Consider the following 57,671-nt stretch of genomic DNA (forward strand, 5'->3'; position numbering starts at 1 on the left):
AGGAGCATATTCAGTGCGCCCTTCGCCGGTCGTGATTGATCTCACCACTACGTCGCCAGTGTTCACGCCCACCCGTGCCTGGATTGGAAGGTCACCTTCTGCGCGGGTGCGGTCCGAGTAACGTTTCAGCTCCTCCTGAATTCGCAGCGCAGCGTATAGGGCGCGCTGCGGGTGGTCTTCGTGAGCGACTGGCGCGCCGAACACCGCGAAGATCCCGTCGCCAGTGGACTGCGCGACGTAGCCGCCGTAGTGCTGGACCGCTTCGATCATCAGCTTGAGTGCCGGATCGACGATAGCGCGCGCCTCTTCCGGGTCGAGATCCTCGATCAGCTCCATCGAGCCCTTGATGTCGGCGAAAAGGGCGGTAACGGTCTTGCGCTCGCCTTCCACATTCTCGGCCGCAGATGTTCCAGTCACCCGAATGGGCGTATCGTTCGCCTTCGCCCCCGCTAGCCCAAGAACTGCCGGGCCCGCTCCAAACGCGGCACCGCAGGAATCGCAGAATTTTGCATCCGTGCGGTTTTCTGCTCCGCACGAGGCACATCTGGGCGAAAGCTTAGAGCCACATTTGTCGCAGAAGCGTGCGCCTTCTCGATTGTCAGCTCCGCATTTCGCGCAGCGCATGGTGGTTACCCAGGTCCCCCTCGTTTGCAAGACGCTCAAGACTAAGCCCCTTTCAGCGCGCATCGCAAAGGTTTGATTTGAGAGGCGGAGCGACCGTCCACCTATGGTCCCGCCCACCTTCCGAGCGAGAAAAAGGACGCGCGATACAGTCGCGGTACCACCCTGCAAGGACCACAAAGACGCAAGCAGGAATGATTATCAAATTTATGCCAAATACGCCGAAATCGAAGGGGGTTACCGCCCCGCACCCTGATTATCAAGATGCTAATCACTCCGCAGCACTAAATTCCCCAACGTTGCGGAAGGCCATTTTTCCCGGGCACCGACGCAATAAAAGTACTCGGGAATTTCTGCCGGGGAATTATTTTCCCGAATACGTTAAGAGGACCCGATCCAGGCTTGGCGCCAAATGGACTTGATGGAGGCGAGAGCGTGCCACGCCGACGACAGAATATGACCATCTGCACGGAGGCTTGGAACCAAAGAGCCGTACGGAATTCAAGGCGATCCGCGGAGCGTAGGATTAGCATCGTTTCGCTCCGCGCGCGGAAAGACTAGCCACCTAGTGGACCTTTTACCGCTAACAAGATGTTGGATGCTGCCCGGGATCAATAATCTCGTTCTTTTGGTTTGCGTGATCAATTTGCGCCAATCGAAAACGCAAACCTCAGAATCACGGAACCAGGAGATCCCGTTGCGTGCAGGGGCGCGACGGATCGCGTGAGACACCTACAGGCGGCGACCGGAAATCTAACCTCATCTTGCTGTCTCGATTGGTTCTGACAAATAACTACAACTTGTAATCTAACAGTGATTAAGAGTAGCCTTCGTGTGGCTGCACCACACCGACGCTAGGGGGACCAACCGTGAAGCAGAACTCGGTTTGGAGCGCGTGGACGCCTCGCCACAAAGGGGCAGTTCGAGTCAGCCTGATAGCAGTGCTCCTTCTCGGCGGCGCCGGACTCTTGGGGCTGAGTGCGCACTCGCGAGCAGCCGATTTGAACCCGCCAAGTCAACCGATCCCGCTTGTCAGCGTCCAAGATCGGATCGAGCGGTCCAAGTTTTTCGCCAGCAAACTAGGCCTTGAGTTTGGCGTACCCGCAGGCGCACGCCGCGGCGCCATTACTCGAGGAGCGGCGACCGCGCTCTCGGCTGCGGTGACACCTACCAGCAGTCTCGCCTGGAGCAACATAGGGCCCCTCCCGATGAATGAGGCAGCGAACTTCGGCGGCGTCATCGTCGGGACTCCCGTAGCCATGACTGGACGGGTGAGCGCTATCGCGGTAGACCCGGCTAATGCGGCCAACATCGCTATCGGCGGCGCCAACGGCGGGATCTGGCTCTCGGCCGACACCGGCACAACGTTCAAACCGGTATTCGATTCCGAACCCAGCCAAGCCATCGGCGCATTGGCCTTCGACACCAGTACCTCACCGTCGACTTTGTGGGCCGGAACCGGCGAAGGCAACAACGCGGTCGACACCTACTATGGGCAGGGGTTGTTCAAGTCGACCAACTTGGGCAGCACCTGGACCTCGGTGGGCAGTTTTGATCGCGTCGCCTTCTCCAGGATCGCGGTAGACAACTCCTTCTCGCCCGCCCATATCTTTTTAGCGACTGGCAATGGAATCAGCGCCGGACGCTCAGATCCAGCGTTCAACGAGACCGACTTCACCAAGCAGGGCCTGTACCGTTCCACTGACGACGGTGTCACATTCTCGCAATACAGCGGGGCGGTGTTTGGGTGCTTCCTGGGTGGCGGTCCGTGCCCGGCCGCCGATGTCGCGGTCGACGGCAACCTTGTTGCTGCCGCGATCAACTTCGATAACGTTTTCATCTCCACTGACGCGGGAACAACGTGGACTCCCGCCAACTTTCCAGGCTTGACATTAGGCCCCGGTATCCTCAGCAACACCTTTCGTCAGAGTGTAGCTATTCAAACCGCCAGCCCAACGACGATTTACGCCATGGTTGGCAATGCCGCAGGGACCGCCTATCTGGGGTTCTTCACGTCAACTAACTCGGGCGCCACCTGGACAGCCCAAACGGTGCCGCAGGCCACTTTGAATGGAGTGACCATTGACGGCACAAGCAGCAGTAATATCGCGCAGTCGTTTTACGATCAGTACCTACTCGCATCGAAAATCACACCCGGGCTGGTGAGCTTTGGTGGTCTGGGACCGTATCTGTCAACCAACGGCGGCGCGACATGGATCTTTCTCGGCGCAAACGGCGGTATTCACACCGACCAGCATGCGGCCGCCTCCAACCCGACCGAGAGCACACTCTACATCGGCAACGACGGGGGCGCCTATGCGGTTAATGCGAGCAACGGCAGCATCGCGTCGCTGAACAACGACATCAACATCGGCCAGATCCAGGGCATCGGACCACTACCGCCCAGTGGCAGCAAGCTGATCGCCGGGTTCCAGGACAACGGTACACAGATTTTTTCGGGCACCCCAGCCTGGTTCTTTGCTGAAACTGGTGACGGGGGCTTTGCCCTGTTTGATCAAAAAGACCCGAGCTTCGCATACCACACCCTTGCTAGCGTGGGTGCCGGTATCCCTGTCGTCTCCATGTCCACCGACGGCGGCAACACGTGGAGCTTCAACACGCCGACCACCAATCTTGAAAACGCGCTCATCGCGGCCGGCGACCGCGGGGCGAACTTCTACCCGCCGCTGGCCAGCGATCCGATTACCGCCCATCGCGTCTTGTTCGCCGCTCAATTCGTTTACGTGTCGACCGACGGGATGGTCACCTGGGCTCGGCAGAGCACTACTGATCTCACCAGCGGTACCTGCGCCAGCACCTTCTGCGACGCTGGCGATGTGGAGTTCTCACCGGTCGATTCCACCAGGGCATGGGCTCTTGCAATGACCTTCAACGGCTCCGGCTTTGAGATCTCCAACACCACGCAAGCCAATTTGAACAGCGGTGGCACCTGGAACAACGTGACCGCCAACTTCAATTCGACGGCAGGTGCTAGTGCCAACACAACCACCCAGATAACCGGTGTTACCCCCGACCCGTTCAGCGCCCAGACTGCCTACGTGACGATCTCAGGCTTCAAGGCATCTACCGGAATCGATCACATTTTCAAGACTACCGACTTCGGCACAACCTGGAGTGATGTGACCGGCGATCTGCCCGACATTCCATCGCTGCGCCTGCTTGTGGATAACCAGGATTCGACCGGCCAAACGTTGCTCGTCGCCACCGACATCGGAGTATTCCGTTCAACTAATGGCGGTACAAACTGGGTGCAGGTGAGCCCCGCAGCGGCCGGTGGCACGCTGCCGGCGGTGCCGGTGTTCGATATCGAGCAGAGCAGCAACGGATTGATCTTCATCGGTACTCACGGCCGTGGTGCTTACCAGTTAACCACCGCCGCGGCGACTCCGACTCCAACCCCTACTTCGACCGCGACGCCAACAGCCACCCCGACCGCCGCTCCTACTTCCACCGCGACTCCCACCATCGCGCCTACCCCGACGGCAATACCAACCCCCGTCGTTACCGTAGTCTCCTCGGGAAATGGCAGCGGCAAGCCTGGCTCGACTGTCGCCGGCGGAACCTTTGCCATCTCCAACAGCAGTTCTGGTATGGAAATGATCTCCTCGGTAACCATCGGGGTAAGTGATCCCAAGGTGTTCTCCTCCCTGACCCTGACCGCGACAGTCGGCGGAGCCCAAACCGTTTCCGGCCCGGTCACGCCAGCCGGTTCAACGGTCTTCAGCTTCTCGCCTCCATTGAGTCTGGCGAGCGGACAGAGCGCGAAGTTCGCTCTTAGCACCGTCATCTCGATGAACCCCGCAACGAACAATCAACGCCGCGTTCAATACGTATATGCGGCGATCGGTCCTACGACCGGTGACAAAGATGAAAATTCGGGCGGGCTTTGTCCGCTGCTCTGGGGGCTTGGGATGATTGGAATCACCTTGCTTAGCACTAACGAACTCAAGCGACTCAGAATTATTGCTTTCACATCCCTTGCACTAATGATTGCGCTCGGTGCGGCCGGATGCGGAGGGGGCAGTGGAGGCGGTGGTCGTACCGTCAGGCCATCATCCACCCAGACCGTGCAGGCGGCATCGGTCACGCTGGGCGGCGTCACCCAGACTGTCGGGGGTTTACCGGCGACGCTTGGAGAGATCAAGGGCTGAAATGACGGCCAAAGTGAGCGGGCGGGTTCCTAACCTACTAACACTTGCGTGCGGAGCCCTCATCGCTCTTTTAGTCTACCAAGAGCCCGGATGTGCTAATACTCCAACATCGACGCCGTCACAGTCCATGAGTGATTCGGGCATATATGGGTACCTGACCGCTGCCTTAGGCAATGCGCCGGCCAATCCACCCTCGACGCAATGCGTCAAGGTGTATGGCTCAGCGGGCGTCAACTTGATCGCGCGAGGAACCTGTTCCGGAATGTTTGGAAGCTTCCGCGTGCCGCTGCCACCGGGGCGATATGTGGTTGAACTAGGAGGAAGCTGGGAATCGAAAAATGGGGCCGTGTCCTTCGTTCCGAATCGCCGAACCCTCGAGATCCGTGAGCGCCAGTGGCTCAAACTTGCGCCCCCATCGCCGCTTGGTCCGGTTCCGTAAAGTTCGCGTTCACAAAATTTGGTACCCGACCGTAGATAAGGAGGACCAATCGAAGCTTGGGAGTCATACCGTACTCGGTGGTGAAACAAAGGGGTGGGCACTCCCGGCAAAATGGAGTGACCATCTGCCGCTGGGCTTGGAACCAAACCGCCGGACCGGATTTCAATACGATCGCGGAGCACAGGGTTGATTATCCGTTGTTCCGCGCGAAAAAGAGTAGCTACAAAGCGAGCGATCTATTGAGCAATCGGGTTTGCGGGCGTCGCGGGGACTACGGCGCTTAGAATCCGCGTGGCCGCTCTTTGGCCGAGAGCGCAAAGGGACTGAACGATAAGTCCCTGGCCTGCGCCAGACGCTGCTTGCGCTTGCGCGCTTTTGCGGCGCGAGCTCGCACCAAGTTTGGAAAGCCTAGCGAACGCCAGAATGCCGCACGCTTGCGACCATATACCCTGCAACGCGCGATGCGCCCTTTGGGACCCGACGGGGAGCTGGGAGGACCCGATCGGAAGCGTTCGTGTCATCGACGCTTCTCACGACGGGCCTTGAAGAGTGAGTAGCCATTGGGCGCTTTCTTACGTTGGAGCGCAGACAAGTCCGCCCTGTGTCCGCGCGTTTGGACTTTGTTTCTGGCGACTGAAGCCCATAGATGCGCGTCCTCAGGCAGTGCGAACGGGTTGACTGATCGCGCGAGCGCCAACTCTTCTCCTTTCAATCGCTCAAGTCGGCAGCGAGCCTTTGCCGCGCGGGCTAACACCAGATTGGGAAACCCCAATGCACGCCAGAAGGCGGCACGCTTTCGCCCCAGCGCCCTGGCGCGGCACGAACGTCCAAGCAGGACCCGCTCGCGGATAGAAGGACCCGATATGGGCTTGGCGTCAAACTGGAGCTGGTGTTTGAAGGAGGTTCAGTGTGAATTGCTCAACTCATCGAGCAGCGCCTTCGCGTCCTTCAGGTCGGCGGTGTCGAAGCCTTCGGTGAACCAGTTGTAGACTTCGGCGAGCGTCGCGCACGCCTCGTCGCGCTTGCCTTGCTTCGCGAGCAATCGCGCAAGGCTCGTCGTTGCGCGCAGCTCCCAAGCCCTCGCCCTCATCTTTTGCGCAAGCGCGATCGCTTCACGGAGGTCGGCCTCGGCCAGTTCCATCTGCGCAATTTTGAACCGCAGTTCCCCGCGACAGTTCAGAGCGTCGGGTCGGTAGAGCAGTTCCCCTGGGTTCGCCTGGAGCGCCTCCCCGATCGTGGCGAGCGCGTCGTCGATAGTACCGTCGAGCGCCTGAGCCTCCGCCATACACGTGAGATAATTAGTGATTCCGCGCCGTGCCGATTCGACCAAGCCGGCTAAACCATGGCGGATCAGCGAAACGCCTTCGCCGGCGCTGCCGAGCTGTGCCCGCGCCCAACCCAAGTAGATGCGGGACCAATCTGTGACAAAGCCATGCTCTTCGGACAAGGCCAGCGCGTGCGTGGTCGCAGCCTCAACGCGCTGCGGATCTCTGAGAAGCTTGTACAGCGAGCCTTCAAAAAGTCGTCCGGCCGCCATGTTGATAGGGTTCTTGCTATCACGGGCGACGGCGAACATCTGGGCGATACGCTCGCGGGCTTTTTCGGCATGACCCATCATCCACGCGCTAAAAGCCGCAAGACCGAACGGAAATATGTTAAAAACGGGAACCTGCACATCACCGCCCCTATCCCGGCAGAGGCTCCAGCGCGCGAAATGCTCCTCGGCTCCGACGAGGTCCCCGAGATAGAAGCGCACGGTCAGTTGAGCATTGTGAGCGAATCCGAGGCTGGTGGGGCTGCCCTCGCGCTGCGCGAGGTCGAGTATCTGGTCGGCAAGCGCGGCGGAGCCAGAGATGTCACCCGAGTTCCAAGCGCCAATCTCTGTCCAGAATAGTTGCATAATTAGCTGCGCAAGGTTGCCGCCTTTTTCGGCAAGGGCCACTGCGCGCGCGGCTGCCTCTCGAGTCTCATGCGCACTAAACCCTTTAAGGTACAGAAGCACCGGTACCAGCCTGCTCGCAAGCTCGAACTCACGCGCGTCACGCTCAACTGAATCGGGCAGCCGATTGATCCACTCCAGCCCCTGCTGCAGATGCGCTTGAGCCTCGGCCACGGCGGCGCGCTCCAGCGACTGTCTGCCGGCGAGCGTCAGATACCGCACCGCCTTATCGGCGTTAGCGGCCTGGGTGAAGTGATGCACCAGCTCAGTCAGATGATCCTCGAGGCGGCCTGGGAACACCGATTCGATGGCTTCACCAGCGCGGTCGTGGAGCGCTCGGCGCCGCTCGTTCAGCAGCGAGCCTAACGCGACCTCCTGCGTCAGCGCGTGCTTGAAGATAAATTCGACCTCGCCCACCGCCGGCTGCTCGTAGATGAACTCGGCGAGCTGAAGCGCGGCGAGCATGCGATTGAGTTCCTCGTCAGATTTCGCGACTACCAGCCGCAGCAGACCCAAGCTGAACTCTCTTCCGATGACGGCCAGCGTCTGGAGCAGGTCCTTCACGTCGGCCGGCAGCCGGTCGATGCGCGCCGCGAGAATGCCCTGCACCGTCGGTGGAATCCTTAGCTGGTTAAGCGACTTGGCCAGTTTCACCGTTCCGTTGCGGACCAGCGCGCCGTCCTCGAACATCGACTGGACGATCTCCTCCATGAACAGTGGGTTGCCTTCGGTCTTCTCGACGATGACCCGCTTGAGCGGGTCCAGATCCTGGCCGTCACCGAGCATCGCCGACAGCATTTCCTCAGCCCTCTCCTGTCCCAGAGGATCGAGCCGCACCTGCGTGTAGTAGGTCTTGCCGCTCCACTGATGCGAATACTCAGGACGGTAATTGACCAGCAGCAGCACCTTCGCGGTGCCGATCGAATCGGCGAGCAGGTTCAGCAGCGCCTGCGTCTCGTCATCGATCCAGTGCAGGTCCTCGAATATCACCATCAGCGGCTGGTTGAGCGACTCGCGCAACAGAATCCGCTTGATCGCCTCCAGCGTGCGCCGCTTCTTCACCTGCCCGTCCATCCGGGCCAGCGGGTCGTCACCCTCGACGATGCCGAGCAACGCGAATAAGTACGGCAGCGTGTCCTCGAGGCTCCGGTCGAGCGCCACCACGCGACCGGTGACCTTCTCGCGCCGCTTGCGAAGGTCATCGCCGGCGTCGATGGCTAAGTAGCCGTGCAGCAGCCCGATCACGGGCAGATACGCCGATGCTTTCTGGTGCGAGACCGAGAACGTCTCCAGCACCATCCAGCCCGACTGCGAGACCGCCTTGAACTCGAACAGCAGGCGCGATTTGCCGACACCCGGCTCAGCCATCGCCGCGACCATCTGACCCCTTCCGGCGCGCGCTTGCTCCGCCGCATGCTTCATCGCGTCCAGCTCGCGCTGCCGTCCGACGAATTTGTTGTAGCCACGTCCTGCCGAGCGTTGCAGCCGCGTGCGCAGCGGACCCAGCCCGGTCACCTCATAGACGTTGACTGGCTCGCTGACGCCTTTGACCTTCGTCGGACCGAGTGCCGTAAAGGCGAAGTAACCCTCGCACAGCTTCCTGACCTGCTCCGTCGCCGCGATCGAACCAATCGGAGCCAGTGCCTGCATTCGCGCGGCCAGACTGGTCGAGTGACCAATCGGTGCGTACTCGCCGTGCTTCTCGCCCGTCCGGATCTCACGCACCACCACCTCTCCCGTGTTCACTCCGACCCGGACCTGAATCGGTAAGCGACCTTCGGCGCGGGTGCGATCGGAGTACCGCTTCAGCTCCTGCTGCATCCGGAGTGCAGCGAGAAGCGCGCGCTGCGGATGGTCTTCGTAAGCGACTGGTGCGCCGAACAGCGCGAAGATCCCGTCGCCAGTGGGCTGGGCGACATAACCGCCATAGTGATGGACGGCGTCGATCATCAGCTTGACCGCCGGATCCACGATGGCGCGCGCTTCCTCGGGGTCGAGGTCCTCAATCAGCTCCATCGACCCTTTGATGTCGGCGAACAGCGCGGTGACGGTCTTGCGCTCACCCTGGAGAATATCAGGACTGGACGTCTCGGCTACTCGAATCTGAGGCTCGTCGGACTTTGTGGGGGCCGCAATAGGTGTTCCAAGCAAAGTCCCACAATCGCCGCAGAATTTTTCACCAGGCTGAGTTGCAGCGCCGCATCGTGGACACTTGGCTGCAAGCAGAGAGCCGCATTGGGTGCAGAACTTACGCCCCTCGAGGTTTTCAGCTCCGCACTTCGCGCAGCGCATGGTGGTTACAGGCCCCCGCTCGCAAGACGGTCCAGATTAGGCCTGTTCAGCACGTACCGCAAAAGCTCGAATTGCGTAGGTCGGACCGACCGCCGTGCTTTGGATCCCGTCCACTTTCCCCAGCGAGAAAAGCACGCGGTTTCGTTCTCGCGATCTAGAGTGCGGCACCCACAAAGACAATTGAAGCAATCGATTTGCTCTACGCCCCCAGCAAGCAGAAACGATTATCAATTTTATGGCGGATAAGCCGAAATCGAGGGGTGGATCCAACCCGCGCCTGATTATCTAGGATGCTAATGATATCCGCCAATTTTCCGGATCTATATGCGCCATTTGTTGTGGAATGGAATTTTTTTCGGGCACTGCCGCGCATACCAAAAAATGCTGCCAAGATTGGGGAAATACGGCGAAATAAAATATCTGGGAATTTCGGCCGGGATTTATTTTCCGGGAGTTATTTTTTTCCGGCGGCGGCGACGAAACGATTAACCGGTCCGCTCGGCGCGGCGCGGAGGCTCAGAGCCAGGCTTGGCGCCAATGCGTGCCCCCTGGCCGGGGGGTGGTCGGACGTGCGACCGGGGCGTGTTCTTAAGCCGGAGGACAAGTCGGCCGAAGCGGCCGAAATGCCCCGAATTCAAGGCTGGCGGGTATCAAATGTGGGTATCAAGACCCGGGAGAAAGGCGGGTTATCGGGGAAAAGTGCTTGATTTTACTTGGTGATCCCAGCGGGAGTCGAACCCGCGTTCCCGACGTGAGAGGCCGGTGTCCTAACCACTAGACGATGGGACCGTCTGTCGCGCGCCCACCTTAGGGGAAGTGGGTTTGGCTGAGGAGGAAGGACTCGAACCTTCAATCGCCTGATCCAGAGTCAGGTGGCTTGCCAATTAGCCGACTCCTCAGCGCTAGAAAAATATAACCAAGCATCCGGTCTCGCGCCACCGCGGAGGTATAAGCTTTTGAACGGGGTTGCGGCGTAACTGTGAGACCAAACGGTCATGGCGGAGCAAGCGGTCCCTCAGGTCGCTGTCCTCCTTCGGCATAGGCTGCGCCACTCGCACCGGGTTTTTCGGTGAGACCGGAACCGCGCGACTCACGCGGATTTGTTCTGGGCCCGAGCAGTCTTCACCAACTCCCGCAAGCAGGTTTCAACATAACTTTTTCCCGCGGCATCTCGGCGATCTCGCTTGAAGGCAGTTGACCCTGCCGTTAGAAGCCGCGGATGTCCGCAATAACAAACCGCCAAGACCAATGAGTCGGAAAAAGGCGACTCCGGTCGTTGAATCCTATTGCTAGCTTAGCTAGCTTGCCGGACTGTGAAATGGCGCAAGGCCTCAGCGTGGCGATCGCACAGAGCATCGCAGCGGGCAAGCAGAGAGGAATCCTGACAATTGTGCTCGATCATGTAGCCAAGTTCGCCGAGGTCATGGACCAGTAGCCGCAGGCAGCGTTCGTACTCGTCAGGTGCCTGCACCGCTTTCAACAGGTCAGCGACCAGGTCTTCGAGCTCGGTTTCTTCGACTTCGAGCGCCATCTCAAGGGCGCGCTGAATGCGCAGTCCCGGCTTGGCCTCGCGATGGAATCGAGCCAACAATTCGCGGAGTTTCACGATAGCGGAGTCTTCCAGCGAGATCGGGCCAGGCGCATCGAGCTTGCCCTCAAGGTCGAGGACTGTCCAAACCAGGTCGAGGGCCCCGACATGGCGGGCTTCGTCGCGCGCCATGCCAAACCAGAAATCCTGCAGCTTGCGTTCCGCGGCAAACAACTTCGCAAGCCGCGCATAAAGGGCCATGCTCTCTTTCTCAAGAGCAATCGTCGTTTCCAAGGCGTCGCGGGTTGTAGCCATCAATCTGATGATACTCCGCGTCTACTTTCGCCGAAAAGATGAGGATACTCAACCACCGAGGCACAACCTCCAGGAATTACCAGCAAAGCCTTCCGTGCAATCCCAACCCAGCCGAAAGGAGCTGCGCCGCAGCTTAGCCGGCCCTCCTTGCCCAGCGTCACAAGGCAAGGGAAATGGGGTGCATCCTCTTTAGGCTACACCCTTCCCATTCATGGCCGCACTTAACGTGCTATTTCGGTTGACCGGGTCTCACGGATCACGGTGACTCGAATCTGGCCCGGATAGGTCATATCGGTTTCGATCTTGCGGGCGACGTCACGTGCGAGCATCGCGGAATCCTCGTCGGAAACCTGACCGGGCTCGACGATCACGCGCATCTCGCGGCCGGCCTGGACCGCGAAGCATTTTTCAACCCCGCGAAACGACTTGGCGATTTGCTCCAGGTCTTCGAGCCGTTTCACGTAGCTCTCGAGCACTTCGCGCCGCGCTCCGGGGCGAGCGCCCGACAGTGCATCGGCCGCGTCGACCAGCGGGGCCAGGATGGTCTCGGCTTTGACCTCCTCATGATGCGCCGCGATGGCATTTACGATCTTCGCCGATTCGCCGTACTTGCGCGCCAGCTCCGCGCCGATCAGCGCGTGCGACCCCTCGACTTCGTGGGTCAGCGCCTTGCCGATATCATGCAGCAGCGCGGCTCGACGAGCCTGCTTTTCGTTGAGTCCCAGCTCCGCAGCCATCGCTCCGGCAATGAACGCCGCTTCGATCGAGTGCATGAGGACGTTCTGCGCATAACTGTAGCGGTACTTGAGCATGCCGAGCAGCTTCACCAGCTCCGGATGAATGCCGTGGACCCCGACCTCGATGATCGAGCGCTGTCCGGCCTCGCGAATCGACTCTTCGACCTCCTGTTCCGCTTTGCGGACCACCTCCTCGATGCGGCCCGGATGAATACGGCCATCCGAGATGAGCCGTTCCAGGGCGACTCGAGCGATTTCGCGGCGAATCGGATTGTGACACGAGATGACCACCGCCTCCGGCGTGTCGTCGATGATGATATCGACGCCGGTGGCAGCCTCGATAGCACGGATGTTGCGGCCTTCGCGCCCGATGATGCGCCCCTTCATCTCGTCGGTGGGCAATGCGATCACGGCGACGGTACGCTCGGCAACGAACTCGCCGGCTAGCCGTTCGATGGCGATCGAGACGATACGCTTGGCCCGGCGGTCTGCTTCTTCACGAGCTTCTTCCTCGACCACGCGGATGTGGCGGGCCGCATCGGTACGGGCCTGCCCGATCATTTCGTCCATCAAGCTGCGTTTAGCCTCCTCGCGGGTGAGGCCGGCTACCGCCTCCAGCTTGGTGCGAGCCTCGTCGACCAGTTTCTGGCGTTCTTCTTCCTTTTCGGCGAGGTTCTTCTCGCGCGTGCGAAAACTTTGCTCGCGCCGATTGAGATCCCCCTCGCGGCGTTCGAAGGCCTCCTGGCGTTTTTCGAACGCTTCCTCGCGTGATTCAAGTTTGGTTTCCGCCTGCTGCATCTCGCGGCGGCGATCGCGCACTTCACGCTCGGCGTCGGCGCGAGCGCCGACCACCAGGTCCTTGGCCCTTACTTCTGCTTCCTTGATGATTAATTCGCCTCTGGTTTGTGCCTCCCTGACCGTTTCTTCGGCTTGAACTCGAGCGGCTTCCTGGTCGACGGCGCTCACACGTCGCCGCGTCAATCCCCACACCAGGAAGATCGCGCTGCCAACTACGAATCCCAGGATTGCGACTATCAGATTCACCCGGGTGTACCTCCTCGGCCCACCTCTGCCGCGAGCGGCTGAACCTGCGGTTCGGCCACCCGAATGAGGGCGGACTCGGTAATGATGTATTGAAGCCGCCGGTCGAAGGATTCCTGCGGAATCCGATCCAGCAGCTGGAAAGAATAGGCGAGACCTACCGTGATCGCTTCACGCGGCAACGCCGCCAGGAAACGATCATAATGGCCTCCACCCCGGCCAAGCCGCTGGCCCTGCGGTCCAAACGCCAACCCGGGAACCACTACTATCGCGCGCGCCAGCTCATAAGGTCGTGCGCTTGCACTTTCGGAGCCCGGCTCGCGGATGCCGAAGGCTCCCCTAACCAGCTCCGATAAGGCATGAACCCGCGCCACCGTCATGGTCTCGCGATCCCGGCGCTGGCGGGGAAAAAAGAGCTCCTTTCCGGATGCGATCGCGTCGGAGGCGACCAGATCCATGGCAACTTCGTTATCGATCGGAGAATAAAGAACGACCGCCGGCGCGTCACGGTAGCAATCGGTCGCAAGCAGCCGGCGCTGAATCGTAACCGAGCGCGATTTCGTAAAGTGCGGCGCCAGTGATGCGCGGCATTCACCGAGCATCGTGCGCAGGTATTTTTTCTGGTCCGCCATGGTTCATGCCATGGCGGGAGCGGGATCAACTACTCAACCACCACTGAACGCTTGCGCCTTGGTTCGAACCCGGACCTCGCCCCGGTGGACCGCAATCGAGCAGATCGCGATACGCTCGCGGATATTGCGCCGATCCACCGACAAATCCTCTCACGGGCCGCGCGATCGCGGGCCTCGCGTTGTGGCTAGTTACCAAACCCAGTTCCCCGCCCCCGTACCATCGCTCTAGATCCTCATGGGCATGTGCGCGTGCGGGCATGGCTCTCACAACTCCTTGCCTTCAATCGCGGCGCTCAGCCTCTTGTTCATCGCCTCGATATGCTCGACCAATGCCGTATGCTCTTGGCGCAGGCGCTCGAGCTCGTCGGCGAAGTTTAGTGCCGCCAAAATCGCCAGGTGGACCGAGCTTACCGCCTGGGTTCCGGCGCGGATGTTTTTGATCTTTCCATCAACCGTGCGAGCGAGGTCCTTGACCCACTGGTCGCCCGAATCGCTGGCGACGGTGAGATTCTGCCCCATGATCTCGACGTTGATGCCTTTCATCTCCTTAACCTAATTCAATGCCGTCGAAGCGGGCGAGGATCTTCTCGATCCTGCTACGGACTTCTCCGCGTTCGTTTTCGTGCTGCTTGCGCTCCTGTTCGAATTGCCGAATCTGGGCGGTGGCCTCCCCGATGCGTCGCTCGCTCTCGGCCAGGCGTTGCTGAAGCTGTTCGTTTTCTTTGCGTAGTTGCTGAATGCGGGTTACGGATGCCTGAATGCGTTCATCGAGTTGCTTGAGGACATCGATCGACGTGGACATAGAGAAACTTCTACCTTTACTTTAGTTTTCGATTAACTGGCCTGTCAAGCTGCATAAGAGCCGCTTGTGTTATCCCCCTCGCCCTGCCCACCTTCGAAGAGCGCGTCGACGAATTCGCGCGCATCGAACTCGCGTAGATCGTCGATCTCTTCACCCAGCCCCACGAACCGGACCGGTACCTTGAGCCGGTCGGCAATCGCAATGACCACACCACCCTTTGCGGTGCTGTCAAGCTTGGCCAGGACTACCCCGGTGAGGGGAACCGCATCGCCGAAGATCTTCGCCTGACTAAGCGCATTCTGTCCGGTGTTCGCGTCCAGCACCAGCCAGGTTTCGTGCGGAGCACCGGGCAGTTCGCGTCCCGCGACCCGCGCGATCTTCTTGAGCTCCTCCATCAAGTTGACCTTGGTCTGCAAACGTCCCGCCGTATCGATCACGACCGACCTGGCATTGCGCGCGACGGCGGCCTTGACCGCGTCGAAGGCGACCGCGGCGGGGTCGGAGCCCTGCGATTGCTTAATCATGTCGACGCCAGCGCGATCGCACCAGACTTGGAGCTGTTCGATCGCGGCTGCGCGAAAAGTGTCCGCGGCCGCCACGATCACACCGCCGCGCTCTGCCTTGAGCCTAGCCGCCAGCTTGGCGACCGTGGTGGTTTTCCCTACGCCGTTAACCCCCACCACCAGGATGACCAGCGGCGCATCGCCGGCGTCCGCGGGCGCGCGCGTCGCAGCCTCGAGGATGCGCGCGATTTCGGCTTTGAGAGCATCGCGCACGACCTCGGGACGGCTGTCATTGCCAAGCCGAGTACGCACCGCTTCGACGATCTTCAGACTGGCTTCGACGCCCACATCGGCGGCGATCAGAGCCTCTTCGAGGCCTTCGTAGAGCTCTTCGGTCTTCTTGCTGCCGGTGATTGCAGCGCGGATGCGCGCCAGGAAATTCTCGCGCGTCTTGCGTAGGCCAATTCCGATTCGCACCGGCGCCTTCGGTGCCGGTGCGCGCTCTCCAACCTCGGGGGGAGCCGCAACTTCGTCGATGGTGGTCGGCCGCTCCGAAATCGGCGGGGCTGCTTGCTCGGGCGCCAGCGTGCCCTCCAACACCTCTTCGTAGAGCGCTTCCTCCGACCGCTGGACCAGCACCGCTCGCGCCTGCGGCAGCGACGGCTCGGCTTGCGAAGGGCGCGATTTGCGCAGGCTCCACTGGATGAGAACGCCGATGAATGCGAGCCCACTCCCCAGGACGAGCGCAATCACGATGATGGCGACAGTGTTGAGATCGAGCGACAACATTTCCGGTAGCGCCGTTTAAACCGCCGGCGCATAGACACAATAACAGCCGCCGGATCGATCCGAAACCGCAGACCAAGGCGCGGGCGCAACCGATGAGGCTCGATCAGTGGTCGAGTGACGGCGACAACGACTATAAGATGAGTATCCCGAGTAACACTTCGGATACATAGGAGCGCTCGATGGGCAAGCTCGATGGAAAGGTCGTAATTGTGACCGGCGCTAGTCGCGGAATCGGAAAGGCCATCTCCGAGTTGTTCGCGCGCGAGGGCGGCAGGATCATCTGCTCCGCGCGCACCCTCAAAGAAGGCGACCATCCGCTCGAGGGGTCGCTGGAAAGCACCGTCGCTGGAATCCGGAAGGCGGGAGGCGAAGCTACTGCCGTGACCTGCGATGTGTCCGCGGAGGCCGAGTGCGAGAGATTGGTCGCGGACGCGAAGAAGATTTACGGTCCCTGCGATGTGCTGGTGAATAACGCCGCGCTGACCTACTTCATTCTGGTTAAGGATTTTCCTCCAAAACGCTGGCTGCGATCGTTCCAGGTCAACTTGCACGCGCCCTTCATGCTCAGCCGGCTAGTGTTGCAGGACATGATGCCGCGCAAGTCGGGTGCGATCCTGAATATCTCCTCGGGCGCGGCAATCGGTCCCGGCCGTGGTCCATACAAGAAGGACGAGTTCATGCCGGGCGCGGTGTGCTATGGCGCCGAGAAGGCCGCACTCGAGCGGATGACCCAGGGACTCGCTGCGGAGGTATTCGAGGATGGCATTTCGGTAACCTGTCTCTCGCCATCCGAAGTCGTCGCAACGCCGGGAACTTTGTACCACCATCTCGTCGAGACTATGCAAGATGGGGAGCCCATCGAGTATATGTCGCGCGCTGCGCTGCTGCTGGTCACCGAACCGGTGAACAAGATCAGCGGCCGCGTGACTTACAGCCAGGAACTTCTGAAGGAGTACGGGCTTATCGCGCGGGGCACGGGGATTGGGTTCGATCGTAAGGGCAGCGGATACAGCCAGATTTAAATGCCGGAGCAAACATGAACCCAGCAAAACAGTTGCGCGAGAAACTGAACCTAAACCCGATGGTGGTCGCCCCGTTTGTCTACGATGCGCTCCAGGCCAAGATCGCCGAACGGGTCGGTTTCGAGGCGGTCTACATGACCGGTTTCGGAACGGCCGCGGCGCGCGGATTTCCCGACCTCGGGCTGCTCACGATGAGCGAAATGGTGGAGAACGTCCGGGCCATCGCGCGCTCGGTGCAAATTCCGGTTATCTGTGATGCGGACACCGGATATGGCAATCCGGTCAACGTGTGGCGCACCGTAAACGAATATGAACGTGCCGGGGCGGCCGCCTTGCACATCGAAGACCAGGTGTGGCCCAAGCGTTGTGGGTTCCTCGCCGGCAAGCAGGTGATCCCGCAGGACGAGATGGTCCCCAAGGTGCGGGCCGCATGCGACGCGCGCCGCAATCCCGACACCGTGATCATCGCGCGCACCGATGCGCTCGCGGTCAACGGATGGGATGACGTAGTGCGCCGCGCAACCGCGTACCGTGAGGCGGGCGCCGACCTTATTTTCGTCGATGGCATCCGCACGCTGGACGACTTGCGCAACTACGCAGGGCGGCTCAAGAATTTACCGCTCCTGTACAACGGGCAGCTATTGCCGGTCGCGGAACTCGCCCGTCACGGGTTCAAGCTGACCATCTATTCGGGAACCCTGCTCCATTACTATCAATCCGCGCGCACTGCCTTGAGCGAGCTCAAGCAGACCGGCGCCCTGAAACCGGTTGCGCAGGATAATGCGTTCCGTGAGCTGATCGATTTGCTCGGCGTCGATGAGATGGACGCGCTGGGCAAGAAGTACACCGGTCACTAGGACCGAATCGTTCGCCGCAGGAGGTCGGATATGGGCATGACGATGGCCGAGAAGATTCTCTCGCGGCACAGCGGCGGCGGCCGGGTCCGACCCGGCGATATCGTCGTTTGCGATGTCGATAAGATCGTTCAGATCGACTTGACGTTTGCCGCGACCGCGCCCATGCCGAAGCGGATTGCGGACCCCCACAAAATCGTCGTCATCCTCGACCATGCGGTTCCTGCGCCCACGATTGCCGACGCCGAGGGGCAGTCGATCGCGCGCCAGTTCGTCAAGCAGTTTAGCGTCGAGTAGTTCTATGATGTCGGTCGCGGCGGTATCTGCCACCAGGTGATCCTGGAAAATGGAATCGCCCTGCCCGGCCAGATTCTAACTTGCACCGACTCGCACACCTGCGCCTCCGGCGCGTTCAATTGCGTTGCACGGGGCATGGGTCCCCTCGAGATGCTCCAAATCATGTGCACTGGGAAAACCTGGTATCAGGTCGCACCCACCGTCAGATTCGAGCTGCAAGGCAAGAAGCCCGCCAATGTATTCGGCAAAGATGTCTTCCTTTATCTGGCCGCGGTCGCCGGGAGTGTCGAGGGTCACAATATCGAATTCGGCGGACCCGGCGTCGCGGAACTGACGCTCGACGATCGGGCCACGCTAGCGACCATGGGCGCGGAACTCAGCGCCGAGTTCGCGACTTTCCCTGCCGACCAAAGAGTTGTCGAGCATCTGCGTTCCGTCACAAGCGAAACCTTTGAAGCAATCGAGAGCGACGCGGACGCAACCTATTCCGCATCCTTTGACATCGACCTCTCGGCGCTCAGGCCATATGTCGCGCGACCCGACTTCATTCCTCACAATACCCTTCCGGTCGCCGAGTTGGCCGACGATGTTCCTATAGACCAGGCCTTCGTTGGCTCGTGTGCCAGCGGCAAGCTCGAAGATTTTCGGATCGCGGCGCAGGTGGTACGCGGCAGGAAAGTCGCGCCCGGCGTGCGCTTCATCGTGACCCCCGCATCGCAGCGAGTCCTTAAAGAAGCGGTCCACCGCGGATACGTCGAGACGCTCCTCGAAGCTGGTGCCGTGGTAACCAATTCGACCTGCGGCGCCTGCTACGGCGGACACATGGGCATCGTGGGATCGAAGGAGGTTTGCATCACTTCGAGCACGCGTAATTTCAAGGGGAGGATGGGAAGTCCTTCTGCGCGAATCTACATGGCGTCGTCGGCGACCGTCGCTGCGTCGGCGATCGCGGGTCGAATCTGTGATCCCACGACCTATTTGGAGGACACCCTATGAGCGATCTCCTCGTAGTTAAAGGTCGGGTATGGCTCTTTGGAGAAGACAACCTTAACACCGACCTGATGATGCCCCAGACGGTGTTTGGCAAGTCGCTGGAAGAGCAGGTACGCGCCGTGTTCGCCACCTATCGACCCGGATGGGTCGATGAAGTGCGAGTCGGGGATATCCTCGTGGGTGGACGCAATTTCGGAACCGGGTCGAGTCGTCCGGCTTCGCTGCTTTTGAAGCGGCTTGGAATCGCCGCGGTCGTTGCCGAGACTCTCAACGGACTCTTCTACCGTAACAGCGTCAACTACGCGCTGCCCGCGATGGAGTGTCTGGGCATTCGGAACCTGGTCACCGAAGGCGACGTGCTACGACTGGAGGTAGCAACCGGCATCGTCGAGAACCTCACGCGCAATGAGCGGCGCACCGGAACTAAAATGCCCGAGTTCCTACAAGCGATCGTTCGATCCGGAGGCATCATGGAGCGTTTGCGCGCGGAAGGGTACTTCTAGCGTTACTCAAGGGGCGGGCTGCTCCAGCCGGCAGTCGCACCTGCACAGCGCCAAGCAGCCGTGCGGATTGGAGATCAGGATGGCGTACCGTTAGGGAGTGCGAGGAGAACCGAGGTTCGACCCACAAAGTTTATCCGGGTCTCGCGAAGTACTTCTCCAAGGCGCCGCCGAGCACTGTCGCACGCATGGCGGATGAACTGATCAACTACGCCGCCTCGGGAATCTTCAGGGAGATAACCTTGGAAATACCGGGGCGGTCCATGGTAACGCCGTGAATCTGGTCGGCGCGCTGCATCGTGCGCTGGTTATGAGTAATTACGATGAATTGGGAGCGGTTCTTCAACTCGCCGAGCAAGTCGGTGAAGCGCGCGAGGCTGAATTCGTCTAGCGGCGCATCGACTTCGTCCATTACGCAGAACGGACTCGGGTTGAGAAGGAACAGCGAGAATACCAGCGCCATGGCGGAGAGCGCTTTCTCGCCACCCGACAGCAGGCCGATTTCCTTCACCTTCTTGCCCGCGGGCTGCACCATGATGTTCACGCCCGCATCGAGCACATCGGTCGCTTCACTCAGCTCCAGGCGCCCCTTTCCGCCGCGCATCAGCTTGGGGAACAGTTCTTCGAAGTTTTTCGCCGCGCCTTCGAAGGTCTCGGCGAAGCGTTTGCGCGCCTCGCGGTTCAGATGAGTAATCGTCCTGGTCAAATCCTGCACCGCGGCATCCAGGTCCGCACGCTCCTTACCCAGCAGGGCGGCGCGTTCCTCCAACTCTTTCACCTCGCTGTCCGCGGCAAGGTTCACTTCGCCGATTCGCTCGGCCTTGGCGCGCAGTTCCAGCAACCGTGCGTCGTCCTGAGCCGGCTCCCGCCCTTCGAGCCCGGGAATGATCTCGGCCGCAACCGAGTCGAAGTCAGCTTCGAACTTTTCGCGGAAGCTACGCGCGAGTTCTTCGCATAGCGTTCGAGCGCGCTCGCGCGCAAGCTCGCACCCGCGTGCTTCACCCTCCAGCCTCTGCAGCTCCTCGTGTGCGGTCTTGAGGTGCTCTCGTTTGGTCTCCAAGTTCGACTCGCATTCGGAGCATTCCACCCGCAGCCGTTCTACGCTCGCGTTCAGTTCAGTCTCGCGAATTCGCGCCGCCTCGTGCTGTTCGGCAAGTGTGTTCAGTTCGCGCTCGAAGTCCACTCGCTCCGCCCGCGAACGTTCTAGATTCTCGTGATGCTCCCCGATTTGCGCATCAATCTGCGTCACCGTCTCGACCGCGTGGCGCAGGTCACGTTCCAGCGCGGCAAGCTCCGATTTGCGCGCGTCCACGCGCGCGGCGGCTTCGGCTACCGCCGTCATCAATCGATCGGTGCGCGCGCGGCACGCGGCCAGCTCAGCGCGTATGGTACCCAGTCGGGCGCGCGCGTCCTGCTCGATGGTCGCAAGCTCGCCAAGGCGCGCGTTGCCTCCGGTGACACTCTCAACTATTTCAGCGAGCCTGCGTCGCGCGTTCGCCGCTTCTGCCTCCGCCAAGGCTGAATCCTGATCGGCTTGCGCAACCGCTCCGCGACGCTGGGCCACCTCGTGTTCGCACTCATTTGCCCGAGCACGCGCTGTAGTCAGGGCGCTGGCGGCTACTTCTCGCGCCGATTGACATTTAGCCAAGCGCTCGGCAGCGGCGCGATGCTCATCTTCGGCCAGCGCAAGCTCGTGACTCGCGGTCTCGCGCGCCCTCGCGTCCCCACTCTGAGGCGCAGTTTGAGTGAGGCTGCCGCCGGCGATCATCCTACCGGGATTGAGCAGGTCGCCGTCGCGCGTGACGAAAAGGGTTCCGCGGCCGTTCAGGTTCGAAGCGGCCATCGCGGAGTTAAGATCGTCAGCCACCAGCACGTGCCCGAGCATCGCCTCGGCAACGGCGCGGAACCGGGGTTCGACGCTGATCATATCGAGCAGGCGTCCGGACACGCCCGGCGCCTCGATCGCGGGGTGAGGGGTCGCGGTCACGTCGGGCTCCGGCACAAAGCTCAATCGCCCACCCTGATCGCGTTTCAGAATTTCGATCGCACGCAGCGCGAACGCCGGCGAATCAACCACCACCGATTCCAATTCTCCACCCAGCACCGCGTGGAGGGCCGGCGCCAGTTCCGCGGGCGCGTTAAGGACATCGTGCAGCCAGGCGGGCGGCGTCATGGGGCGGTCGCCGTTCATTGATTCGAGAACCGCGGTCAATCGCTGACTTTTCTCGGAAGTTGGCTCGGTGGACAGGGACTCGTTCCTCGAGGCGAGCGGCGAGCGCAGCGACGCAATCCGCTGCGCCAGATGCTCGAGAGCCGCTCGCGCCTCGATCTCCGCCTCGGCACCTCGGCGCTCGTTCGCTTCCAGAGCGGAAAGCTCATCCTGGCAGCGTTCAAGCCGCCGCTCGGCGGCCCCTAACAGAGCATGCGCGTTGGAGGTAAGCACGTGCAGCTTAAGGGCCCCACCGTTGCCCGTATTGAAGGCCGCCAGCTTCTCCTCCAGCTCAGCTCGTTCTCCCGCCAGGTCGCCGAGGCGGCCGCGAACGACCGCCGCTTCGCGCACGATGTCTGCCAGGTCATCCTTGAGATTCTCGGCCTTGGCGTCGGTTTCCTTGAGATCTTTCTCGGCGGCGCGCAGTTGCTCGGTCAGGTCGGCGAGTGCCGCTTCATGATCGGATTCTTCAGCCGTGCTCGCGCGCGCGTGTCGCGCACCCGCCTCTGCCCGCGCCGCGCGGGCAGCCGTGACCCGGCTCTCGAGCTCTTCAAGTCTCGCGATAATCGCTGGTTCTGATTCGCTCAGATCGTGCAGCTTGCGGGTAAGAAACACTCGCGTGCGCTCGCGCTGTGCCGCGCCCGCAACCAGGTTCTCAAGCTCGCGCTCGGCGGCCGCCAACTCGCCACGTAGGGATTGGGCATCGGCGGACGCGGATTCAGCGAGCTTCTGCGCAGCGGATGCACCCTGCCGCGAATTCTCGATCGAGGCGGCCAACTGTTCGCCGCGTACCGCTTCCGTGCCGAGCGTCTCGCGCTCCGCGAGCAGGCGGCGCGCCGCGGTCAGTTTCTCCAATTCCGACAGTTCGGCGCGAATGATCTTGTATTGTTCCGCCTTCTTCGCCTGGCGGCGCGCGTAGCTGAGCTGCCGTTCGATCTCGCTGAGCACGTCGTTGACGCGCGACAGGTTTTCTTTGACCCGTTCGAGTTTACGCTCGGAAATTTCCCGGCGGCCTTTGAACAGGGAAAGCCCAGCCGCCTCCTCGATCATCGACCGAAGCTCGTGTGGCTTGGCCTGGATAATCTCCTCGATTTTGCCCTGTTCGATCAGAGAATAGCCGCGGCTATGAATCTGCGCGGCCATGAAGAACTCGGTGATGTCCTTCAGCCGGCAAGGAATTTTGTTGATGAGATATTCAGAATCACCCGAACGATACACGCGGCGGGTCACCGCGAGTTCACTCAGCGCCGAATACGGCTCGGGGAGCGGGCCGCCATCTTCGGCGTCCAGGACCAGCGAAACCTCCGCCATTCCCGCGGCGGGATTCTGATCGTTGCCCGCATAGACCAGATCTTCCGTCGTCTTGCCGCGTAAGCGAGTCGGCGCCTGTTCTCCAAGTATCCAGCGAATGGCGTCAACAACGTTTGATTTGCCGCAGCCGTTGGGACCGACAACCGCCGTGATCCCGGATGCGAAACTTATCGTCGTAGGTTCGAGAAAAGACTTGAAGCCTACCAATTCAAGGCTTTTTAAGCGCATGCGTCCAGCGCCTCCACCGCACCACCACGAACACCTTATCCCATGACACTATAAGGCCGATCAAGATATCTACCTCGTTAATAGAGCGAACCAACCAACCCAGGGTTCGAGTGCTTGCTCTCTTGACCTCCCGGACAGGCCCCTCGAGCGACCTGGTCGGCCTTTGGCCTTAATATTTCTTGATAAGACGAGACTAGTCTTGAATCAGTTCAGTGTTCCAGTAGGCGCTATCCACCTGCGAGACAAACGGCATCCACTCGCGGTACCGCCTAAGCGAAAACATTTCGGCACTAAAAGGAGTCCACTCGGGCCGGCGTGGCCTGCGGATGAGCGCCATCGACGCTTCCTCCGGGGTTTGTCCGCCCTTCCTGCGGTTGCAGTGGTGGCATGAGCAAACGATGTTCTCCCACGTCGACGTCCCGCCACGAGAGCGCGGAATAACGTGGTCGAGATTCAGTTCGGTGCGCGGCAATCTGCGCCCGCAGTACTGGCAGGTATTGTTGTCGCGCGCGAAGATGTTGAAGCGCGAGAACCGTACGTGCCGCTTAGGAATGCGCTCGTACGCGGTCAGCAGTAATACCCGCGGCACCCGAATAAAACCGCTGACGGTGCCCACTCGCTCGTGATGCACCTCAACCGCCAGATCACGCCACGAGTCAAAATCGAAGGTCCGGTATTGTTCGTCGACGGCTCGCGCCACTCCCTGATAGAGCAGCGCAAACGCGCGTTTTACTGAGGTGACGTGAACTGGCAGGTACGACCGGTTAAGAACCAGAACCTTGGTGTTGAGAATCGAGGCGCCCGGCATTGGCGCCGCCATGGCTACGGCCGCCGAAGACATTAGAAGTTTCGTAACTGCCCGCGAACAGCAAGTCAAGGCTCTACCCTATGAAAAGCCTGTGAATTCAAGGGTTTTTGTACTTGCCTTGCGCGCACGCGAACCCCTCCGTATGATCCCGGAAGTTCGTGGTGGTGGCTGATGGGCGGATGTCCAATTGGTGTAGTCCATTCCAGCACCGAAATTCCGCGAAAATCCTCACCGAGCGCCCGCGTGTTTGAAACCGCGCCATCAAGGGGCGTACAACATTTTCCAAGTGAAACGTGAAATCATAATCAACGCATCCGCACTCGAAGTGCGGGTGGCTCTAATCGAGGACAACTCCCTGGCCGAGTTCTACCTCGAGCGCGATAGCCATCGCGGATTAGTGGGGAACATCTACAAGGGTAAAGTGACCCGCGTGCTTCCCGGAATGCAGGCCGCGTTCGTCGACATCGGGCTTGAAAAGGCGGGCTTTCTCCACGTCTCCGACTTCCAGGGTGAAACCGACGGGCTCAGCTCTATCGCCGAAGTACTGGGCGAGGAGGACGTCGAAACCGATGAGCCGGCGGTCGTCGATGCCCTCGACGATTCCGCGTAACCCGATGACAGCGAGAGCAATGACGCGGCACCAGTCGAACACCCGGCGCCGCGGCGCAAACCGTCACGCCGACCGCACCGCTCGCGCCTGCCCATCGAGCAGCAGCTTCGCCGCGGACAGGAGATAATTGTTCAGATCGCAAAAGAACCGATGGGCACCAAGGGCGCCCGGCTGACTTCATCCATCTCGCTACCCGGCCGCTACCTCGTCTACACTCCAACCAGCAATCATTTAGGGGTCTCGCGGCGCATTGCCAGCGCGGAAGAACGTGCACGCCTGCGCGCGGCGGTGAACGAGGCGCGACCGCCGCAGGGTGGCTTCATCGTGCGCACCGCGTGCGAAGGGCTGTCACGCCGCGATATCCAGCGCGATATCGCATTCCTCACCAAGACCTGGGGTTCGATCCTGAAAAAAAGTGAGAAGGGCTCCCCGGCATCGATGCTCTACAGCGATCTCGATGTGGCCCTGCGCACAGTGCGCGACCTGTTTTCCAGCGAGGTCGAGCGCCTGTGGTGCGACGATCCCAATACGTACAGCCGCATCGTTCAATTCATACAGACCTACATGCCACGGTTGCGCGCGCGGGCGATGCTGCACCAGGGCCAGGAGCCGATTTTCGACCGCTTCAACATCGAGCCCCAAATCGAGCGCGCACTCGATCGCAAGGTATGGCTTAAGTCGGGTGGCTACCTGGTGTTCGATCAGGCCGAGGCGCTTACCGCCATCGACGTCAACACCGGGCGCTTTGTCGGCAAGCGCAACCAGGACGAGACGGTTTTGAAGACCAACCTTGAAGCCGTCGAAGAAGTCGTCAAGCAGCTGCGTATGCGCAACATCGGCGGCATCATCATCGTCGATTTCATCGACATGTCGCGCGAAACGGACCGCAGGAAGGTTAGTGAGGCGCTCGGACTTGCGCTCAAGCGCGACAAGGCGCGAACTTCCGTGCTCAAGATTTCCGAGCTCGGGCTGGTGGAGATGACGCGCAAGCGCACCCGGGAGAGCCTGGAAGCATCCCTCACCGAGCAATGCCCGCGATGCCAGGGGCGCCGCGTTGTTAAATCCATCGCCACCGTTGCCGCCGAAGTTATCCGCGGTATCCGGCGCGAGGCGGCGCAGCGAACGCTCGGCGACATGGTGATCGTGAGGCTTAGCTCTGAGGTCGCGCGCTATCTATATGACAATGGCGCCAAAGACCTCGAGGCGCTGGAAGAGAAGCTGGGTGCCAAAGTAGTGCTGCGCTCCAAGGAAGGCCTCGAACCCGGCGCCTTCGAACTAAGTAAGGCGCCGGCAGCCGCGTAGGTAAATCCGGGCCGCGCCGAGGTTTACGGATCGGATTCTCGTACCCGCGTGAGGGGCTCAAAATCGCCGCTTTCTTATTCCGTCGCAGTGGCCGCCGCTATTTGCGCGGCCGCGCGGATTTGACCGAAGTGAATCTTGTCGAGGTCGAATTCTGACAGTGCTTTGATAAGGCTGTTCAGCGCCGTGTGGCAAGTGGGGATCGTCTTGCGTGCTCGCGTCAGCGGATTCGACCGGGCGATGATGAAGTTCTTGAGATATGGGTGCACCAGTCCCCGCTTCTTGCCCTGCACAACCAACTGCGTAACCAGCTCATCGGCGCGTTCTACCTGCTCAGCGCGTTCTTCCCGTTCTCCAATCGCTTCCTTGAGCGGCTGCGCCAGGAAATTGTCGACGCGGCTCAAGAGGGGTGCGTAAGCGCCGCCCGAAAATTTCGGCTTCTTCTCGTAAAGCAGTCCCAGGGTGATGAAATGTGCGCGCTCGAATTCGAACGCAAACTCCTTTTCCGCACGCCGCGGATGCTCCTCCAGCCGCGCGCGATACATCCTGATCACCTCCAGCGCCTTGTCGCGGAGGTTGTGGGCCTTCTCGGTATTGAGGGCGAGGATCTGGAATGCCACCTCGGGCTCCGGAACGACGATCGCGGGGATGCTTTTGGCGCCAACCTTGGCGGCGGCGGCGCGGCGATGGTTGCCGTTGGGCGTCCAGTAGCGGCCGTCCGATCGCACCGCCACGATCGGCTCAGTATATCGATCGAGCTTCTTCATCACTTCGACCATCCGCTTGAGGTGCGCCGGCGAGAGATCGCGCTGGTAGGGCGTCCCCTCGACCAGGTTGAGCGGTAGCAACGCGAAGATATGCCAGTGCCCGCCGATCGGATCTTCAAATGCCGCCAATGCCTGGCCGCCGTCAGCCTGTATGGCTGCCGCCAGTTCCTCGACCGCTTTGGGAGGCTTGTCTGATTTTGGAGAAACCGCAAAATCCACCATGCTGGACCCCTGTAATGTATTATCGCCGCTCGCGCCAATCGCGCCACCTGGCAGAAATCGTCGCGGTCTGGCTCGTTGCGGCTTTGTGCGCGTCCCGGGTTTCGGCGAGTCCGCGTGAATGGCAGCCCCTCATTTTGAAAGGCAGCCAATTGCCATCGCTGTCGGGTGTCGACATCGGCCATCTCGAGGTTCTCACCGTCCACAGCGGCAAGGCCGAACCGATTCCGTTTCAGGTGGACGAGATCTCTCATGAGGGCAGCTACGCGCTGCCCGAGGGACCGGCTGGAATGCCGGGCAATCCTCGGCCCACGTTCTCGCCCGACGACGAGATTGCGTTGATGTTGTCAGATCTTGGTGAAAAGGGCACTGCGACTACCCAGCTGCCGTCGCAGGCTCTCGAAATCGAGGTCGCTGACCCCTTGGGTGGCTCGCTCCGCTACGCATATGTAGACGTGGCCGGCGCTCCTCGCCTGAGCAATCGGCGCTATGTCACCTTCGATCCTCGCACCGACACCATCGAGACCGACCACTATCGCGTGGGCTTGACCAATGGACTTCCGACAGACTTCATGACGCAGAACGGTCTCGGCGAGCATAGGCCGAACCTGATCGATCGCATGAAAGTACGGCTAACCACGCTGGTTATCGGTTTGATCCGGTTTTCGTTTTCGGAAGATGACATCCACAGTGAGCTGCTGGCGTGGAAGGTGGGTCCGATTCGGGTGATCCGCAAGCTCAGCCACTCTGTAAATCTGCTCCTGGGGCTTCATTCGCCGGTTTTCGAGCGCAATGATTTTTTTTATCGTGATCATCTTGAAAACCCTTTCAGGATGCATTTCTCATGGGCGCCGCGGATTTTTTTCCGTGATATCCGCGTCCGTATCGACCTCGATTTCAATGATTTGAGCGGCTATGAACTGCTGTGGTCACAGATGCCAATGCCGCCGCTGAAAATTGGCAACCAGGAGATGGAGCAACGGCTCGCAGCGATGGGTTCCGTTCCGATCTCGTGGATCGCAATTCGCGGCGCCGGCCGCACCACGGTGCAGACCCTCGCACCCACGCCTGATCTCCCGCTGCTCAGCCGCCAGCTCTATTTCAACGACGCCCCCAACCGGCCGGATCCACCCGAGCATATCCCCGGGGAACATCCCGGAATCGGATACGTAATCACCGGATGGGAGAAACTCGAAAGCGGGGTCCACAATTTCGATTCCCTTCTGATCACGACCCGGGCGGACTATAGTCCCGAGGTTCTCATCGAGGAGTTGCACTCGCCTCCTGTGGTTACCGTGCGACCAAGGGTGGGTACCAAATGAAATACTGCCTCGTCGTTACCTTGGCCGTTGCGCTTGCCGCCGCCCCGGCGGCCAGCCGCGCCCAGTCCCCAGTCGGCGAGGATTTCGAGCATGGAGTCCCACACGGATGGGCCACCGAAGGGCTTGGTCCCCAGCCGGATAAAGGAAGGGTCGAAGACGATCAGGAAACCGGGGGTAATCACTTCCTGAGAATCTCGACCGATGGTTCCTTCTACTCATTTGGAATCGATACCCCATTCGACCCCGAGCAGTATCCGGTTCTGACCTGGCGTTGGCGCGTGGAGCGAATGCCACAACGGGCCGATATTTCCACGCGCAATGGCGACGATGCGGCAGCGCGGTTGTTCGTCGTGTTCCATGATGCTGCCGATCCTTCGATTAAGCGCAAGCTGGAGTATGTTTGGGACACCACCCACGCCCCGGGAACCATCATCCCAGACCCTTATTCACCCGATACGATGAAAGCGGTGGTGCTAGAGAGCGGATCCGCGAAGCTTGGGCAGTGGATCCCCGAAAAAGTGAACCTGGTGTCCGACTACCAGCGCGCCTTCGGCACCAAGCCGGGACGAGTGAAGACGATCGCATTTGCCAGCAACAGCGAAGAAACTCACTCGGCGACTGTCGCGGATTTCGACGATCTCCAAATCACCGAAAAATAACTCCGCATCTAATCAAGAAGACCGCGCTCTACGCTCGTGGTCCGCGCTGAACTTGCCGCGTCGCTTGAGACCTCTCCGGAGAACACCCGAATTTTCCGGAGACCACCCGAAATTTGCCGATGACATTCCCGCGAAAAGAGGACATCGGCTCAAGAACCGTCGCGGAAATATCACTCGCTGACGGATTGGCGGTAAAGTGCAAAAACTCTCCGCGCGCGCGAGCCGGGTGCAGAATCACGACCGCCGCGACTGCAATCACCATTGCGGCTCGAGAGTCGACCCGGTGCGTGGTCGCGCCGGTCCGCGCGCTGCCTACGGCGCGAACCGTCGGCGGCTGATCGCGATCCCGACAATCATGTAGAGGAAACCGAACCCAAGGTTGACGGCGCTCGGCACCAAAGCGCTCGATGCCGAAAGACCTCGAATCATCAGATCGTTGAATGCGCGCATCGCCCAGGTCGTTGGCACGGCCAGCGCCGCCCTCTGCATCCACTGCGGTTCGAAATCTATCGGCCACCAGCATCCCCCGACCGCGGCCATTGTCATGATCACGATCGCGCCGACCGGAAGAACTGCATCGCGCGTGCGTCCGACCCCCGCGACCACCAGGCCGAAGGCCGCGCCGGCAAACGCGATCGCGGCGGAAGGAACCACCAGGGCCAAGGGGGCGCGTCCCAGCGAGATTCCGAAAAAGACCCAGCCCGCGGCAAACAGTACGGCCATCTGCACAAACCCGATCATGAACCGGGCAAGCAATTTCCCGGCAAAGGTAGCACCCAGCGGAGCAGCAGCTGCGCGCAAACGGTCGAGGGTTCCCCAATCGCGCTCGTCGATGAGCGCTAGAGACACGCCCATAAGCATGCCGATCAGCAAGAAGGTTACCGCAAACCCCGGCACCTGTAGGTCGAACGCGTTGAACCCACTCAAGGGGCTAACCTCTACTCCGCTGGAATTCTCCTCCGCGAAACCAATCGTGCCGGGAACGGTCGCGGAAACCTTGGTCGCCTGTGTAGGAACTGCCGGAATCGCGGGCAACGGCGGAAACGCCATCCCCGGGATGTGAACGTTTAAGTCCGGCGTGGCGATTGATTTCTCCAGGCGAGCGCGAAGCGCCTCGAAGTTGGGAGCGGTAGGTTCGGAGTTGCCGATGGTCAGCAGATCGCTCGGGGGCTCCGGAAACGCCGGCGGCGCGGGAATACTGGACGCGCGCGAGCCCGCCAACTGCTGGAGATCCGCCAACCATTTTTCAAATGCGACCCGCGTCGTCCTGAGACGCTCCAGATAGTCACGGGTCTGGCCGAGCAACGCGCGCTGCGACGCGACCTGTGACTGCGCCTGTGAGGAGAGTTCGGTGATCGCGTTGTTTACCGCCTTCTCGGTCTGGGCGCGGGCGCTGGCCACCGCCGTCTCCAATTGCTGGCGTACCTGCGCGTCAAGTTCTGCGCGCGAATGCTGCGCAGTTCGAGCGAACTGCGCGATGGCCGCGCGCGCCTCGTCGGCACCATGATTGGCGTCCGCGATCTCCCGCTCCAGACGGTCTCTCGCCTCGGCAAGCGCCTGGCGCGCCCGATCGTTGGCCGTCTGGTTGATGCGCCTGCCCAACTCGGCTAGCTCGAGTTCGACGCTAACGGTCTCAAGGTAGCGGACGGGATCTGCGTACACGATAAGCCGAACGGATGCGCCGCGTTCAAATGCAGCGCTGGTGCCTGCCGGGATTACGATCGCAACGATTGCCTGTTTGTGTTCACGGACCATCGCCCTGGCCAGATCGCGATTGTCTACGTGCAGGACCGCGATTGAACCTTTGCTGTGCAACGCATCGATGATGGCGCGCGAAATTTCGCCGTCATCTTCGTTGACCACCGCGACCGCGTATGATGAGGAACCCCCTCCGTACACGCGGGACAGCGAGAAACCGGCGGCAGCGATTACCGCGATAGGCGCAACGATGAGCATGAACAGCCCTACCGGATCGCGCCTAAGCAGGCGGAATTCCTTGCCGATCGCGAGCAGGACCGCGCGAATCATGGCAGTCCGATTAACACGAATGTCGCCCGCAAGGAACGCCGCCCTGGTGACGACGCCTCCGCGGGTCTAGGTACCCCATGCTGAGTCTTCCACACCCTATGGGCCGCGTCAGGACCGAGAAAATTAACAATTGCGCCGCTCATCCGACCGCGGTAAGTATTCGTGCCGCAACGACCTGATTACGCTGCAAGTGGTTGGTTAACGGATCTTGTTACCCATGGCTGGGAGCTAAGCACCTTGCTCGAGCCCGCAACCAACGAACCGACGGCTAGCTACAAAGGATGAACCAGTCATCGGCGCCCCGTCCCCCTCTCACCCTGGGCACCAACCTTCTCTATGGGGTCGGCTCGGTGGCCTTCGGAGTCCACATCGCCGCGCTGAGTTCCCTGTTGATGCTGTTCTTCAACCAGGTGGTGGGCCTACCGGCGGCCTGGGTAGGAGCGGCTATGATGGTTACGCTGATGTTCGATGCAATCTGCGATCCGCTGATCGGCGAATGGTCAGATCACTCGCGGTCACGATGGGGTCGGCGCCATCCCTTCATGTATGCCTCTGCGGTTCCGATCGCCTTCGCGTTTTACTTTCTCTGGAACCCGCCGCACGGATGGTCCAATCAGAGCCTGTTCGTCTATCTTGTTGCGCTGCTGGTCACGGTTCGACTGTTCTTGAGTCTCTACGAGATTCCGAGCATCGCCCTGGCTCCGGAGCTGACCCTCGACTATGACCAGCGTACCGGTTTGATGAGCTCGCGGTTTTTTTTCGGCACATTGGGCGGAGCCGCGATGGGGGTGCTCGCCCTACAGGTATTTCTACGCAAGGACGCGACCCATCCCCTGGGGCTGATGAATCGCGCCGGCTACAGCCAATACGCCCTGGTCGGCGGCCTCTTGATGTTCGCGTCGATCATGATTTCGTCCCTCGGCACTCATAAGTTCATCGCCAGCTTCGTTTATGAGCCAAAACGCGGGCAGAGCTGGGCCGAGCGGTGGCGCGAGCTACGCGGTACCCTAACCAATCGATCGTTTCTTGCCTTGATGGCATCCGGGGTATTTGGCGCGATTTCACTGGGGCTGAGCACCACGCTGGAACTGTACGTGGGCAACTACTATTGGGAGCTAACTCCTGCGCAGATGTCGTACTTCCCAATGATCTCCACGCTTTCCGCATTCGTTGGCGTAGTCCTGGCTCCGGGCATCTCAAAACGCTTCGGTAAAAAGCCTTCGATGATCGGCCTATTCGTCTGTTCAACCTTTACTGCGAGCGGACCAATCTCGCTCCGCCTGCTCGGAATGATGCCCGCGAACCACACTTCGACGCTTTTGACGATTTTGCTGGCAAGCTATTTCCTGACCGCGGCCCTTGGGCTCACCGGATTCATCATCATCAGCTCGATGATGGCCGACGTAGTCGAAGACGTCGCGGTTGTCACAGGCCAGCGCTCGGAAGGATTGCTGTTTGCAGCCAATGGCCTGTTGAACAAGTCCATCAACGGCATCGGTGTGTTCTTGTCAGGCTTGCTGCTCGCGGTCGTGCACTTTCCGCAACACGCCGTCCAGGGCCAAGTGGCGCCTGCAATTTTGAGAAATTTCGCGCTGATCTACGCGCCGGTAATTGCCACCTGCAGCCTGATTTCGATTGCGCTGCTGCTATTTTACGATATCGATCGTTTCACTCACGAGATGAACGTCGAGCGTCTCGAGGAGGTTGGAATCGAATCTGTTGCGAAAGCGGCGAGCGCGCGGTGAGCCTTTCCGGGGAGAAAGTCTCAGTGGCAGATATGGTTTATCTTTCGGACCAAAGTGCCGGCATCCACTGGCTTGCGAAAAAGTGCGACAGCCTTCAATTGGGATAGCTGGCTTTCCGAGGCCAAACTCGCTGTCACCACGATAACCGGCACCGCCGCGAGTTGCGGGTCGTCCAGTTGGGCTTTCCGAAATTGCCACCCGTTCATCACCGGCATCATCAAATCCAGCAAGATGACATCCGGTAGGGTGTCGGCGCGGCGCAGCGCTTCGAGAGCTCTTTGGCCGTCAGAGGCGAGCGCGACGGCAAAGCCCTGGTAGGCAAGCAGCTCGGACATAGCTTCGCCGGCATCGGAATCATCGTCTACTATGAGAATCCCAACCATGTGGCCCCTACTTGAAGATTTGTCAGCTTGATCAAGGCTCTGCAAGTAAGAATTTAGTAATTCGCACCTAAGGGACGACAGCTAAAGAGAATACCTTAGGCGTGATCCGCCATGATGTTGAAACTCGTTTTTTAAACCAGTGCGTCGCTTCCTGTTAGGCCAAATTGAGTCGCGTGGGTTCTTGAAACGCGATCTGCAGCGCTGCGGTTCAGACCACGGTTGCTCCCAATCCGCGAATAAGCGCGAGAGCTTGTAGCGAATCGATAGTCAATCCCGGAAATTGACTAGGTTCTATTCTGGCGCCATCCAGCGTCGAATCTCGAAGATCCAGGGAACCCAGTTTGGCATGTTCGAAGTCCGCGTTTCGTAAGTCACAGTGGATGAACGCGGCGCGGTCTAATGTCGTGCGACGAAAGTCCGCGTCAGTCAGCAAGCAATTTTCGAATCGCACATTGGTCCACTTGGAACCTTCGCAACGCAGAAACTCAGCCTTGCAGTCCTTGAAGAGGACATCGGAACCGTTTGCGTTAATCAGCGAGATTCCGGTCAGGCGGCAGCCGAGAAACTCAATCCGTCGAAGATGTGCGTTGTCCCACTCGGCGTTGCTTGCATTACATTTCTCCAGGCGCGAATCGAGGAGCCGCAACCGGCGGAGCACGGAACCTTCGAACGCTGCGCGACGGAATTCGCAGGTGTCAAAGACCACTCCGCTCGCGCGCGTGTTCGGTAGGCTTGCATCGCGCAGCGTCGAGCGCTCGCAGCGCAGTTCGTCATCGAGATACGAAAGCGAGGCTTCCTGCAGCGTGATTCCCTCGAGCACCGGGCCCCCCACCGAACCTGAGCGTTTGAACTGGTTCTTCGGAGTCACGGCGCCTGGGTAGCCTCAGGGGACGTCGCGCAAGGCGCGGCCGGTCAGGGCCAGAAACGCATCCTGCAAATTCGGCCGATGGAGGTAGAATTCGACCACCTGGCCGCCGTCGCGCTCGGCCATCCGCAATATCTCCGGCGCCTGGTCGACGCGGACTAGCGCGAGGGAAACCTTGGCGCCGTTGTCGCCTTGGCGTGTAAGTTCTCGCACCCCCTCGACGCCGTGCGCCCATCCAGGTGGGAGCGGATTTGCGGTGGTCACTTCGATTCGCGGTTCCGTTCCGGCCAGAGCGATTAGCGCGGCACTCGCACCTTCTGCGACGACTCTGCCGCGATCGATTAAGATGATCCGGTCGGCAAGGCGCTCGACCTCTTCCATGTAATGCGTGCTATAGAGGATCGCCTCACCTCGTTCGCGTGCGCGCTCGACGATCGAGAAAATTCGTCCACGAGATTGCGGGTCGACTCCCACGGTCGGCTCATCGAGCAGCAATGCGCACGGTTGATGCATCATGCCGCATGCCAGATTGAGCCGCCGCTTCATTCCACCCGAGAACCCGCCGACCGGCTCGTGAGAGCGATCCGCCAGTCCCACCTCGTCCAGAAGCTCAGTGGCACGCCCTACAGCAACATCCCCGCTCAAACCCTGCATCCGTCCGAAGAAAAGCAGATTTTCGCGCGCCGTAAGGGTGGGATACAGCGCGATGGACTGCGGCACCAGGCCGAGTTTGCCCCGCGCCAACGGCGACGAACCATTCATGGTAATGCCACCAATTCGGACATCGCCCGAATCCGGCGGAATCACGCCCGAGAGGATTGACAGCGTGGTGGTTTTCCCCGCGCCGTTGGGTCCCAGCAGACCCACGACTTCGCCCGCGGAAACCTTGAGCGACACGCCGTCCAGCGCTACTCGGTCGCCGTAATGTTTATGAAGCTTTTCCGCCTCGATTCGCGGGTTCATCTCGGGTCGCGCGCGGGCGGGGGTCATGTGCGCTCGCGATAGGTCACTACCTCAAGCAGGTTACCATCCACATCCAGAAAATACAGGCAGTCGTGATCGCCCCAATCGATGGGGCGGGCGGTTTCCACGCCGGCCGCAGTGAGGCGATCGCGCGCCAGGGAAAAATCGGCATAGCTGACGCGGAAGGCGTGATGACCTTTCCCTAGCGGACTGGCGATTCTTGCTGCACGCTCCGCGGGCGCGAGCGGCGCACGCGAGACTGCGAACAGCGCAAGGTTCTGACCGCCGCAGTCGAGCAAGACCTGATCGCCCATCCGGGTAACCACACTGAGCCCGAGCACTTCGGTGTAAAAGCGCTCGGCACGCACGAGGTCAGTGACTTCGAGACCGAAATGATCGAGCCGCTGGAGCTTCATATGGGGAGTTAGTCTGAATTTTAGACCTGGGATCGCGATGAATCGCGGCAGCCCCGCTTACCGCTTCATAGGGAGCCCGTTTTTCCTGCCCGTTCGGACAACCCTCGAGTCCGGCCTCGGTTGAAAAAGGCCCCGCTTACGCGGAGGCGGCCGCGACTGCGCGTTGCGCCAGGTCCGGCCGCCGCGAGGCAATCACCCGTTCCTTCTCGCGGTAGATAAACTTCGGATCGAAAATCACGATCAGCACCGGTAGAATCGTCATCGCCCCGAGCATTGAGACGAACATCCAGACTGCGAGCAGCAGGCCCATCTCCGCATCGAACCGGATACTGGACCAGTACCAGAACAGCACCGAAGCGACCAGGGTCAGGGCGGTGAAAGCGACCGCTTTCCCCGAGGTAACTAGCGCGTGATAGGTGGCATCCTGAATCTCGCGGCCCAGCGCGAGCTCCTCGATGATTCGGCTCACGATGTAGATCGCGTAGTCAATTCCGAATCCGACCCCAACGGTCACAACCGGCAGCGTGTTGATATTGATGCCGATGTCGTGGGCGCCCATGTATGCGTTGATAGCGGCATTGGCCAACGCGAGCGGAAACAACAGATACAAGCCCGCCATGAATGAGCGATAGGTTAACAGCACGATGATGTAGATGGTCGCGAAGGCAAGGATGTTCAGGCGCAGGTCGTTGTCAATTATCTCCTGGTTGGCGGCGGCCAACTGACCGATGATTCCGCCACCCGGCTTGAACTGCACCCCCGACACCTGATGTTTGGGATCGGCGAAAAACTGTTGCGTGCGCGCGACGATTCGCTGAATGTTCTCGCCCTCCCGGTTCTTGCAATAGATGGTGATCTGGGTGGCCTCGCGACGCGGGGTTAGGATGAAAGCGGTGGCGAGTGGAGATGAGCCTGCCAGAAATGACTGGAGAAGTGCGCCAGTGGTGCCCCTGGTGGTCGGCAGCACACTCCATTTGAACTGAAATTCCTTGAGCGGGCCCCCGCTGTTCGCCAGCTGATCGGCCAGCGAATATGAGTTACTTACTTCGGGGTCGCCCTCCATGTAGCGCTGGTATTGGTCCATCACGTTGTACAGCTGCGGGTCGTTGAGCACGCTGCGGCCCTTGAGCTCGACTACTACCAGGAACGGATCCACACCACCGAACTTGCTCTCGATAGCCTTGGCGGCTCGATTGTAGGCAGACGCGGGCCACAGAAACGGGGTCTCGGAGCTCGGGTCACCGACCTTCAAACCGGTCCAGAAGAAAGCACACAGCACGATCACACCGACGGTCGCGAGCGTCGTGACGATCCGCCCGCCCGGTGACAGCATCGGCCGGGCGATGGCTTCCAGCATCCGCTTGAAAAATCCCTTTTCGCGCCGCTCGATCACCTCGATGCGTGGCGGTTCGAGGTAATAATAGACAATCGGATTAAGCAGCAGCTCGCTCACGATGATCGCGGCGATCCAGAAGGAGGCCGTGATCGCGAGCTTCTGCAGAAACAGCACCGGCACCAGCAGGATGACCAGCACGCCGAACGCGTCGGTCAGAATTCCCGACAGCGAAGGGACGAACAGCTCGGAGAACGCGGAAAGGATCGCCTTTTCCTTGTCGCGCAGCCGGTAATACTCCTCGTAGTACCGGTCGTGCATCTGTACCGAGTGGCTGACCGCGCGCGCGGTTATGAGAAACGGGATGACCAACACCAGCGGGTCGAGCGCGAACCCGATTAGCCTGATGAACCCGAGTCCCCAGATCGCGCAGATTACTCCGGAAATAGTCGGTCGCAGCGCACCCCGCCAGTCGTGGAAGTACAAATACAGCAGTACCCACAACACGACCACGGTGATCATGAAAATTCTGAAGATCTGCGGTGTGTAGTGATAGACCCAGCCGTAGAGAATCGGCGGCCCATAAACGTAGATCCGGACGGTCGAGTCGCGGTGGGGATCGACGACCAGCTTGTAGGTTTCTTCGAAGATCCTGCGATAGTCGAGTCGGCTTTCGAGGAAGGTCGCGGTGATCTTCGCGGCCTTCTCATCCAGCGAAACGAATTGCCCGAAAACCACTCCCGGGTTTTTGTGAACGTTGCCCTTCAGCTCCTCCAGTTCGCGCGGGGTGCTCGGGATCACCCCTTCCGGCAGTATCGGCGCGTTCAAGATCACGCCGCCCGGGAGCGGTCGGAAGAAGCTTGCGTTGGTCAGCGAGCGCACCGAGCCGTGCTGGACTCCATACACCAGGTCCATGTCCCGGGTCATCGCGGCGACCTTGGCGATAATGTCGTGGGTGTAGATGGTGCCTTCGCGCGCCTCAACCATGATGGTCACGGTGTTGGTGCCGCCGAAAAACTCCTCGTACTTCTGATAGGTCTTGATAAAAGGATGATTCTTCGGGAGCAGGTCGCTAAAGCTCGTGACCAGCTGAGTCTGGGCCGCGAAATATCCGAAGAACAACGTCAGCGCGCCCAACACGAGCAGCACCCTGAAGCGGCGCTCGATTATCCATTCACCGAATCGATACCAGGTCATCGCAATTGTTCGCTCAGGGGTTGCGTGGTTCAGCCCTGGCCGGTGCAGAAGCGCCAGGTCTTGCCGCCGTCTTCGGTATAGAGGATCACGCCAAATCCGACGATCCAGCCATGCTGGTCATCAAAAAAGCGCGCCTGCATGAGGGGCAGCGGCATGGATGGAAATCCCGCAATCGGACCCCACGCTCCGTTGCCCTGCAGACGCAAGGCCGTGCCCGTCAGGCCGGTGGTAAGTCCACTGTCCTTGCCATACAAATCGATCGAGAAGAGCGGATCGCGTGCCGGCAGATCCAGGCGCAACTGTCCCGGCACGAGTGTATCGGGTGGACCATCCGGCTTCTCGGCCTGATGCGCGAACGTCCAGCTTTTGCCGCCGTCCGAGGTCTGAACTATGGATCCGTGAACCCCGCACGCGGCTCCGTGCTGCGGGTCGCGGAACGAGAGTCCATAAAAGCTCGGAAGGGTGAAACTCAGAAATCGGGGATCCTCGTTAGTGGCAAGCTCGTGCTTCCATTGCGGCATCAGCTCGTCCTGTTGTTCCTGCCAGGTCTTGCCGCCGTTTTCGGTTGTCCAGATGCGTCCCATTTCCCCGACCACCCATCCCCGGTTGTTGTCCAGGAAAGTTACGCCATAGTAGCTCGGTTCCTCGAAAGGCAACGCGTAGTCTTTTAGCTCGGGGGGAAAGATGTGCTCCAACTGACGCTTGAAAAAACTCTCACCACCGTCGGTGGTGTTCAGTACCAACCCGCGGTCCCCCACCATGAAACCGTGTAAGCGATCGGGAAATGAGAGCGCGAAAATATACAACTTGGTGCGCGTGTTGAGGCGCTCCCAGCTCTTGCCGCCGTCGCGCGTACGCATGGCCAGGCCGTCCTGTCCGGAGAGATAGCCGTTTTCACCGTCGACCATTTGGATTGCGAACACCGCCTCATGGGTTCCGATGTCAATGGGGGTGAAGTGACGGCCGTCATCCTCGGTCAGCAGGACCTTGCCCCTAGCGCCCACGATAAACGCGCGGTCGGGGCCGGTCGGCCAGACATCGAAGAACTTGTCTTGCAAGGTGACCGGCCGATAGGGCAGTGGAGGCACCACCACCTGCCGGTGGCAGGAGGCGGTTGTAAGCGCAGCAATCGTGAGCAGCAGCGTCACCGTCTGACGCAGGCGGATCCTAGGCATCATTGGATTCTTTAGTTGGGAGTCGCTCTATACTCAAGCAAATGGCGGCGCTGCGCAAGCACCTAAAACGCCCCGCCTATCGAGTGTTAGAGGTCGGCCAGGAGCAGTCCGGTTAAGTATTCGCCCTCGCTATGACCGAGCAGAACCGGATGGTCCCTGCCGGGCCCGAGGCGCGCCAGCATACGAAGGTTGCGCCGTGCTTTCGCCTGCCCAATTCGCACGGCGTGAACAAAGTCATCGCCGCGGAAATGCGCGGAACAAGAGAAGGTCAGCAGGCGCCCACCCGAAGCGAGCAGCTTGATTGCCAGCGCGTTTAGTTCGCTGTACAGACGTCCGGCCCGCACGGCATCCGCACGGCTGCGGGCGAGCGGCGGCGGATCGAGCACAATCAGGTCGAATTTCCGACTCGCGGCGGCCATGAATTCGCCCGCTTCACCGTGCACGGACTCGACCATTTTCGCGTCGCATCCATTGAGCGCGAGGTTGCGGTTCAGTAACGCGAGGGCCCGAGCCGAGGTATCAATCGCGACCACCTGTTTCGCTCCGCCCTGCAGAGCAGCGAGCGTAAAGCCACCACCATAACAACAGGCATCGAGCACCTGCGCTTGGGCTGACAGAGATTGCGCCAGGGCGCGATTCTCGCGCTGATCCAGAAAGGCGCCGGTTTTCTGCCCACGCACAAGGTCGGCGACAAACTTGAGTCCATTCTCGGACCCGATGACTTCATCGACGGCCTCGCCTGCCAGCAGCTCCGAGCGATCTTCCAGACCTTCTTGCTTTCGCACCGCGCCCTGACTGCGCTCGAGGATGGCACGGGGCGAAAAACGTGCCGTCAACGCGTCAACCACTGCCTGGCGCATCGCATCTGCTCCCGCGGTCAGAAGCTGGACAACCAGGACGTCGGCGTAGCGATCGACGACCACGCCGGAGAGGCCATCGCCGTCGCCGTTAATCAAGCGAAAGGAATCTGTACCGCCGACCACGAAGCGCCGTCGCAACTCGCTGGCTCGGTCGATTCGGCGCGCGAGGATCTCGGATAGTGGCAGAATCTGGCCCCACGCCAGCATGCGGATCGCGATAACCGTGCGGGGGTTGTAGTAGCCAACACCGATAAGGTCGCCGTCGCAATCGCAGACCTTGACCCGCGTGCCGGCGACCAGATCGGCCGGTTCCACGCGCGCGATTGCTTGAGAGAAGATCCATGGGTTCCCGCCACGTACCGGACCGTCGCGTCCAGAGCGCAGACAGATACGCCCGTATGCGGTCTTGGAAGCCTCGGCGCCAGTTTCGCTCATCGCGCGGGCCAGGCCGATTCGCCGGGTCGGATAAACTCCCCGCTCCGCCCACCCTGCTTAGAAACCAGACGAATCGGGCCGATCTCCATCGCTCGATCGATGGCTTTCGCCATGTCGTAGATGACCAGCGCCGCCGTGCTGACCGCGACCAGCGCTTCCATCTCCACGCCGGTGCGAGCTTCGGTAGCAGCTCGGGCCTCGATTTCCAGGGTGGATCGTTTTCGATCGGGCAGGAAGTCGATCGCTACCACTTCGAGCGGAAGCTGATGGCACAACGGAATCAATTCATGGGTTCGCTTGGCTGCCATTATTCCCGCCAGACGCGCGGCGGAAAGCGCCTCGCCCTTCTTCAACTTGCCACCGAGGATCGCGGCGAGCGTCGCGCGTGCCATGGTTATCCTCCCGCGTGCGATCGCTGTGCGGCGGGTGACAGGCTTTTCGCCGATGTCGACCATCCGGATGCGTCCGTGCGAATCCAAATGTGTCAGCCGCGGCGCAGCTTTGCTGGATACGGTTTTCTTCACGCCCATCGATTCGGAGCTTATGTTGACCGTCTCGCCAGATACAATAAACTGCACCGCACAGGCATGGCAGACGACGCAAACAAGGTTGTAATTCTCGGCTCGGGGCCGGCGGGACTGACCGCGGCCCTCTACACCGCACGCGCGAACCTCGCACCTTTGGTCATCGAAGGGACGTCGCCCGGCGGCCAACTTACCATCACTACCGACGTAGAAAATTACCCGGGCTTCGAAAAGGGCATTCAAGGGCCGGAGATGATGGAGGTATTTCGGCGCCAGGCAGAGCGTTTCGGCACCCGGTTCATGAGCGGAGAAGTGAGCGAGACGCGCTTGGACCGACGCCCCTTCGAAATCATAGTCGACGGGGCAGCGATTAGGGCGCAGTCAGTGATCATTTCGACCGGGGCTTCGGCCAAGCTGCTCAACCTCGAGTCGGAAAAGCGCCTGATGGGCTACGGCGTCAGCGCGTGCGCAACCTGCGACGGCGCGTTTTTTAAAAACAAGGAAGTCGTGGTGGTGGGGGGCGGCGATACGGCCATGGAAGAAGCGACGTTTCTCACGCGTTTCTGCACCCGGGTGACGATCGTCCATCGCCGCGACACCCTGCGCGCATCGAAGATCATGCAGGATCGCGCCATCAAGAATCCCAAGATCGCGTTCGTCTGGGATTCGATCGTGGACGAGATTCACGGCGAGGCAAAAGATGGCGTCCACGGCGTGCGGCTCAAGAATGTCAAGACCGGCGCGACCTCCGAGTTCAAGGCCGACGGCGTGTTCATGGCAATCGGTCATCAGCCCAATACGAGTGTCTTCAAGGGCAAGCTCGAGATGGATGATCTCGGCTATCTCAAGGTGCATCCCGGTTCTACCTACACCAACATCGAGGGCGTATTTGCCGCCGGCGACGTGGCAGATCGCGTCTATCGGCAGGCGGTCACGGCCGCCGGCACCGGATGCATGGCCGCGATCGACGCCGAGCGCTGGCTGGAAACCCAACCCGCCGGCTGATCGCAGGAGTCCATCGGGTCCGCTTCTCCTTCAGATTCTTCGATTCCCCGCACCCGCGAGGGGGCGCAATTTGCTGGTGCTGTCACGGCATTTCCGGTGAGTTCCGGTCACCTCGGGAACGGTGTGCTTTAGCCCCGAACTCTTGGACAAGCGGCAGGCGCCGCGCTTGACAATGCTCCTGGATTGAGCGATCGTCCGAAATATAGGACGACCGTCCAAATCCTCGATGCCCCGATATCTCACCGCCAGATTCAAAGCCGAGACGCGACGCATGCGGCGCGAGCAGATCGAAGCGGCCGCCCTGCAGAGCGTTCTTAAGCACGGCTTTCCCGGAAGTTCGTTGCGGGTGGTCGCCAGAGAGGCAAAGGTGCCTCTCTCGATTCTTCACTACTACTTCAAGGACAAAGACGATCTGATGCACTCGGTGGTCGCGCGACTCTTCGAAGACGGGGTGGAGCGGCTCAAGAACGTTCGTGCGCGCGAACACGATCCGCTGCGGCGCATCGAGGCGTTACTGGAAGAGTACGTGCTGCGCACTACCAACAACTGGCGCTCGACCATCGCGATCATCGAATACTGGGCCGCCTGCGTCCGCAGCGGCACGGTTGAGCGCTTCTACACGCAGCTTCACTTCCGGTTGCGCGAATTGCTCGCCGAAGCGTTGCGGGAAGCCGGCGCCCCCGATGCCGACGTCCTCGCCCTTGCTTTGCTGGGAATGATGGTCGGATACGCGACTTTCTACCAGACCAAGCCGGCTGATCCGCTAGAACGCAAACAACTGCTCGACTTCGCACGCGTAATGGTTCGCCGCGCGGTCGGCCGCAGCCGCCGAGCGATGCGGCTGGTTCGCCGCCGCTCTGCAAAAGACCGCGCTTGAGGAGAACTTGCGATGCGCTCGATACGACATCCGCTAAGTGGCGCCCTCTACGACTTGCAAACCGATGGGACCGTCCGGGTCGAGAAGGATGGCAAGTCGGGAACGTTTCGCGCCGATGGTTCCTACGTCTCGGGTGACATCTACAGCGCCGATCCGCAGATGTGCGTGTGGGTGGGCGGTCGCGAACTCGGCTCGCGCAGCGGTCCGCTGATTCCCGCTAAAAACTCCTGACCTGGTTCATGGAGGCAAACATGGGTGTTGCCCAAACTATTCCCAGACGACCGGACAATTGGCTGACCTACCAGCGCCTGCTCGATAGCGATACCCGTCCGGTGCCCAGCGTCTTGCGGCGCGAGAACCCGCTTAAACTGCCTCCTTCGGAAATCGCGGTTGAGCGTTACACCTCGCGCGAATGGTTCGATCTGGAGGTCGAGCGGGTGTGGAAGCGAGTTTGGCAGATGGCGGCTCGCGAAGAAGACCTTCCCAATGTCGGCGACAACCTCGTCTACGACATCGCCGGGATGTCGTTTTTAGTCGTGCGGGTGGCGCCAGACCAGTTCAAGGCCTTCTACAACGCGTGTCTGCATCGCGGGCGCATGCTGCGCGAAACCGGCAGCACCCGCGCCGCCGAGTTTCGCTGTCCGTTTCACGGGTTTGCCTGGAATATTGACGGCACTCTCAGGCACATTCCCTGCCAGTGGGACTTCCCGCATATCAACCCTTCGGCGTGGTCGCTGCCGGAGGCGAAGGTCGGCACCTGGGGCGGCTTTGTATTTCTCAATCCCGATTTGAACGCCCCGCCCCTCGCCGATTTCCTGGGCAACGAGTTGAGCGATCAATTCAAGCGCTGGCCGTTGGAGCTCCGCTACAAACAGGCGCACGTCGCGAAGATTCTGCGGTGCAACTGGAAGGTCGCCCAGGAAGCATTCATGGAGGCCTTCCACGTGGTCGCGACCCATCCGCAACTGCTCGCGGGAATCGGTGATGCGAATTCGCAGTACGACGCGTGGGGCAATTTCTCGCGAGCGATCACCGCCAACGGAACTCCAAGCCCGCATCTGTCGTGGAAACCGAGCGAGCAGGAGATGTTCGATTCGATGACCGACCGGCGCCTCGATGAACCCCCGCTGGCCGAAATCGGCGGAGAGCTTAGCGCGCGCATCGCCTCTGCCGCGGGCGCGCGCGAGATGCTGCGCCCCGCGCTCGGCGCCGCTGCGCAAAATCTGTCCGACGCCGAACTGGTAGACAGCTTCTACTACACGGTCTTTCCGAATTTCCATCCGTGGGGCGCGTACAATCGGATCGTCTATCGCTTTCGGCCCAATGGAGTGAACATCGACGAATCGATCATGGAATGTATGTACCTGGCGCCCCACCCGCCGGGCGAAAAGCCCCCCGCCTCCCCGATTCATCGGCTTGGCGCCGACGACGATTGGACCGAGGCGCCGGAACTCGGTTTCCTGGCCCGGGTGTTCAACCAGGACACCTTCAACCTCGCCAGGGTGCAGCTCGGGCTTAAAACGATGAAGAAGAAGACCGTGACCCTGGCGAACTACCAGGAGACCAAGATTCGTCATTTTCATTATCTGCTCGATCAGTGGCTGGCGCGCTGAGGTCGAAGGAGTAGCCGTCATGGAGCTGGGACTTAAAGGGAAGGTCGTGATGATCACGGGCGCGAGCAAGGGGCTCGGGCGGGCGATGGCGCAGGCGTTCGCGGCGGAGCGCGCTCGACTCAGCATATGCGCACGTGGAGCCATCGAGTTAACGGCGGCAGAGAGGGAACTGGGCGGGGCAGGTGCGGAAGTACTCGCGGAGGCTCTCGATGCCACCGACACTGCAGCTACCAAACGATGGGTCGCGGCAACCGCCGAGCGCTTCGGAGGGGTAGACGTGCTCATCAACAATGCCGGCGGAGCAAACCCGCAACCACTGATGGCGCTTGACGAAAAGGCGTGGCAGGCCGCCTTTGATCAGAATTTTTTCTCGGCCGTCGCTCTGACGCGCTTTTGCGCGGAAGAAATGAAGAAGCGCGGCGGCGGCGCGATCATCAATATCAGCTCGATCTACGGGCGCGAGGCCGGAGGGCCGGTGAGCTACAACATCTCGAAGGCCGCGCTCATCTCGCTGACCAAGATGGCCGCACGCGAGCTCGGGCCGCACAAGATTAGAGTCAACACGATCGCCCCGGGCTCTATCATCTATCCCGGGGGCGTATGGGAGATGATTTTCAAGCAGAATGCGGCCTTCGAAAAAGATTTTATTGCTCATGAGTTTCCGTGCGGGCGCCTTGGCCGGCCCGAGGAAGTCGCCTATGCCGCCCTCATGCTCGCCTCGCCGCACGCCAGTTGGATAACCGGCGCCTGCTTGCCCGTCGACGGCGCCCAAGGCCGCAGCAACATCTGAGGACGCCGTAGTTATGGGCGCGCTGGCAGATATCAATCCGTTCTCTCCCGAGACGATCGAAGATCCCCGCCCGTTCTGGGACGCCATGCGGATGGGGCAGCCCGTCTATCAAGTTCCGGGGACCGGGTACTTCGCGATCAGCCGCTATGAAGACGCACTCTACGTTCTCACCAACGAAGAGATCTTTTCTTCCAAGGAGCCGCCCGGCCTGCAGCAACCGCCCGGCCCCGAGATCGAAGCGATCCTGAAGGAGGGCTACCCGCCCGCGAATACCCTTCTGAGCAACGATCCGCCCTCACATACCCGCTTTCGCGCCCTGGTCAACAAGGCGTTTTCAGCGCGGCGGGTAGCTGGCATGGAGCCGCAGATACGGGAAATCGCGAACCACTTGGTCGATGGATTCATCAGCCAGCAGCGCGTGGAGCTGATTTCGCAATTCGCGGTGGGGCTGCCCCTCACCGTGATCGCGGATTCGCTCGGCGTGCCGCGCCAAGACATGGGCAAGTTCAAGAAATGGTCGGATGATTCGGTGGCGCCGCTGGGTGGGATGATTTCGTACCAACGGCAGATCGAATGCGCGCGCAGCCTGGTCGAATTTCAGCACTACTTCGCGGCCCGCCTTGAAGAACGGCGGCTTGAACCGCGCGACGATCTGCTGACCGACCTGGTCAACGCACGCCTCGCCGGGGCGGAGGCGCTCAATGTTCCCGAAATGCTGAACATCCTTCAGCAGCTGCTGGTCGCCGGCAACGAGACAACCACCAATCTGATCGCCAGCGCCATGATGCTCCTAGTGCGCAGTCCCGAGCAGATGACGGCTCTGCGCGCGGATCCCTCGCGGATACCCAACTTTGTGGAAGAAGCGCTGCGCATGGAGTCGCCGGTGAGCGCGTTGTTCCGAGTAACCCTTGTCGACACGGAGGTTGGCGGGGTCAAAATTCAGGCAGGCACTCGCGTCATCGTGATCTATGGCTCCGCCAACCGCGACGATGCGCAATTTCCGGACTCCCATCGCCTGGTTCTTGAACGCGACAACGCCCGCAGCCATCTGGCCTTTGGGCAGGGCGTGCACTTCTGCATAGGCGCTGCGCTGGCGCGCCTCGAAAGCCGCGTTGCGTTCGAGACGCTGCTCGGTCGGCTCCACAACCTCCGCTTCATGCCGGAGCGCAACGACTTCACACATACGCCGAGCTTCATCCTCCGCGGACTTAAGGAATTGTGGCTCGAGTTCGACGCGGCCTGAGCGAAGTGCTGCGGGTCTCGAAAAAAGACGCACCGCTCTCCAAAAGGAGCAAGAATCCTAGACCCGCCAGGCCGAACCTCCCCACTAAGAGTGGGCCCTTGATTTCCAACGAGGGGCTCCGCCTAAGCCTGCGCTCGTTCAATTTCCGAGATCCGCGTGCGCGCCTTTAGTCGCTGTGCTAAGCAACGCGGATGGCTGACATGACCTTTCCACAAGGATTTCTATGGGGGACGGCGAGTGCCTCGTACCAGATCGAAGGCGCCTGGAACGAAGACGGCAAAGGAGAATCGATCTGGGACCGTTTTTCGCACACCCCCGGCAAGATCAAACGCGGTGAGACCGGCGACGTCGCTTGCGATTTCTATCGTCGCTACAAGCAGGACATCGCGATTCAGTCCGAGCTGGGACTGAGCGCCGCGCGAATCTCGCTGTCGTGGCCGCGCATAATGCCGGCCGGCCATGGCGCCGTAAACCGCAAGGGGCTTGATTTTTACGATCGGGTTGTTGATGAGTTCCTGGCTCATCGTATCCAGCCGTGGATCACCCTGTACCACTGGGATTTACCGCAACCCCTGGAAGACAAAGGGGGCTGGCCGAATCGCGACCTAGCCGAGTACTTCCGCGACTATGCTTCGGTGGTGGTCGATCACCTGGGCGATCGCGTGAAGCATTGGATGATCTTCAATGAGCCGTGGGTCTTCACGATCCTGGGCTACCTCGCCGGCATTCACGCGCCCGGACGCCGCGAGCCCAATGAGGCGATCCGTGCCACGCATACCGTGAACCTGGCGCAGGGACTGGCGGCGCGCGCGTTGCGCGAATCGCGCGGCAAACCCGCGATGGTGGGAACCGCGTTCAGCATGGCAGCGGTGCACGCCGCGTCGGACTCCGATGAGGATCGGGGTGCGGCGGAGCGATGGCACCGTTTTTCCAACTTGTGGTTTCTCGAGACCGTCATGCAGGGACGGTATCCGGACGCCTACCTGCACGGCACCATGGACGATCGAGTGGAGATCAAGTCGAACGATCTGGAAACGATCAAGGCACCGCTCGATTTCATCGGGATCAACCTCTATTCACGCGCGGTCGTCGCGCACGATCCGGCGGATCATCACCTGGCCGCGAAGCAGATTCGCGGCGGGTCAGAGGAAGTTACCGATTTCGGATGGGAGGTCGTCCCCGAGGCGCTTTCGCAGATGGTGCTTAAAGTAGCGACGGACTACCCAACGGTTCCCATGTATATCACCGAGAACGGATGCTCGTTCGGCGATGGGCCGGGCCCCGATGGCACGGTCAACGATCAACGGCGTATCAGTTTCATGCGCCGTTATCTCGCTGAATTGAACCGCGCGATTCGCCGGGGTGCGGATGTGCGAGGTTACTTCACCTGGACGCTGACCGATAACTTCGAATGGGCGGAGGGGCTGCACGGCCAACGCTTCGGTATCGTGTGGTGCGATTTCACGACGCAAAAGCGGATCATCAAGGAAAGCGGGCGATGGTATACGAAAGTCGCGCGCTCCAACGCGCTCGATTTCGATCCGGGCGAGTCGCACGCACGATAGGTTTCGTTTCGTCAGCGCGCGGGAAGACGGCCATCGATGTCGGGCGCCGAAATCCTTATCTGGATTCACATTCTAGCATGGGCGGCGTACTTCGGCGCACAGTTCGCGGTCATCTACATGCTGATTCCCGCCGCGGCGCGCGCCCCCGATGAAGCGCATCGGCGCGCCAGTCTGATCGCGGGGTTCAGATTCTACAATCCCTTCACGCTGGCGGCGCTGCTGGTGATCGTAATCACGGGCGCAATGCGGCTGACGGACCTTAAAGCCGAGATGAAGTTCGACTATTTCGCGAAAATCGGCGGGCCGCTTGCACTCAAATTGGGACTCGCGTTCTTGATCATTTTCCTCCAGACCTACATCTGCCTGGGGCTGGCATTCCGCATCGGCAGGCAGGAGGAGATCGCAGCGCACGGAGATGGCGAGCCGTTTACCGTCGCGCAGGTCAATTCTATCCTCGCGCGGATCCGCGCGATGGCCTGGGTTACGATCGTGCTGACCGCGATTACGGTCCTGGTATCGTTGAAAATGGTGCGGCGCGCTACGGCTGAGGTTCTGGTTGACACTCTACCGGCGCGCGCCGCATTTGTGGTTGGCTCTTCCCAACCAGCGGCGCGCGCAGTGCGCGTCGATTGATTAGGCGAGAGCGAGTAGCGAGCTTACGATGTAGCAGAGCGTGATGATCCCGAAGGCTACGCCCGGCAGCTCGGTCAGAAAACTGTTTTGCGCGATCCGAATATAATCGGTCGGCGCCGCCGGCTCAGCCGCAGGATTGACGTCCGCTATCCTGGCTCGGTTGGTCGTCGTCGCGTTCATGGTAAATTCCTCCTTCAATGCCTCGATTCGTTTTACGCAAGCGCGAGCAGTGAGGTCACGATGTACACCACCGTGATCAGCCCGAACACCATGCCGGGCAACTCATTGAGCCATGCATACTGCGCAAGCCGAACTGCATCGGTCGACGCCGCCTGGCTCTCAGCTCCCACAAATCCGTCAAACCTTGCCTCGTTGGTCGTCGCGTTCATCTCTGGTAACCTCCCGTCAAACTTGAGGGTGTGTAAAGCAACCACTGTGCCATTGAATATTTGTGGATTTTGCTACGTCGAAGGCATTCGCAGGCTGTGCAAAAGATTAAGGAATTTTAAGAAAGGCCTGCAAATATGGACCTTTTCTCTACTTTCGCAGTTTGCGATCCGCGAATTACTTCCCATGCTGATTCTCATTAATTTTCTATTTTTGCGAATCACTGCAATGGGTCTACTGCGCTGCAGCGCTAGCAAATCCGGCCAGTATTGGGAGTCACTTTGATCATGGGAACCGATCTGCAACCATCTCACTGCATGGCTCCAGACCGGTCAGCTGGCGAGTCGGAAAACGCTTCTGCGCGCGCGACCGGCGCTCTCGACGAAACGCTAGCGAAGCTCGACACGGCAGCGGCGCCGGTCGAAGCGAAGTTGGTAAGCCGTGACCTCACGGTTCGGCTCATCGAGCAGGTTGTCTTCGTTACTGCGGTAATCGGCGCCGTTTCGCTTGGGATGGGGATCACTGCCTACTTCGCGGAGCATCGCTATCTTGCGGCCTACCTGCTCGCCTACATCGGCTTTAGGTTTGCCGACCTGTTAGTGGGCGAGGATTCGGAAACCGCGCCCGCAGCACGGGGGCTGAGCGAACGCGTTATAAACGAGTTGCCCGTGCTGATTCTGTTTGCAGCCGCGCCCTTTGAGCGCACCTACATTTGGGGTGGAGAAGGCCCGTCATGGCTCAGCGCACTCGGACTGCTGCTTGCGCTGGTGGGCCTGTGGCTCGCACTCGGTTCACGAATTCAACTTCACTTCTTTTCCTCCGACCACAGCGGGCGCGAGCGTATGGTCCTGGTCAAGACGGGCTTCTTTAGATACATCCGCCACCCAGTGTACGCCGGCATCATGCTGGTGCTATTCGCGTGGCCCCTGGTTTATGGCGCGCCCATCGTAATAATTCTGACCCTGATCATCGGCGGCGCTATCGCCCGCAGCCAGATCCTTGCCGACGAGAGAGTCCTGCGTGCACGATTTGGTGAGGAGTTCGAAGAATATTGCCGCACCACCGACGCGCTGATACCCAGCATCTGGTAAGCGGGCCTCTCTGGTCGCTTCAGAGGCTCGCAAGAGAGCACGCTTTAAGTTTAGCTCCCTATCGCAGTCTCTGAAATTCGCTGAGGGTCCTTTACTTCACCCCTCACCCCGGACCAGCGGAGGACGCGAAACCAGCCTCACAACCTCGCCGAGCGACTCGATGCGCACGTCGCCGTCGATCCGATAGCCCGCGAAGCCGATTCTGGCGCGGCGCGCCGCTTCGCGATCAAAGTTCGTGTCGCCGACGAACATCGCTTCGGCGGCGGTAAGCTGAAGCAGCGTCAGGGCTGCGAGAATTCCGTCGGGCGCGGGTTTCGGTTCGCAAACGTCGTTGCCGGAGACCAGCACATCGGGATCGAATCGCGCCCGATCGAGCATCGCGCGCGCTACCTCACTTGGACTATTGGTGACGACGGCTACCCGTATACCGTTGGCGCGTAGCTCCTCAAGCACGGGAGGACCGTCAGGCTCGACCTTCAGATGCTGAACATACTGTCGGAACATCAAACCGTACTCGCCCTCCAGTTCTTCGACCGTGAATCCCGGATAGAACAGCCGCACATCTTCAGCGATTCCCTGTCCCCACGCGCGCTCCATCTGCTCCGCAGAGATCTCCGGATAGCCGAACTTGCGAGCGATCGCGCGCATCACCTCAAACCAGACCGCTCGGCTTTCCACCAAAACACCATCCAGATCGAATAGCACCCCACGCAGTCTCAAGCCGTGACTCCGCGCGACCCGAGGTTTGCCAGCCGATCCGCGCGCGCATTGAGCGGGTCCGAGTCATGGCCCTTGACCCACTGGAAAGTGACCTCGCGCCGTGCCGCCTCCGCGTCAAGCGCCGCCCACAGCTCATGGTTCTTTCGCCGCTTCCAATTGAGCGTCATGGTCTTGATAACATATTGGCTGTCGCTGCGGAGCAGGACCCGACTGGCCGGAGCGGTTTGGCGCAGCCCCTCCACGGCTGCCGTGATTTCCATCTGGTTGTTGGTCGTGGCGGGATTGGCGCCGTGATGTTCGCTCTCCGAGCCGTCCGGCCGCACTACTATGACGCCCCACCCGCCGGGCCCGGGGTTACCGATACATGAGCCGTCAGCGTAGACCAGAAAATCAAACCCTGGCGGTACTTTCATACTCAAGCCACCTGTGTGGCGCGCTGTCCCTCAAGCCGCTCGAACCATGTGAGATAGTCGCGCGCCGCACGATCCCAGGAAAAGTCCGCCGCGAAGCAATTTTGCATCAGGCGCCGCCACCCTCGGGAGTCGGCGAACGCCGCCTTCATTCTCTGCACCGCTCCGACCAATGCATGGGTCGTGTAGTCCTCGAAGACAAAACCGTTTCCCGAGCCCGGGCTGCGATCGAATTCGGCGACGGTGTCACGCAGTCCGCCGGTTGCGCGCACGATCGGGGTCGTGCCGTACCTGAGCGCATACATCTGGGTAAGACCGCACGGCTCGAAGCGTGACGGCATGAGCAAAGCATCGGCACCGGCTTGGATTCGATGGGCAGCGGCGTTGTCGAATTTGGTCAGCACACGCAGGTTTTCCGAGAAGCGTTTTTCGGCCGCGCGAAAGAATAGCTCGAGTGCCGGATCGCCGCTGGCGAGCATGACCAGTTGCAGGTCGAGCGCCATGAGGTCCTCGAGCGCGTCGCGCAGCAGGTCGCAGCCTTTCTGCGCAGTCATGCGGGTGATCATTCCAATCAGCGGACAGGCGCGTTCGGCCAGCCGCACCGAACTGCGCAGGTCACGATTACAAAGCCGCTTGCCGGCAGGGTGTTTCGGACCGTACTTGGCTGCGATCAGGCTGTCGCCCTGCGGATCCCATTCGCGATAGTCGGCCCCATTCAGAATTCCCACAAACCGATCGCCCTTGTGCCGTAAAACCCCTTCGAGCCCAAAGCCTCGTTCAGGATCCGACGCGACCTCGTGCGCGTAAGTAGGGCTCACGGTGGACACTCCGTCCGCCAGCATCGCCGCGCCCTTCATCAGGTTCATGCGGCCATAGAACTCGAGATATTCCATCGCGAAGTAAGACCAATCGATGCCGAGCAGCGGGAAGTCTCCGACATCGTAAATGCCCTGGAACGCGAGATTGTGGAGTGTGTATGCGACGATCGCACCTCGCGTTCGCTGATGAAGACCGGGGTCGGCACGAAGTACGATGGGCGCAACTGCCGCGTGCCAATCGTGCGCGTGGACCACGTCGGGCCGAACCAGGTCCGCAATCGTCGCGGCGGCCGCCTTGCCGAAGAAGATGAAGCGCCGCAGATTGTCCGGGTAGTCGCTTCCACGTTCGCCGTAGACTCCGTCACGGGCGAAGAACCCCGGATGGTCGATCAAGTAGAGCGGGACACCTTCGGCGTCTCTGGTTTGCAGCACGCGAAATTGATGCGCGTCGACGCCGACGTACACCGTCATCAACGTGCCCACCTGCTTTGCGGAAAGGTTGCTCAGAATGGAGGAATATCCGGGCAGGATGACCGCGGGCTCAGCGCCCGCTCGTCTGAAGGCAGCGGGCAAAGCACCGATCACATCGGCGAGACCTCCGACCTTGGCCCAGGGGGAGATCTCGGCGGCTACGATCGCAATCTTCATCGACTCGCGTGGATCCGCGGGTGTCTGTTCATGCGCGTCGGTTCTTGTTGGTAAACGCGGCTATCCGCTCCTGCATGTCGGGACCGACCCCGGGGTGACGGTAAACCTCATGGGCGAGGCCGGCCTTAAGCGGCATGCCGTCGGTCTCGAGCAGCAAGCGCTTGTTTCCACGATGGCTGAACCAGGAGTTAGCCAGAATGGTTGCGGCCAGAGACTGCAACTCGACCTCGAATACCGCATCGGGAACGCACATGTTTGCGAGTCCCATCGCGAGCGCTTCCGCTCCGGTGTATGGGCGGCAGGTGAACATCATCTCGCGCGCTTTGTAGGCACCGATGCGCCGCGGCAGTCGCTGGCTCATTCCCCAGATTGGAGTCAGCGCCCACCGTGCATGAGTATCCGCGAACCGGGCCGATTCTGCGGCGAAGATAAGGTCGCCGGCCAGCGCCAGCTCAAGCGCCCCGGTGTAACAAACCCCGTGGACTGCCGAAATCACCGGCTGCGGCAGCATCGCCAGGCGCTCCACGGTCTCGGATTGATAGTTCACCTTTGGCGGCCGCTGACCGGCGGCGATGCCGCCGAGATCGTTCCCCGCAGAAAAACCCTTTCCCGCACCGCGAATCACCACCAGTCCCACGCGATCGGTCCGCTCTGAAATCTCATCGATATGACCGCGCAGCTCGACGAACATCTCCACGTTCAAGGCGTTCAGCTTGTCGGGACGATTCAGCGTCAAGGTCGTCAATCCGTCCCGGTCGTCACGGAGTACTAGTCCTGGCATAGTTGTTCTCCGAAGTTGTTGCGCTCGAGTTTCTCAACCACAAAGGCACAAAGAAACCAAGAAGATCAATCCAGACCGCCTGGGGTCCTTGGAAGAAAGGCTGGGAGTCCGGGGCGTGCCTAGTTGAGTACCGTGCGCTCGGGCGGCACCGCTGCGGTCGAGGCCAGCTCCGAGCTACCGTTGCGCAGCGCGAGGTTGAGCACCTCGTCCACGGTATCCACGAATTTGAAAGTGAGTTCGGCGCGCACCTCGGCGGGAATGTCTTCCAGGTCGCGCTCGTTGCGTTTGGGCAAGATTATCGTCTTGATGCCGGCGCGACGAGCGGCCAGGACTTTCTCCTTGATTCCGCCTACCGGCAGAACCTTGCCGCGCAGGGTAATCTCACCGGTCATCGCGATATCCGAACGCACCGGACGTCCGCTGAGCAGCGAAGCGATCGAGGCGGCGAGTGTGACCCCGCCCGACGGACCGTCTTTGGGAATACCCCCGGCCGGAACGTGCACGTGAATGTCGGATTTCTCGAAGAAGTCGCTCGCAACGCCGAGCGTTTCGGCATGCGAGCGTACGTAGGACAGCGCCGCCTGCGCCGATTCCTTCATCACGTCACCGAGCGAGCCAGTAAGCGTAAGCTGTTTGGTCCCCGCCATCCGGGTGCTCTCGATAAATAGGATGTCGCCGCCGTTCGGCGTCCACACCAGGCCGGTCGCGATCCCGGGTTCGTTGGCGAGTTCGGCGACTTCCGAGAAAAACTTGGGCGGACCAAGATACTTTGCGATGTCGGCACCCACGATTTTCTCGGGCACCTGCTCGCCTTCGGTCATGGCGCGCGCCACCTTGCGAAAGACGCGGGCGATCTCGCGTTCCAGATTGCGCAGGCCCGCCTCGCGGGTGTAACTGCGGATTATCTCGGCGGCGGCTTCGAGGGTGAATTCGATGTTGCTGTCGCCGAGACCGTTTTCGATCTTCTGCTTGGGAATCAGGTGCCGTTCCGCGATCTGGAGCTTTTCTTCTTCGGTGTAGCCGGGCAACTCCAGCACTTCCATGCGGTCGCGCAGAGCCGGGGGAATCGGATCGAGGATATTCGCCGTGGTCAAAAACAGGACCTTGGACAGATCAAATTGGACATCGAGATAGTGGTCCTGAAAGGTGCTGTTCTGTTCGGGATCGAGCACCTCCAGTAGCGCTGAAGCCGGATCGCCGCGGAAGTCCATTCCGAGCTTGTCCACCTCGTCGAGAATGAACAGCGGGTTGTTTGATCCGGCGTTGCGCAAGCCCTGGATGATGCGGCCCGGCAGCGAACCGATATAGGTCCGGCGATGACCCCGAATTTCCGCTTCGTCGCGGATCCCACCGAGCGACAGGCGGACGAATTTGCGCCCGAGCGCCCGCGCGATCGAGCGGCCGAGCGAAGTCTTGCCGGTCCCGGGCGGTCCAACGAAGCACAAAATCGGGCCCTTGCTGTCCTTCTTGAGCTTGCGCACCGCAAGGAACTCGAGAATGCGCTCTTTGATCTTGTTCAGATCATAGTGGTCTTCGTCGAGGACTTTGCGCGCGTTGGCGATGTCGAGATTGTCTTCGGTCGAAACGCTCCACGGCACACCGACCAGCCAATCGAGATAGGTGCGAACTACGGTGTGCTCCGCCGACTCGGGCGGAATCATCTTCAGACGATCGAGTTCCTTGTCGGCCACCTTCTGCGCCTCGGGAGGCATCTTGGCCTCCTCGATTTTCTTCTCGAGTTCCTCGATTTCGGACGAACGCGTGTCGCCTTCGCCGAGTTCTTTCTGGATCGCCTTGAGCTGCTGGCGCAGGTAGTACTCGCGCTGGTTTTTGTTTAACTCGGTTTGTACCTGGGACTGGATCTTGTGCCCAAGTTCCAGCAATTCGATTTCTCGCCCGAGGATCGCGATCAGCTTTTCAAGCCGCGCGCGCACGTCAAGCGTCGCGATCAAGTCCTGCGCCTCCTCGACTGCGATCTTGAGGTACGACGCCACCATGTCTGTAAGCCGACCCGGTTCGGTCACCTTCATCGCCCGCGCCTGCAATTCGTCCGGCAGGTACGGTACCAGGGACACAAACTTAGAGAATTGGTTCACCAGATGCGCCTGGAGCGCGTCGACCTCTTTGGCGGGTGATACCAGCTCCGCGAGCCGGGTCGCGTGCGCGATGAAATAGGGAGTACTCTGGGTAAAATCGCTCAGCTCGATTCGCGCCAGCCCCTGCACCAGAACACGCACGCTCTGGTCCGGGTAGCGCAGCATCTTGAGAATTTGTACCGCGCTGCCGCGCGCGTAGAGTCCCTCGGGCGCGGGGTTTTCCTCTTCCGGGTTCTTTTGTGCGGCCAGCGCGATAACTTTCTGCGCCTGGCCGACATCCTCGATGAGCTTGAGCGACGAGGGCCGCGAGACCAGGAAGGGATGAATCTGGTTGGGGAAAATTACGATACCGCGCAGCGGCAGTACCGGCAGAACGCCCGGAATCTCGATCTTGCTTAAGTCTTCCTCGAGTTCGAAGCGCTTCTCCGTCTTCGGTTTATCCGCCATATGAAAGTCGAAACCTCATGGGAAGTGCCTCGCTTCCACCGCCACCGAAATTTACCGTAATATACGAGTGTCGGACTGACAAGGTAACCTTCCGCCTTAAATCTAACCACGTTCGGTTGCGCCGCCAGTGGAGGGAAACATTTGTCGAATCAAAGTTTTCAGAAGCTCTTCAGTCCGGAAGAAGCCAATGAACTCATTCCGAGGCTGGAATTGCTGATTCGCGAGATGCAGGTGGCGCTCAAGACCTTGCGCGCGCGGGTTGCGGCGCTGGCGGTCAATGACGATCGTCTGGTCAATCTCACGCTGCCGGAAATCATCGAGCGCTATCCCGAGCTACGTGGACCAGGAGAAGCGATGGCGGAGGCGGTTTCGCAAATCGAATCGCTCGGCTGCTTCCTGAAGGACGTCGATCAGGGTCTGGTCGATTTTCCGTTCGACAACGGAGGGGAAGTGGCGTTCCTCTGCTGGCAATCCGGGGAACCAAGCCTGATCGCCTGGCACAGCATCGACGTCGGTTTCTCTGGGCGCCAGCCGTTGCCGGGCGCCCCCAAGCCGTACCTAAATTGATGCGGCCGCCGCCCACCCCGCCGGCTTACTCATGATGATCGCACTGTTTGTTTATCTGCTCAGCCTGGCATGTTGGCTCGGAGGTATAGTTTTCTTTTCCTTTTTCACGGCCCCTGCCGTGTTCGGTTCCGGGATTCCGCTGCCCGAGGCGGGCAAGGTAATCAGCACCATCTTTCCGCGCTACTACCTGCTCGGGTATGTTGCGGGAATCGTTGCGCTCCTGCTGGCGCTCTATTTCACGGCCGCCCGACCGGCGCGGTTCGCGTGGGGAGCGACGGCCATTTTCCTGGCGGTCGCGTTGGGCCTCACCTTCTATGCGGGCGCGGTCGTACGGCCGCGGGTCGATGCGATTCGGACGGTGGCTGAAGAGTCGACTCCTGACCCCGCGCGTAAGGCCGAGTTTGATCGGCTGCACCGGCTCTCGGTTTATCTCAACGGCGCGGCGCTACTTTTGAATCTGGCTGCGCTCGCAGGCACGGCGGGAGCGCTGACGCCGCGTGGCTAACTACGAATTCAAGGCAATCGTACTCGACCTGTTCGACACAATCGTGACCTGGAATCCGGCCGGCCTGGAGTCGATGAATTGGCGCGGCCGCGAGATTCGGACCACCATGCCGCTGCTGTTTCCGGTGCTCAGCGAGGTGCTCGGCGACCGCTTCGACCAGACTGGGTTCATGGAGGCGCACTACGACGTCTATCAGGAGATTTCTGCGGAGCGCGCCGGTACCGAGATAGAAATAACTTGCCACGAGCGGTTTCTGCGGACCTTGAAACGCATCGATTGCGCCGCGACACTCGATGACTCCGAGTTGATCGAGCTGGCCGAACTGCTGCGCAAGACTCACATGGCGCGGGTGCGCGCGGTTACCAAAGCGCCAGCGCAGAGAATCGCGGCGGTTCGCCGCCTCAACACGCGGTTCAGGCTTGGCCTGCTCTCAAACTTCGACGACTCCGCCACGGGCTACGAGATAATCGCCGACACCGGGCTTCGCGAGCTGTTCGAAATAATCGTCATCTCGGCCGAGTTCCGCCTGCGCAAACCACACACCGCCCTGTTCCAGCGAGTTCTGGACACGCTGAATCTGCAACCGCGCGAAGTGCTGTTCGTGGGCGACACCGCGCACGAGGACGTGGCCGGCGCGAAACGG

General features: G+C 60.6%; 49 protein-coding genes, 2 tRNA genes and 1 pseudogene (1 of these 52 running past the window's edge). 23 read left to right on the top strand and 29 right to left on the bottom strand.

What is annotated here, in order from left to right:
- The coding region (locus VGI36_11325; GenBank protein ID HEY2485735.1) for an adenylate/guanylate cyclase domain-containing protein at positions 1 to 417 on the bottom strand (417 nt) is incomplete at its 3' end.
- Positions 418 to 1,829: 1,412 nt separating this feature from the next.
- Between VGI36_11325 and VGI36_11330 the strand changes: the two genes are divergently transcribed.
- Positions 1,830 to 4,793: a hypothetical protein gene (locus tag VGI36_11330; protein HEY2485736.1), complete on the top strand. Its 2,964-nt coding sequence runs from the start codon at positions 1,830 to 1,832 to the stop codon at positions 4,791 to 4,793.
- 1,343 nt (positions 4,794 to 6,136) lie between these two features.
- Here VGI36_11330 and VGI36_11335 read toward each other — a convergent pair.
- The 9 genes from VGI36_11335 to ftsY form a co-directional block, all read right to left on the bottom strand.
- Positions 6,137 to 9,322 (bottom strand): adenylate/guanylate cyclase domain-containing protein, encoded by a 3,186-nt coding sequence (locus tag VGI36_11335; GenBank protein HEY2485737.1) that lies wholly within the window; start codon positions 9,320 to 9,322, stop codon positions 6,137 to 6,139.
- An 855-nt stretch (positions 9,323 to 10,177) separates the two neighbouring features.
- Positions 10,178 to 10,252: transfer RNA gene (locus VGI36_11340), tRNA-Glu, on the bottom strand.
- A 34-nt stretch (positions 10,253 to 10,286) separates the two neighbouring features.
- A tRNA-Gln gene (locus VGI36_11345) sits at positions 10,287 to 10,362 on the bottom strand.
- Between the two features lie 395 nt (positions 10,363 to 10,757).
- Positions 10,758 to 11,252, bottom strand: coding sequence for a hypothetical protein (locus tag VGI36_11350; GenBank protein ID HEY2485738.1), 495 nt, complete (start codon positions 11,250 to 11,252; stop codon positions 10,758 to 10,760).
- A gap of 275 nt (positions 11,253 to 11,527) precedes the next feature.
- Complete coding sequence (gene rny / locus VGI36_11355) at positions 11,528 to 13,087, bottom strand: ribonuclease Y (protein HEY2485739.1); 1,560 nt, start codon at positions 13,085 to 13,087, stop codon at positions 11,528 to 11,530.
- Positions 13,084 to 13,716, bottom strand: coding sequence for a 5-formyltetrahydrofolate cyclo-ligase (locus VGI36_11360; protein HEY2485740.1), 633 nt, complete (start codon positions 13,714 to 13,716; stop codon positions 13,084 to 13,086). The genes rny and VGI36_11360 overlap by 4 nt, the downstream gene beginning before the upstream one ends.
- A 264-nt stretch (positions 13,717 to 13,980) precedes the next feature.
- A complete protein-coding gene (locus VGI36_11365) occupies positions 13,981 to 14,259 on the bottom strand; it encodes a cell division protein ZapA (protein ID HEY2485741.1) in 279 nt (92 codons plus the stop codon).
- Positions 14,260 to 14,263: 4 nt separating this feature from the next.
- The gene (locus tag VGI36_11370) at positions 14,264 to 14,518 is read right to left on the bottom strand and encodes a cell division protein ZapB (GenBank protein HEY2485742.1); all 255 of its coding nucleotides are present in this window, start codon (positions 14,516 to 14,518) and stop codon (positions 14,264 to 14,266) included.
- Positions 14,519 to 14,562: 44 nt separating this feature from the next.
- Entirely contained in the window at positions 14,563 to 15,810 is a 1,248-nt protein-coding gene (gene ftsY, locus VGI36_11375; protein ID HEY2485743.1) for a signal recognition particle-docking protein FtsY, read from the bottom strand.
- Between the two features lie 179 nt (positions 15,811 to 15,989).
- Here ftsY and VGI36_11380 point away from each other — a divergent pair, with 179 nt between their 5' ends.
- The 5 genes and pseudogenes from VGI36_11380 to VGI36_11400 all read left to right on the top strand — a co-directional run bounded on the left by VGI36_11380 (position 15,990) and on the right by VGI36_11400 (position 19,479).
- Positions 15,990 to 16,832 (top strand): SDR family NAD(P)-dependent oxidoreductase, encoded by an 843-nt coding sequence (locus VGI36_11380; protein HEY2485744.1) that lies wholly within the window; start codon positions 15,990 to 15,992, stop codon positions 16,830 to 16,832.
- A gap of 14 nt (positions 16,833 to 16,846) precedes the next feature.
- Complete coding sequence (locus VGI36_11385; GenBank protein HEY2485745.1) at positions 16,847 to 17,689, top strand: isocitrate lyase/PEP mutase family protein; 843 nt, start codon at positions 16,847 to 16,849, stop codon at positions 17,687 to 17,689.
- 30 nt (positions 17,690 to 17,719) lie between these two features.
- On the top strand, positions 17,720 to 17,983 hold the full coding sequence (locus VGI36_11390) for a hypothetical protein (GenBank protein HEY2485746.1): 264 nt from the start codon (positions 17,720 to 17,722) through the stop codon (positions 17,981 to 17,983).
- A gap of 18 nt (positions 17,984 to 18,001) precedes the next feature.
- Positions 18,002 to 18,979, top strand: a pseudogene (locus tag VGI36_11395) (aconitase family protein).
- On the top strand, positions 18,976 to 19,479 hold the full coding sequence (locus VGI36_11400) for a 3-isopropylmalate dehydratase (protein ID HEY2485747.1): 504 nt from the start codon (positions 18,976 to 18,978) through the stop codon (positions 19,477 to 19,479). The pseudogene VGI36_11395 and the gene VGI36_11400 overlap by 4 nt, the downstream one beginning before the upstream one ends.
- 205 nt (positions 19,480 to 19,684) lie before the next feature.
- Here the strand turns inward: VGI36_11400 and smc are convergent, their stop codons facing one another.
- Together smc and VGI36_11410 are read right to left on the bottom strand one after the other, a co-directional pair.
- The gene (gene smc, locus VGI36_11405; GenBank protein HEY2485748.1) at positions 19,685 to 23,224 is read right to left on the bottom strand and encodes a chromosome segregation protein SMC; all 3,540 of its coding nucleotides are present in this window, start codon (positions 23,222 to 23,224) and stop codon (positions 19,685 to 19,687) included.
- A gap of 193 nt (positions 23,225 to 23,417) precedes the next feature.
- The gene (locus VGI36_11410) at positions 23,418 to 24,044 is read right to left on the bottom strand and encodes an HNH endonuclease (protein HEY2485749.1); all 627 of its coding nucleotides are present in this window, start codon (positions 24,042 to 24,044) and stop codon (positions 23,418 to 23,420) included.
- A 274-nt stretch (positions 24,045 to 24,318) separates the two neighbouring features.
- Between VGI36_11410 and VGI36_11415 the strand changes: the two genes are divergently transcribed.
- Together VGI36_11415 and VGI36_11420 are read left to right on the top strand one after the other, a co-directional pair.
- Positions 24,319 to 24,642: a S1 RNA-binding domain-containing protein gene (locus tag VGI36_11415; GenBank protein ID HEY2485750.1), complete on the top strand. Its 324-nt coding sequence runs from the start codon at positions 24,319 to 24,321 to the stop codon at positions 24,640 to 24,642.
- A gap of 87 nt (positions 24,643 to 24,729) precedes the next feature.
- Positions 24,730 to 25,944, top strand: coding sequence for an Rne/Rng family ribonuclease (locus VGI36_11420; protein HEY2485751.1), 1,215 nt, complete (start codon positions 24,730 to 24,732; stop codon positions 25,942 to 25,944).
- Positions 25,945 to 26,018: 74 nt separating this feature from the next.
- Here the strand turns inward: VGI36_11420 and VGI36_11425 are convergent, their stop codons facing one another.
- The gene (locus VGI36_11425; protein HEY2485752.1) at positions 26,019 to 26,930 is read right to left on the bottom strand and encodes a ParB N-terminal domain-containing protein; all 912 of its coding nucleotides are present in this window, start codon (positions 26,928 to 26,930) and stop codon (positions 26,019 to 26,021) included.
- A 149-nt stretch (positions 26,931 to 27,079) separates the two neighbouring features.
- Here VGI36_11425 and VGI36_11430 point away from each other — a divergent pair, with 149 nt between their 5' ends.
- Positions 27,080 to 28,249 carry a hypothetical protein gene (locus VGI36_11430; protein ID HEY2485753.1) on the top strand — a complete coding sequence of 390 codons (1,170 nt, stop codon included), beginning with the start codon at positions 27,080 to 27,082 and terminating at the stop codon, positions 28,247 to 28,249.
- Entirely contained in the window at positions 28,246 to 28,908 is a 663-nt protein-coding gene (locus VGI36_11435; GenBank protein HEY2485754.1) for a DUF3047 domain-containing protein, read from the top strand. The genes VGI36_11430 and VGI36_11435 overlap by 4 nt, the downstream gene beginning before the upstream one ends.
- Positions 28,909 to 29,220: 312 nt before the next feature.
- On the opposite strand, the gene VGI36_11440 is transcribed toward VGI36_11435, so the two are convergent.
- Entirely contained in the window at positions 29,221 to 30,936 is a 1,716-nt protein-coding gene (locus tag VGI36_11440; GenBank protein HEY2485755.1) for an ABC transporter permease, read from the bottom strand.
- Positions 30,937 to 31,217: 281 nt separating this feature from the next.
- Between VGI36_11440 and VGI36_11445 the strand changes: the two genes are divergently transcribed.
- A complete protein-coding gene (locus tag VGI36_11445; GenBank protein ID HEY2485756.1) occupies positions 31,218 to 32,681 on the top strand; it encodes an MFS transporter in 1,464 nt (487 codons plus the stop codon).
- Between the two features lie 20 nt (positions 32,682 to 32,701).
- Here the strand turns inward: VGI36_11445 and VGI36_11450 are convergent, their stop codons facing one another.
- The 8 genes from VGI36_11450 to moaC form a co-directional block, all read right to left on the bottom strand.
- Positions 32,702 to 33,064, bottom strand: a complete 363-nt coding sequence (locus tag VGI36_11450; protein ID HEY2485757.1) for a response regulator — start codon at positions 33,062 to 33,064, stop codon at positions 32,702 to 32,704.
- Between the two features lie 208 nt (positions 33,065 to 33,272).
- Positions 33,273 to 33,932 carry a pentapeptide repeat-containing protein gene (locus tag VGI36_11455; GenBank protein HEY2485758.1) on the bottom strand — a complete coding sequence of 220 codons (660 nt, stop codon included), beginning with the start codon at positions 33,930 to 33,932 and terminating at the stop codon, positions 33,273 to 33,275.
- A 15-nt stretch (positions 33,933 to 33,947) separates the two neighbouring features.
- On the bottom strand, positions 33,948 to 34,892 hold the full coding sequence (locus VGI36_11460; GenBank protein ID HEY2485759.1) for an ABC transporter ATP-binding protein: 945 nt from the start codon (positions 34,890 to 34,892) through the stop codon (positions 33,948 to 33,950).
- Positions 34,893 to 34,915: 23 nt separating this feature from the next.
- Entirely contained in the window at positions 34,916 to 35,308 is a 393-nt protein-coding gene (locus VGI36_11465; protein ID HEY2485760.1) for a VOC family protein, read from the bottom strand.
- Between the two features lie 136 nt (positions 35,309 to 35,444).
- Complete coding sequence (locus tag VGI36_11470; GenBank protein ID HEY2485761.1) at positions 35,445 to 37,838, bottom strand: MMPL family transporter; 2,394 nt, start codon at positions 37,836 to 37,838, stop codon at positions 35,445 to 35,447.
- Positions 37,839 to 37,867: 29 nt separating this feature from the next.
- A complete protein-coding gene (locus tag VGI36_11475; protein ID HEY2485762.1) occupies positions 37,868 to 39,016 on the bottom strand; it encodes a YCF48-related protein in 1,149 nt (382 codons plus the stop codon).
- A gap of 83 nt (positions 39,017 to 39,099) precedes the next feature.
- Positions 39,100 to 40,308, bottom strand: a complete 1,209-nt coding sequence (locus tag VGI36_11480; GenBank protein HEY2485763.1) for a class I SAM-dependent rRNA methyltransferase — start codon at positions 40,306 to 40,308, stop codon at positions 39,100 to 39,102.
- Complete coding sequence (gene moaC, locus VGI36_11485) at positions 40,305 to 40,838, bottom strand: cyclic pyranopterin monophosphate synthase MoaC (protein ID HEY2485764.1); 534 nt, start codon at positions 40,836 to 40,838, stop codon at positions 40,305 to 40,307. Before moaC ends, VGI36_11480 begins: the two co-directional genes overlap by 4 nt.
- Positions 40,839 to 40,895: 57 nt before the next feature.
- Between moaC and trxB the strand changes: the two genes are divergently transcribed.
- The 8 genes from trxB (at position 40,896) to VGI36_11525 (ending at position 48,558) form a co-directional block, all read left to right on the top strand.
- The gene (trxB, locus tag VGI36_11490; GenBank protein ID HEY2485765.1) at positions 40,896 to 41,837 is read left to right on the top strand and encodes a thioredoxin-disulfide reductase; all 942 of its coding nucleotides are present in this window, start codon (positions 40,896 to 40,898) and stop codon (positions 41,835 to 41,837) included.
- A 226-nt stretch (positions 41,838 to 42,063) separates the two neighbouring features.
- Entirely contained in the window at positions 42,064 to 42,714 is a 651-nt protein-coding gene (locus VGI36_11495) for a TetR/AcrR family transcriptional regulator (protein HEY2485766.1), read from the top strand.
- 12 nt (positions 42,715 to 42,726) lie between these two features.
- Positions 42,727 to 42,945, top strand: coding sequence for a hypothetical protein (locus VGI36_11500; GenBank protein ID HEY2485767.1), 219 nt, complete (start codon positions 42,727 to 42,729; stop codon positions 42,943 to 42,945).
- Between the two features lie 20 nt (positions 42,946 to 42,965).
- Positions 42,966 to 44,327: an aromatic ring-hydroxylating dioxygenase subunit alpha gene (locus VGI36_11505; protein HEY2485768.1), complete on the top strand. Its 1,362-nt coding sequence runs from the start codon at positions 42,966 to 42,968 to the stop codon at positions 44,325 to 44,327.
- Positions 44,328 to 44,346: 19 nt separating this feature from the next.
- Positions 44,347 to 45,117, top strand: coding sequence for an SDR family NAD(P)-dependent oxidoreductase (locus VGI36_11510; GenBank protein ID HEY2485769.1), 771 nt, complete (start codon positions 44,347 to 44,349; stop codon positions 45,115 to 45,117).
- A gap of 13 nt (positions 45,118 to 45,130) precedes the next feature.
- Positions 45,131 to 46,360, top strand: a complete 1,230-nt coding sequence (locus tag VGI36_11515) for a cytochrome P450 (GenBank protein ID HEY2485770.1) — start codon at positions 45,131 to 45,133, stop codon at positions 46,358 to 46,360.
- Between the two features lie 191 nt (positions 46,361 to 46,551).
- Positions 46,552 to 47,925, top strand: a complete 1,374-nt coding sequence (locus VGI36_11520; protein ID HEY2485771.1) for a GH1 family beta-glucosidase — start codon at positions 46,552 to 46,554, stop codon at positions 47,923 to 47,925.
- A gap of 36 nt (positions 47,926 to 47,961) precedes the next feature.
- Entirely contained in the window at positions 47,962 to 48,558 is a 597-nt protein-coding gene (locus VGI36_11525) for a hypothetical protein (GenBank protein ID HEY2485772.1), read from the top strand.
- On the opposite strand, the gene VGI36_11530 is transcribed toward VGI36_11525, so the two are convergent.
- Entirely contained in the window at positions 48,559 to 48,738 is a 180-nt protein-coding gene (locus tag VGI36_11530; protein HEY2485773.1) for a hypothetical protein, read from the bottom strand.
- Between the two features lie 32 nt (positions 48,739 to 48,770).
- Positions 48,771 to 48,947 carry a hypothetical protein gene (locus tag VGI36_11535; GenBank protein HEY2485774.1) on the bottom strand — a complete coding sequence of 59 codons (177 nt, stop codon included), beginning with the start codon at positions 48,945 to 48,947 and terminating at the stop codon, positions 48,771 to 48,773.
- A gap of 285 nt (positions 48,948 to 49,232) precedes the next feature.
- Here VGI36_11535 and VGI36_11540 point away from each other — a divergent pair, with 285 nt between their 5' ends.
- Positions 49,233 to 50,036, top strand: a complete 804-nt coding sequence (locus VGI36_11540; GenBank protein ID HEY2485775.1) for an isoprenylcysteine carboxylmethyltransferase family protein — start codon at positions 49,233 to 49,235, stop codon at positions 50,034 to 50,036.
- Between the two features lie 96 nt (positions 50,037 to 50,132).
- On the opposite strand, the gene VGI36_11545 is transcribed toward VGI36_11540, so the two are convergent.
- From VGI36_11545 to lon, 5 genes are all read right to left on the bottom strand, one after another.
- Entirely contained in the window at positions 50,133 to 50,756 is a 624-nt protein-coding gene (locus VGI36_11545) for an HAD family hydrolase (protein HEY2485776.1), read from the bottom strand.
- Positions 50,753 to 51,169 carry a ribonuclease H gene (locus VGI36_11550; GenBank protein ID HEY2485777.1) on the bottom strand — a complete coding sequence of 139 codons (417 nt, stop codon included), beginning with the start codon at positions 51,167 to 51,169 and terminating at the stop codon, positions 50,753 to 50,755. Before VGI36_11550 ends, VGI36_11545 begins: the two co-directional genes overlap by 4 nt.
- Before the next feature lie 2 nt (positions 51,170 to 51,171).
- Positions 51,172 to 52,632 (bottom strand): glycogen synthase GlgA, encoded by a 1,461-nt coding sequence (gene glgA / locus VGI36_11555; protein ID HEY2485778.1) that lies wholly within the window; start codon positions 52,630 to 52,632, stop codon positions 51,172 to 51,174.
- Between the two features lie 28 nt (positions 52,633 to 52,660).
- Positions 52,661 to 53,413 carry an enoyl-CoA hydratase/isomerase family protein gene (locus VGI36_11560; protein HEY2485779.1) on the bottom strand — a complete coding sequence of 251 codons (753 nt, stop codon included), beginning with the start codon at positions 53,411 to 53,413 and terminating at the stop codon, positions 52,661 to 52,663.
- A gap of 119 nt (positions 53,414 to 53,532) precedes the next feature.
- Entirely contained in the window at positions 53,533 to 55,956 is a 2,424-nt protein-coding gene (gene lon / locus VGI36_11565; protein HEY2485780.1) for an endopeptidase La, read from the bottom strand.
- Between the two features lie 141 nt (positions 55,957 to 56,097).
- Here lon and VGI36_11570 point away from each other — a divergent pair, with 141 nt between their 5' ends.
- The 3 genes in view from VGI36_11570 to VGI36_11580 are tightly spaced (at most 31 nt apart) and all read left to right on the top strand, a layout consistent with a single transcriptional unit that may run on beyond the window.
- Complete coding sequence (locus VGI36_11570) at positions 56,098 to 56,523, top strand: DUF2203 domain-containing protein (protein HEY2485781.1); 426 nt, start codon at positions 56,098 to 56,100, stop codon at positions 56,521 to 56,523.
- 31 nt (positions 56,524 to 56,554) lie between these two features.
- Entirely contained in the window at positions 56,555 to 57,028 is a 474-nt protein-coding gene (locus VGI36_11575; GenBank protein ID HEY2485782.1) for a DUF4149 domain-containing protein, read from the top strand.
- Positions 57,021 to 57,671, top strand: the 5' portion of a protein-coding gene (locus VGI36_11580; GenBank protein ID HEY2485783.1) for an HAD family hydrolase. The gene runs 117 nt beyond the window's last position; 651 of the gene's 768 nt are visible here — the first part of the coding sequence; its start codon is at positions 57,021 to 57,023; the stop codon falls past the right edge of the window. The genes VGI36_11575 and VGI36_11580 overlap by 8 nt, the downstream gene beginning before the upstream one ends.

This window comes from Candidatus Binataceae bacterium, from assembly GCA_036495685.1.
Lineage (GTDB): Bacteria > Desulfobacterota > Binatia > Binatales > Binataceae > JAFAHS01.

Bases quoted from the DNA above. Each gene is read 5' to 3' on its own strand.
- VGI36_11330 (HEY2485736.1), top strand. From the start codon at position 1,830: ATGAATGAGGCAGCGAACTTCGGCGGCGTCATCGTCGGGACTCCCGTA.
- VGI36_11350 (HEY2485738.1), bottom strand. From the start codon at position 11,252: ATGGCCCTTTATGCGCGGCTTGCGAAGTTGTTTGCCGCGGAACGCAAG.
- VGI36_11360 (HEY2485740.1), bottom strand. From the start codon at position 13,716: ATGGCGGACCAGAAAAAATACCTGCGCACGATGCTCGGTGAATGCCGC.
- VGI36_11365 (HEY2485741.1), bottom strand. From the start codon at position 14,259: ATGAAAGGCATCAACGTCGAGATCATGGGGCAGAATCTCACCGTCGCC.
- VGI36_11370 (HEY2485742.1), bottom strand. From the start codon at position 14,518: ATGTCCACGTCGATCGATGTCCTCAAGCAACTCGATGAACGCATTCAG.
- ftsY (HEY2485743.1), bottom strand. From the start codon at position 15,810: ATGTTGTCGCTCGATCTCAACACTGTCGCCATCATCGTGATTGCGCTC.
- VGI36_11380 (HEY2485744.1), top strand. From the start codon at position 15,990: ATGGGCAAGCTCGATGGAAAGGTCGTAATTGTGACCGGCGCTAGTCGC.
- VGI36_11385 (HEY2485745.1), top strand. From the start codon at position 16,847: ATGAACCCAGCAAAACAGTTGCGCGAGAAACTGAACCTAAACCCGATG.
- VGI36_11390 (HEY2485746.1), top strand. From the start codon at position 17,720: ATGGGCATGACGATGGCCGAGAAGATTCTCTCGCGGCACAGCGGCGGC.
- VGI36_11400 (HEY2485747.1), top strand. From the start codon at position 18,976: ATGAGCGATCTCCTCGTAGTTAAAGGTCGGGTATGGCTCTTTGGAGAA.
- smc (HEY2485748.1), bottom strand. From the start codon at position 23,224: ATGCGCTTAAAAAGCCTTGAATTGGTAGGCTTCAAGTCTTTTCTCGAA.
- VGI36_11410 (HEY2485749.1), bottom strand. From the start codon at position 24,044: ATGGCGGCGCCAATGCCGGGCGCCTCGATTCTCAACACCAAGGTTCTG.
- VGI36_11425 (HEY2485752.1), bottom strand. From the start codon at position 26,930: ATGGTGGATTTTGCGGTTTCTCCAAAATCAGACAAGCCTCCCAAAGCG.
- VGI36_11435 (HEY2485754.1), top strand. From the start codon at position 28,246: ATGAAATACTGCCTCGTCGTTACCTTGGCCGTTGCGCTTGCCGCCGCC.
- VGI36_11440 (HEY2485755.1), bottom strand. From the start codon at position 30,936: ATGATTCGCGCGGTCCTGCTCGCGATCGGCAAGGAATTCCGCCTGCTT.
- VGI36_11445 (HEY2485756.1), top strand. From the start codon at position 31,218: ATGAACCAGTCATCGGCGCCCCGTCCCCCTCTCACCCTGGGCACCAAC.
- VGI36_11450 (HEY2485757.1), bottom strand. From the start codon at position 33,064: ATGGTTGGGATTCTCATAGTAGACGATGATTCCGATGCCGGCGAAGCT.
- VGI36_11460 (HEY2485759.1), bottom strand. From the start codon at position 34,892: ATGAACCCGCGAATCGAGGCGGAAAAGCTTCATAAACATTACGGCGAC.
- VGI36_11465 (HEY2485760.1), bottom strand. From the start codon at position 35,308: ATGAAGCTCCAGCGGCTCGATCATTTCGGTCTCGAAGTCACTGACCTC.
- VGI36_11470 (HEY2485761.1), bottom strand. From the start codon at position 37,838: ATGACCTGGTATCGATTCGGTGAATGGATAATCGAGCGCCGCTTCAGG.
- VGI36_11475 (HEY2485762.1), bottom strand. From the start codon at position 39,016: ATGATGCCTAGGATCCGCCTGCGTCAGACGGTGACGCTGCTGCTCACG.
- VGI36_11480 (HEY2485763.1), bottom strand. From the start codon at position 40,308: ATGAGCGAAACTGGCGCCGAGGCTTCCAAGACCGCATACGGGCGTATC.
- moaC (HEY2485764.1), bottom strand. From the start codon at position 40,838: ATGGGCGTGAAGAAAACCGTATCCAGCAAAGCTGCGCCGCGGCTGACA.
- trxB (HEY2485765.1), top strand. From the start codon at position 40,896: ATGGCAGACGACGCAAACAAGGTTGTAATTCTCGGCTCGGGGCCGGCG.
- VGI36_11495 (HEY2485766.1), top strand. From the start codon at position 42,064: ATGCCCCGATATCTCACCGCCAGATTCAAAGCCGAGACGCGACGCATG.
- VGI36_11500 (HEY2485767.1), top strand. From the start codon at position 42,727: ATGCGCTCGATACGACATCCGCTAAGTGGCGCCCTCTACGACTTGCAA.
- VGI36_11505 (HEY2485768.1), top strand. From the start codon at position 42,966: ATGGGTGTTGCCCAAACTATTCCCAGACGACCGGACAATTGGCTGACC.
- VGI36_11510 (HEY2485769.1), top strand. From the start codon at position 44,347: ATGGAGCTGGGACTTAAAGGGAAGGTCGTGATGATCACGGGCGCGAGC.
- VGI36_11515 (HEY2485770.1), top strand. From the start codon at position 45,131: ATGGGCGCGCTGGCAGATATCAATCCGTTCTCTCCCGAGACGATCGAA.
- VGI36_11520 (HEY2485771.1), top strand. From the start codon at position 46,552: ATGGCTGACATGACCTTTCCACAAGGATTTCTATGGGGGACGGCGAGT.
- VGI36_11525 (HEY2485772.1), top strand. From the start codon at position 47,962: ATGTCGGGCGCCGAAATCCTTATCTGGATTCACATTCTAGCATGGGCG.
- VGI36_11530 (HEY2485773.1), bottom strand. From the start codon at position 48,738: ATGAACGCGACGACGACCAACCGAGCCAGGATAGCGGACGTCAATCCT.
- VGI36_11535 (HEY2485774.1), bottom strand. From the start codon at position 48,947: ATGAACGCGACGACCAACGAGGCAAGGTTTGACGGATTTGTGGGAGCT.
- VGI36_11540 (HEY2485775.1), top strand. From the start codon at position 49,233: ATGGGAACCGATCTGCAACCATCTCACTGCATGGCTCCAGACCGGTCA.
- VGI36_11550 (HEY2485777.1), bottom strand. From the start codon at position 51,169: ATGAAAGTACCGCCAGGGTTTGATTTTCTGGTCTACGCTGACGGCTCA.
- glgA (HEY2485778.1), bottom strand. From the start codon at position 52,632: ATGAAGATTGCGATCGTAGCCGCCGAGATCTCCCCCTGGGCCAAGGTC.
- VGI36_11560 (HEY2485779.1), bottom strand. From the start codon at position 53,413: ATGCCAGGACTAGTACTCCGTGACGACCGGGACGGATTGACGACCTTG.
- lon (HEY2485780.1), bottom strand. From the start codon at position 55,956: ATGGCGGATAAACCGAAGACGGAGAAGCGCTTCGAACTCGAGGAAGAC.
- VGI36_11575 (HEY2485782.1), top strand. From the start codon at position 56,555: ATGATGATCGCACTGTTTGTTTATCTGCTCAGCCTGGCATGTTGGCTC.